Source organism: Bradyrhizobium sp. CCBAU 11434 (assembly GCF_028128895.1).
Lineage (GTDB): Bacteria > Pseudomonadota > Alphaproteobacteria > Rhizobiales > Xanthobacteraceae > Bradyrhizobium > Bradyrhizobium zhengyangense.
The window spans coordinates 511,452-569,122 of record NZ_LBJX01000102.1 but is presented as its reverse complement, the minus strand read 5'-3'; the positions used below and the strand labels follow the sequence as shown (position 1 = coordinate 569,122).

Here is a 57,671-nt window from a genome sequence, read left to right as displayed (position 1 = left end):
ACTAGGCCCTTACTTCATCGGGCACTTGTCGTGGAAGCGGTCCTGATCGTTGGTGACGATGGTGGCGACGGTCTTCAGCGAGAGCTCGCCGCCGGCGCCCTTCACCACGTCCTGCAGATAGAAGTTCTGGATCGGGATGTGGTTGTTGCCGTATTTGAACGCGCCGCGCAGCGACTTGAAGTTGGCCTTCTCCATCTCGGCCTTCATCGCGTCCTTCTTGGTCGTGTCGCCGCCGACGGCGACCACCGCGCTGTTGATGAGCTGCGCCGCGTCATAGGCCTGCGCGCCGTAATAGCTCGGCCGGGCGCTCGGATATTTTGCGCGGTAGTCGGCCACGAACTTCTTGTTCTGCTCGTTCGGCAGATCGTTCACCCACTCCTGCGCGCCGGGCACCCCGAACGCATTCTCCTTCTGCAACGGCAACGTCGTCTCGTCGACGGTGAAGGCGGTGTAGAGCGGCATGGTGCTCTTCATGCCGGCCTGGACATATTGATTGAGGAACTGCGCGCCGGCCGCACCGGGATAGAACACGAAGATCGATTCAGCGCCGGAGGCGCGGGCTTTCGCCAGCTCGGCGGAGAAGTCGAGCTGGCTCGGCCAGACCGTGTATTCCTCGCCCTTGACCTCGCCCTTGAAGGTGCTCTTCAGGCCCGCGAGCATATCCTTTCCCGCGGCGTAGTTCGGGCCGATCAGGAATACGCTCTTGACGGCGTTCGCGTTCATGTAAAGGCCCATGGCGGCCGGCGTCTGGTCGTTCTGCCAGGAGGTCGAGAACACGTAAGGGCTACACAGCTCGCCCGCGAGCTGCGACGGGCCGGCATTGGCGGAGATCAGGAAGGTCTGCGAGTCCACCGCGGTCTTGAGCGAGGCGAGCAGCACGTTCGACCAGATGTAGCCGGCCAGGAAATCGACCTTGTCGGACTGCACCAGCTTCTCGGTCTTCTGCTTGCCGACATCAGGCTTCTGGCCATCGTCCTCGTAGATCACCTCGACCGGCTTGCCGCCCATCTTGCGTCCGAGATGGTCGAGCGCGAGCTCGAACGAGTTGCGCATGTCGTTGCCGATCACGGCGGTCGGACCGCTGAAGGTCGAGACGAAACCGATCTTGATGGTGTCGCCGGCGAATGCCGGATTTGCCAGCACCAGCGCCGCTGCGCCCGCCAGCCAGTATGCCGTCCTCATAACTCACTCCCCTCCCTATTATTGGCCCCCGGAAACGGGGTGATCGCCGCCCCGGGTCTGCCTCTATTGAACGCAAAATCTGTCGCGCCGCCAATGGCTCAGCGGCTCGTCCTGCACCATATTTCGCCCTAAACGGAGATGGCAAGAAATATAATTCTACTCACTTCGGCCGAGGCCGGCCAAGGCCGGTCCGGAGCCTCCGGCGCTTTTTCGCAGGAATATCGATACGCCAAGCCTATTCCATCATTGAGGACGGCTATTGGACCACGGCACCCAATCCGCACTTAAATAAGTGAGTAAAGCAGCGAGATCAGAGGGTGCATCATGGCCGCAAATCCCCATCGTGTCGTCATCGTCGGCGCCGGCTTCGGCGGGCTGGAGACGACTTACCGGCTTGCCGGCGCGCCGGTGGAGATCACGCTGATCGACCGCCGCAACCACCATCTGTTTCAACCGCTGCTTTACCAGGTCGCGACCGCCTCGCTTGCGACCAGCGAGATCGCCTGGCCGATCCGTCATCTCATGCGCGACCGCCGCGAGGTGACGACGCTGTTTGCTACAGTGAGCGGCGTCGATGCCGACAGGCGATGCGTGCAGATCGACGATGGCAGCGAGGTGCCTTACGACACGCTGGTGCTCGCCACCGGCGCGCGCCACGCCTATTTCGGCCATGACGAGTGGGAGACATGGGCGCCGGGACTGAAGACGCTGGAAGACGCGACCACACTGCGCCGTCACATCCTGGTGGCGTTCGAGCGCGCCGAGCGGGAGACTGATCCCGCGAAGCGCGCGGCGCGATTGACCTTCGTGATCGTCGGCGCCGGCCCGACCGGCGTCGAGCTCGCCGGCACCATCGCCGAGATGGCACATCACACACTGCCCGCAGATTTCCGCAACATCGATACCCACAAGGCGCGCGTCGTGCTGATCGAGGCGGGCCCGCGCGTGCTGGCGGGCTTTCCCGACGATCTCTCGGCTTACGCGCAGGCCTCGCTGGAAAAGATCGGCGTCGAGGTCGTGCTCGGGCAGGCCGTGACCGAGATCAACCGTGATGGCGTGGTCTTCGGCGGCAAGCTGCTCGAGGCCAAGACACGAATCTGGGCCGCCGGCGTACGCGCTTCGCCCGCGGCCGAATGGCTGGGCGCACCGAGCGATCGCGCCGGACGCGTGCAAATCGCCGACGATCTCACCATTCCCGGCCATCCCGAAATCTTCGCGATCGGCGACACCGTCAACATCAACGCCTGGAACGGCAAGCCCGTGCCCGGCATCGCACCTGCGGCGAAGCAGCAGGGCAAACATGTCGCCGCAACCATCAAGGCGCGACTGCAGGGCGCGCCGACCACCCCGTTCCGCTACAAGCACGCCGGCAGCCTCGCGCAGATCGGCAAGCGGCTCGCGGTGATCGATTTCGGCAAGGTCAAACTGCGCGGTACCATCGCATGGTGGATCTGGGGCATCGCCCACATCTACTTCCTGATCGGCCTCCGCCACCGCCTCAGCGTCGCGCTGAGCTGGCTGTGGATCTACGCGCGAGACCAGCGCGCGGCGCGGCTGATCACGCAGGGCAGCAGCAAGGTGGTGGGCTAAACGTCAAGTCCCTCGACCAAAAAATATATTGCCTGCGATCATCGACCGCCCAGCTTGAACCCGACGATGGCCGCTATTTAATCCGCGGCGCATTGGATCCCTGTTGGAGTCGGCCATGTCCGTCGTCGATTTTTTCGCGCCTCTTTCGTTCCTGTTGATCGCCGGCTTCGCGGCGCTGATCCTTCTGCTGATGAGCATTCGCGTCGCCAATCAATACGAACGCAGCGTCGTATTCCGGCTCGGCAGGTTCAACCGCACCGCCGGGCCAGGCCTCTATCTGGTGTGGCCCGTGATCGAATGGCAGGACAAGCTCGACCTGCGCACCATTACCGCCAACGTCGAACAGCAGGAAGGCATCACGCGCGACAACGTTCCGATCAAGGTTGACGCTGTGGTCTGGTATCGCATCGTCGATCCCGAGCGCGCCGTGATCGAGGTGAAGGCCGTTTCCAACGCCGTCGTACAGGTCTCGCTGACGACCCTGCGCGCCGTACTCGGACAGCACACGCTGGACGAGATCCTCAAGGCACAAGATACCATCGCCGACGTCATGCAAAGGGCGATCGACGCCACCACCGAACCTTGGGGGGTCAAGGTCGAGCTGGTGCAGATGAAGAGCGTGGGGATTCCGCCAAGCATGCAGCGCGCCTTGGCTCAGGAGGCCGAAGCCCTGCGCGAGAAGCGCGCACGCCTGATCAAGGCCGAGGCCGAACTCGACGCCGCCGAGCAGCTGCGCCAGGCCGCCGAAGTGATCATGCAGAACCCCGCCGGCCTCGAACTCCGCCGCATGCAGATGATCACCGAAGTCGGCGCCGAGCAGAACACCATGACGCTGGTGATGATGCCGAGCGAATTCGTCTCGATGGCACGAGGGATTTCGGATGCAGCCAAAGTGATGGCCGCGAAGGGGTGAGGAGAGATTGCATCTTCGATGCAATCTGACCTTTCCCCCGCATCCGCCGAGCCTCCCTTATTTTGAACCTCGAGGTTGCCGACACCCGACGAGCTACGGCGTCTTGCAGACGAAATTCGCCGCGTCCTCGCTGTCGCCCTGCCCGGAATACGCGGCGTAGCTCGGATAGGGGCACAGCGGCCGCGTGCGGCCTGGACTCCAGGACGCAGGGACTTCCTTGTTAGCGGGGTTGGCGGACGCAATGACGCGCTCGGGTGCCTTGCCCTTTTCCACCCAGTCGGTCAACGCGGTCAGTGCATCGAACTTGTCGAGGGTGACGCCGCCACCGCAATGCGTTTCGCCGGGAATCGTGAACAGGCGCGCGACGCTGTCGGCATGCCCCTGCAGGTTCTTGTTCAGCCGGTCGTACCAGCGGATGGTGTCGTTCACAGAGAATACCGGATCGGCCTGGCCATGATAGATCAGCATCTTGCCGCCGGACTTCTGGAGCGATGCGAGCTTTGGATCATCGATGTCGGGCGGCGTCATGAAGTCCATGGCCGATTCCGTGAAGGTGGCGTCCTTGGCGAAAATCCTGGGCGCGTCCTTGTCGAAATCATAGGCCTTCAGTGCCTCGACCAGCTTCTCGTTGCTGCCCTCGACCACGACCGGGGGTGTCGAGAAGATGTAGTTCAGTGACGCTGCGCCCATGGTGGCGATGATCGGGTAATTGTTCCAGGGCGCGATGGGGCTCTCGACCTTCCAGGTGCGCCAGTTGCCGGTGCCGATGCCGCCATCGAGGGGCCAGTCGGAATAGAGAGGCTCACCTTTGGAATTCTTCGGTCCGGCGAGGCTCATCTTCAGGGCGTCGACCTTGGCTTCGGACAAGCAAGCGCTGTTCTGCCCCGGCGCACAGGCCAGACTCTTGAAATCGAACGCCTTCTGACAGGCAGCGAGATTGGCCGTCAGCCCATCCTTGACGCCGTCAAGCGTATCGCAGGCCTCCGTAATGCGCGAGGAAACGAGCTGGGCGTCCTCCTTGGTGATGGACTTGCGCAGATCGGGATCAGCTTTCAGGAAGGCCTGCACGTCCCAGGCGTGCTGGATCGCAGCGCGCGGCAGATCGAACCCAGGATTGCCGACGAGGAAGCCGTCGTAATTTTCCGGCATGCGCGACGCCGCGACCATGGTGTGACGCCCGCCGTTCGAGCATCCCGCCATATAGGAGCGATCCGGCTTGCGTCCGTAGTGAAGGGCAATGATTTGCTTTGCGACCGGCGACAGCGTCATGTCGGCGGCATAACCATAGTCGCGCCGCGCCTGCGGATCGAGGCCGAACGCCGCGCCGGCAGTCAGGCCCAGCGACTTGTTCGCGGGGTCCGAGCCGGAATGACCACTGTCCGACGACAGCACGGCAAAACCGCGCGCCAGTGGCACTGTGCCACCGGAGGCTAAGCCCTCGGGCAGGCTGCCAAGAGCGGGCACGACCACGCCGTCATTGCCGCCATTGACCTGATGCAGGAAGCGGCCGTTCCACTCGGCCGGCAATCGCAATTCGAACCCGATGGCATACTGCTTCCCGTCGACTCCCGTGCGCCGGTTGGCAAGCCCCGTCAAAATACAATGCTTGGGGAGACCGTTAGCGGCGTCCTGCGTTTTGGACCCGGTTATCTCGATGCTGGAGATGCCGAGCGACGCGGTGGTGACCGGCGAGCAGGCCTCGCCGTCGGCGCGAGCCAAGGCGGTCGATCCCAGAAGCGCGGCCAGCGCGGCGGTCGATATCAAGCCAGTCCTCATGCGGACCTCCCTATTTAGTTATATATTATAATCATTACTTCCATTTCTTATTTTGGCAAGTGCCGCCGCACCGCGACATGTGCCGGCGATTTGAAGCATCATCCGCATAGGGGGGGACGCCAAGCCGCAGCACGCGGCCAATCGGTATTCGGCTCCGTTAGTCTAGCCGCAACCGATCCACTCGGCCGACGCATCGTCGTTCAACCGCGCCAAAGCGTCGGCGCGCCGCGTAAGCACGGCACGTTGATTTATGTAGCCCTTGTCGGTGATTTCGCCGCCATCGACCGACGGCGGCTCGGCGAGCAGCAGCGCACGGGTGGCGTGACCGGAGGAATGGGCGCCCTGCTGCTTCAGCTTTGCCAGGCCTTGCGCGATGGCCGTCCTGACCTTCTCGTGCGCCAGCACATCACCCACGCCCGCCGCCTCCGGCAAACCGGCCTGAGCGCGACAGGCAACGATATTGGGGAACACCAGGAACCGTACTTCGTCGCCGCCATGGCCGCTGACCACGATGTCCTGCGCAAGCGGCGCCAGGGCGGCGATACCAGCGACGCGCAACGTGCCGACGCTGACCCAGGTGCCCGAGTTGAGCTTGAAATCCTCAGCGACACGGCCATCAAAGAACAAGCCACGTTCGGGCCGTTTCGCATCCGCGAGCTTCACGGCGTCGCCGATGAGATAAAATCCCTCTTCGTCAAACGCTTGCTTCGTCAGCTCCGGCGCTTTCCAATAGCCAGGCGTGACGTTGGGGCCACGCACCCGCACCTCCAGCTTGTCGCCGGAGGTCACGAGCTTCAATTCGGTGCCGGGAATCGGCACGCCGATATTGCCGGAACGCTCCGCGAGGAAATGACAGTCGGTCGCCAGCGGCGACGTTTCCGTCGAGCCCCACGCCGAGACCATCGGTAGTGCGCGGCCACCGGTCTCGACGGAGAGTTGCTCGAGCGCGTCCCAGAGATTCTGCGGCAAGGCCGCACCGGCATAGAAGGCGAACTTCACCTCGCCAAAGAAACGCCGGCGCAGTTCCTCGTCGCCACGCAGCGCCGCGATCAGCATATCGAAGCCGCGCGGCACGTTGAAATAGACCGTCGGCATCACGCTTTTCAAATTGGCCAGCGATGTTGAAAAGAGGCCGGGCGCGGGCTTGCCACCGTCGATATAGAGCGAGCCGCCATTGCGCAGCACGAGATTGAAATTGTGGTTGGCGCCGAACGTGTGGCTCCAGGGCAGCCAGTCGAGGATGACAAGATCATCGCCTTGTTCGAGAAAGGTCCAGGTTTGTGCCTTCGCCTGTTGGCTCGAGGTCAGCATGCGCTGGGTGTTGATGACGGCCTTCGGCGTGCCTGTTGAGCCCGAGGTGAACAGGAATTTTGCGATCGTATCGGGCGTCACGGCGGCAAAGGCCTTTGCAACGTCGGGAGACTCGGACGTTGCCGCGATGGCACGGAAGGCAAGCGCATCGGCGTCGTCAGTGACGCCACTGATGATCTGCGCTGTGTGCAGCGGCTTGATCGCTGCGAGCGCCGCGGCAAACGGCTTTGTGGCGGAAACATAGATCGCGCCGGGCTCAAGCAGCGCGATCATGCTTTTCAGCTTGTCGAAATCCCTCGACATCAGCGAATAGGCCGGCGAGATCGCGGCCGAGGGCACGCCGACATGCTGGGCGGCAAGCGCGAGCAGCGCGTGATCGATGCTGTTGTCGGACAGAATGACGACGGGACGCCGCGCGCTGAGCCCCTGCTCCAAAATCCACGACGCTGCCGCGCGTACCCGCCGCAAGGCGCCCGCATAGGTCATGGTGGCCCACGGCGTATCGGCGCTGTCTCGCTCGGCGAGGAAGATTTTGTCTGGTGTCTCCCGCGCAAAATGCTCCAGCCAGTCGCCGACACAGCGCGCACCATCGCGCAAGGGCTCTGGCGAGCGCAGCACGATGCTGCCGTCGGCGCGATGCTCGGCGACGGTCTTAGGCGTTGCGAACAGGCTAGAAGCGTCACCGCGAACGGCCGACATCATGGTTTCCTCCTCACCCGTGTCAGAGGATCGGTCGCAGCCTCGTTCCGGGCCGCTTTTGATCATAATGTTGGGCAAGACGATTGTTGTCGTCAACAACAATCTTCCGCTCGTGGCCTCCAGCCGCTATGGTCGCGCGGCAGGAGATCCCACGTGACAGCCAGCGCAGTCCAGACGTCCCCTCGCAAACGCACCGGCAACGGCGCGGCGCGGCGGATCGACGCGGACGAGATCGGCCTCGATGCGCTGATCGGCCACGCCGGCTACGCGGTGCGGCGCTTCCAGATCTGGATCTTTCAGGACTTCATCAAGACGCTTGGCGAGGTCGATATCCGGCCGACGCAATATTCGGTGCTGACTGTGATCGGCGCCAATCCGGGGCTCTCGCAGATGGCGGTGGCAAAACGCCTCGGCATCGAGCGCGCCAGGCTGGTGCATCTGCTCGATAGCCTTGAAGAGCGGAAGCTGGTGAAGCGGATCAAATCGAAATCGGACCGGCGTTCGCACGCGCTGCACCTGACCGCGCAGGGCGAGACAGCGCTGGCAAAATTCAAGCGCCTCGCCGCCGAGCACGAACGGCATGTCGAGGAGAAGATCGGCAAGGCTAACCGGGAGCGGCTGCTTCAGATCCTTGCCGGCTTCACCTGACACGACTGCCCACGATTTGGGCAGATGCCCGTTCCGGGGCTTTGGGGCCGCGACCCCACCGATCGGCAAAACATCCCACAACCTACTGATCTCGCGATAGTATCCGAAGCGTCAGGTCTGCCCGGATTCTGTACACAATGGCACATCGCTTGCTTCATTCCGGGTGAAGACATGTTGCCGGAGTTTTGACGCCATGGGGGCTGAACTGGGGGCTGAGCAGCCTGAAACGATCGCCGCGATTGTGGCCGCACATCGCGCGGGCACGCTCACGCCGGCGCAGACGGTCGCCCGGACCTATCAGCGCATCCGCGACCACAACGATCCCGCCATCTTCATCAGCCTGCGCGACGAAAAGGACGCGCTTGCCGAAACCGAAAAGCTTGCGGCGCGCGCCGATGCCGCCAGCTTGCCGCTCTATGGCATTCCCGTCGCGGTGAAGGACAACATCGACGCCTTGGGCTTTCCGACCACGGCCGCCTGCCCGGCTTTCTCTTACACGCCGACGCACGACTCGACCGCGGTGGAGCGGCTGCGTGCGGCCGGTGCCATCATCATCGGCAAGACCAATCTCGATCAGTTCGCCACCGGCCTCGTCGGCGTGCGTTCGCCCTATGGCATGCCGAAGAATTCGATCCGCGAGGATCTAATCCCCGGCGGCTCGAGCTCGGGCTCGGCGACGGCCGTCGGCGCAGGGCTCGTGCCGCTGTCGCTCGGCACCGACACGGCCGGCAGCGGCCGCGTGCCGGCGATGCTCAACAACATTGTCGGGCTGAAGCCGAGCCTCGGCATGATCTCGACCGCGGGCCTGGTGCCAGCCTGCCGCACGCTCGACTGCATCTCGGTGTTCGCACTGACGGTGGATGATGCGGCGCTCGCGCTCTCGGTGATGGCCGGCCCCGACCAGGCCGATCCGTTCTCGCGCGACCGGCCATTTGAGCCAATCACCGCCTTCCCGACCAAGCTGCGCCTCGGCGTGCCGCGCAACGGGCAGCTGATCTTCTTTGGCGACAAGAAATCGGAAGCCGCTTACGCCGATGCGCTGAAGCGCTGGACCGCACTTGGGGCAACGCTGGTTGAATTCGACCTCGAGCCGTTCTACGAGACCGCCCGGTTGCTCTATGAGGGCCCGTGGGTCGCAGAGCGCTATCTCGTGATCAAGAATCTGCTGGCATCCGCGCCCGATTCGATTCATCCGGTGACGCGCGAGATCACCGCGGCCGGCGCGCGGCTGACGGCAGCCGAGACCTTCTCGGCGCTTTATCGTCTCCAGGGACTGCGCAAGATCGCCGAGCGCACGTTTGCCAACATCGACGCGCTGGTGCTACCGACGGCGCCGACGGCCTATACGACCGCGCAGGTGCTGGCCAATCCGATCGAGCTCAACAGCCGGCTCGGCACCTACACCAATTTCGTCAACCTGCTCGACCTCTGCGGCCTCGCTGTGCCGGCATCGATGCGCGCGGACGGCATTCCGTTCGGCATCACGCTGCTGGCGCCGGCAGGACGCGATGGGATGCTCGCGAGCATCGGCCGCGTCTTCCATGCAGATACGAAACTGACCGTTGGCGCGAAGGGCGTGGCGCAGGCACCGCTTGCGGCCCTTCCCACGAACAGTAGCGACGAGATTCCGATTGCCGTCGTCGGCGCACACCTCTCCGGCATGGCGCTGAACGGGGAATTGAAGGCACTGAATGCGAAGCTGATCGAGGTGACCAAGACCGCACCGGACTACAAGCTCTATGCGCTTCCGACCGCACCGCCGAAGCCCGGCATGTTGCGCGTCGAGGCGGGCAAGGGCGCGTCGATTGAGCTCGAAATCTGGACGTTGTCGTCGTCTGCGTTCGGCAAGTTCGTGAATGCGATTCCTGCGCCGATGGCGATCGGGACGATCAGGCTAACGGATGGTCGTAGCGTGAAAGGGTTTCTCGTCGAGCCGGAGGTGCTGGGCGAGGCGCGCGATATCACGGCGTATGGCGGCTGGCGAAAGTTCATGGCGGAAGCCGCCAAGACGTAGGCGGCGCCCTACACCGACACCGCGTAAATCTCATACTCCCCGCGCACCAGTTCGATATGGGCGCGCATCGCGGCGGCGGCGCCCTGCTTGTCACCGCGCATGATGGCGACGACGACGCGGTCGTGCTCGGCTTGTGACTTGGCGAGACGGCCGAGATTGCGGAACTGGGCGCGACGGAACGGCTGCACGCGCACGCGCGTCGCCAGCGTGATCTCGGCGATGTAGCCGTTCTGCGATCCCGCATAGATCGCGTTGTGGAAGCGCTCATTGACCTCGTGGAAGCGATCGGGATTGCCGGCGTAGCTGAGAACGCGCAGCTCTTCGTGAATGGCCTCCAAACCGTGACGCTCGGCGGCCGACATGCGCTCGGCCGCAAGGCCGGCACACAATGCCTCAAGCTCCGCCATCGCCTCGAACATGCTCTTGAGCCGCTCGATCGACGGCTGCGCGACCACGGCACCACGATGGGGCCGCGCCTCGACCAGGCCGCTCGTGACCAATTGACGCAGCGCTTCGCGCACCGGCGTCCGCGAGACGCTGAAGCGCCGCGCGATGTCAGTCTCGTCCAGTGGCGCGCCAGGGGCCAGAGTTCCCCGCACGATCTCGTCGGCGAGTTGGAGACGCAGCTCCTCCGCGCGCGTGACCTTCTGCACCGACGGCGAGGCACGGTCGACGCGCGGCACCATCGGTTCGGCCGGCAGTGTCCCTGGCGGAAAATCGTCAAGCGTCATACGGTCAGGTCTCTTTCGACTCGTCGATGATGCTGACATGGGCAGCGACGACGCGCCAGCCCTCCGGGAAGCGAATCCAGGTCTGCATCTGGCGGCCGACCTTGCCGGGAGCCGTGTCGCGATAGAACAAGGTGGAAGCAACCGCCGTGTCGCGACCATAGCTGGAGATGACGGTCTTCGCCCTGCGGCGGTTGAGACCGACCGGCGAGCGGCCGGCGCGGAAGCCTGCGATCGCCTCGTAGCCGTAGAGGTTCTCGCCGATGCCGTAGCGCAGTGTACGGGGATCGTTGCGGAACAGCTCGCCGAGCACGGCGACGTCGTTGCTGACGAGGGCCTGCTCATAGCGCTCGAATGCGGCTTTGACTTCCGCGATCACGTCGGGGAGATCGATCTCCATCTCAAAAACCTCTTAAAGTCCCCTTGGGGCTGGCGCGGCGGCCACGCCCATCTTTTCCAATGCGTACGCGACGCGCAGCGCGATGTCCTCGCGCCAAGGTGCGCAGATGATCTGCACGCCGATCGGCAGCGGCTCAAGCGGCACCGGCACGGCAACCACCGGCAAGCCGATGAAGGAGATCGGCTGGGTGTGGATGCCGATATTGGCTCGCACCGGCAGCTCGACGCCGTCGAGATTGAAATTGATCTGGCCGAGCTTTGGCGCCGTGCAGGGCGTCGCCGGTGCGAGCAGCACATCGACCGACTTGAAGATCTCGGCGAACTGCGCGCGATACCAGCGGCGGAATTTTTGCGCGCGGTCGACCAGCGCCGCCGGCACCATCGCGCCGGCGATCAGCCGGTCACGCACGGCCGGATCGAAATCGTTCGGGCGCTTGCGCAAGCGATCGAGATGCAGCGAGGCACCTTCGGTGGTGGTGATGACGTAAGCTGCCGCGCGAGCGCGCGAGGCTTCGGGCACGTCCACGACGTCGGTCGCGCCCAGCGCCTTGGCAACGCGGCTGACGGCTTCGACGGCTTCCGGAAAGACGTTCTTCTGGAAGTGACCGCCGGCGATCGCGATGCGCAGATCCGACACCGGATTGGCGATCAGCGGCAGGGTCGGCTCCAGCCCGCGCGTCGTGCAAGCGCCATCGTCAGCATCCGAGCCCTGCATCGCGTCATAGGCGAGCGCGAGATCGGTGACCGAGCGTGCGAACGGGCCGAGATGATCGAGGCTCGCGACGAACGGGAACGAGCGCGCTCGCGACAGCCGGCCATAGGTCGGCTTCAGGCCAAAGATGCCGCAGAAGGACGACGGCACGCGGATCGAGCCGTTGGTGTCGGAGCCCAAAGCAATGGGCACCAGCGCGCCGCCAACGGCGCTACCGGAACCACCGGAGGAGCCGCCGCTCATCCGCGTGGTGTCATGCGGGTTGCGCGAGGGACCGTCGTGGATGTTCTCGCCGGTGAAGTCATAGGCGTATTCGCCCATGTTGAGCGCGCCGACGAGGACGGCGCCGGCGGCCTCCATGCGCTCGATCAGGGTGGCGTCACGCTTTGCGGGTGCGAGGTCACGATTGATCTTCGAGCCGGCACGGGTCGGAAGCCCGGCAACGTCAAAAAGGTTCTTCACAGCAAAAGGCACGCCGGCGAGCGGGCCGACGGCCTTGCCAGCGGCGATATCGGCATCGATGGCGCGTGCCTTGGCGCGGGCGCGATCGGCGGTGACGTCGGTGAAGGCGTTGAGGATGGTGTCGCGCTGCTTGATGCGCGCAAGCGCCGCTTCGGTGGCGTCGAGGGCCGACATCTTCCGGCTCGTAACCGCGCCCGCGATTTCCGAGGCCGTCATTTCTGGCTTGGAGGTCATGGCAGCATCAGGCGGTGAAGATTGGCGCCGGCTCGGTCTCGTCCGGCAGCGCGAATTCGTCGACCAGGCGGCCAAGCCGCAGCGACACCTCGAGATTGGCGCGCACCGCAGGCCGCCAGGCCTCCTCGACCGGCAGCGCCAGCGCTTTCGATACGGCGTCGATATAGTCGTCCAGCGGCTCGGCCATCACTCTCTCAAGCTCAGTGCACTCTTAGTGGACCTGCAACGGCGGGTGCGGGATCGCCGTCAGCAGCTCCTTGGTGTAGTCGTCCTGCGGGTCGCTCAAGACCTTCTCGGAAGCTCCTTCCTCGACGATCCGCCCCGTCCGCATCACAATGACACGATCGCACAACAAGCGCACTACATTCAAATCATGCGACACGAACAGATAGCTCATACCTAGCCGCGCCTTGAGGTCCTGAAGCAGGTTCAGGACGACCGCCTGCACCGAGACGTCGAGCGCCGCGGTCGGCTCGTCCAGGATCACCAGCTTGGGATGCAGCGCGATGGCGCGGGCGATGCCGACGCGGGCCTTCTGGCCGCCGGAAAGCTGGTGCGGGAAACGATCCAGCAGATTATGCGGCAGGCCGACCATGGTGGCCAGTTCCTCGCAGCGGGTGCGGAGCGCGTCGCGTCCCCTAATATCGCCGAGCTGCATGATCGGATCGGCGATGGCGCGCACCGCGGTGAAGCGCGGGTTGAGGCTGTCGGTCGGATCCTGGAACACCATCTGGATGCGGCTTCGTTGCGGCAGCCGGGCAAAGGCGGCAGGCTGAATGCCGCCGATGTCCTCGCCGTCGAACTGGATCAGGCCGGAGGTCTGGTCGAGCAGGCGCATCACCATCATCGACGTGGTCGATTTGCCGCAGCCGGATTCGCCGACCAGGCCCACGCTCTCGCCATGGCCGATCGAGAAGCTGATGCCGTCGACGGCGCGGAACACGTCCGGCTCGACGGGCGGCTTGCGGCCGAACAATTTGCCAAGCGTGGCCGTGGCGCCCTGGCGGGGATATTCCTTGACCAGCTTTTCGATGAGCAGAAGGGGCTGCTTCTCCGCACTTGCAGTCGGCGCCGGAGCGGCCTCCGCGGGCGCCGCGGCTAAGGCGCCCTCCTCCTCCGGCAGCAGATCGCGCAAGCTTACGCCGAGCCGCGGCGTCGCGCGCATCAGCTTCCTGGTGTAGGGGTGCTGGGGGTTCGCGAAGATATCGGCGGCCTTGGCGGTCTCGACCACGCGGCCCTTTTCCATCACCACGACACGGTCGCAATAGGCGGCGGCGAGACCGAGGTCGTGGGTGATCAGGATGGTCGACATCGCGCGGCGCTTGGTCAGCTCGACGATGAGATCCATCACCGCCTTTTGCGTGGTGACGTCGAGGCCGGTGGTCGGTTCGTCCGCGATCAGCAGCTGCGGATTGCAGGCGAGCGCAAGCGCGATGACGACGCGCTGGCACATGCCGCCTGAGAGCTCGAACGGATAGGCATGATAGCGCTCGCGCGGGCGGACAATCTTGACCTGCTCCAGCGCCTCGATCGCCTTCTCGCCATGATCGGCAACCTGGGCCTGCTGAACATGGGTGCGCAGCACGTCCTCGATCTGGTCACCCACCTTGCGGATCGGGTTCAGCGCGGCGCGCGGGTTCTGGAAGATCATCGAGACTTCGCGGCCGCGCAGGTCGCGCATCTGGTCTTCGCTCGCGGCCTTGACGTCGATGCCGGAGAACATCACCGAGCCCTCGGCGATCCGCCCCGCCCGGTCGAGGATGCGCATCACCGCATAGGAAGTCACGGACTTGCCGGAGCCGGACTCGCCGACGATGGCGAGCGTCTCGCCCTTGGCGACGGAGATGTTGACGTGCTGCACGGCCTTGACGATGCCGCGGCGGGTGGTGAATTCGACCGTGAGATCCTGGACGTCGAGCAGCGGCTGGGCGGTCACGAATGCCTCCCGTCGCTCAAGAGGTCGAAAGCAACCCCATGCACAGTAGAAGTGGCACCGGAATTATTGGAGAATTTCTTCCAGACCATCACGTCCTCCGCTGCGGGTCGACGATGTCGCGGAGGCCGTCGCCGAGCAGGTTGAAGCAGAACACGGCGATCATCAGCGCGAGGCCGGGGAATAGCGCGATCCACCACTCGCCCGAGACCATGAAGCCCGCCCCTTCGGCGACCATGATGCCCCATTCGGCCGTCGGCGGGCGAACGCCAAGCCCGATGAAGGAAAGACCCGCGGCATTCAGGATGGCGTAGCCCATGGTCAGCGACATCTGCACGATCATGATCGGCATGATGTTCGGCAGGATATGCACCAGCAGGATGCGGAATTCGCCGTTGCCTGATAGCCGCGCGGCCTGCACGAAGCCGGCGTTGCGGCGGACATTGGCTTCGGCGCGCGCGACACGAGCATAGAGCGGGAAGTTCACGATGGCCGTGGCCAGGATGATGTTCTGGACGGTGTTGCCGAGGGCGGCGACGATGCCCATCGCCAGCACGAACAGCGGAAAGGCCATGATGGTGTCGGCGATGCGGCCGACGATGCGGTCGGTCCAGCCGCCGAAATAACCGGCCGCGATGCCGGCGAGGCCGCCCATCAGGAACACCAGCACGACGGAAGCGACCGCGATGAACGTATCGAGCCGCGTCGCTACCACGACGCGGCTGAAGATGTCGCGACCGAGCTGATCGGTGCCGAACCAGTGCGCGGCCGACGGCGGCTTCAGCGCCGCGGCAGTGTCGGAGGCGAGCGGATCATGGGGCACGACATAAGGACCGAAGATCGCCGCGATCAGGATCAGGATCAGCAGAGCGAAAGCGAAGCCCGTGACCTTGTTCTCGCTCAGCACATAGCGTGTCTGTTCGAGGATCGCAGACAGCCCCGAGGTGCGTGCGGGGCCAACAGGCTCAACAGCAGGCGCAACAGAGCTCATGGTTCAGCCCTCCAACCGCACGCGCGGATCGATCACGCCGTAGAGGATGTCGATCACGAGATTGAGCAGCACGTACATCACCGCCATGGTGAGGACGAAACCCTGCACCGGCGCGAAGTCCGAGGAGATCAACGCTTCCACGGCGTAGGAGCCGATGCCGGGCCAGGCGAAGACTTTTTCGACCAGCACGTTGGCGCCCAGCAGGAACGAGAACACCATGCTGAGCGTGGTGATCACGGGCAGCATCGCATTCCGGAAAGCGTAGGTGACGATGACGGTCGTCGGCGACAGTCCGCTGGCGCGCGCGGTGCGGACGAACTCAGAGGCGAGCACCGCCAGCATCGAGGCGCGGGTCATGCGCGCGATCGGCGCCAGGGAGAAGATCGCAAGCGTCGTCGCCGGCAGGATGAGCTGGCTCAACGCCGAGCGGAACGCTTCGAAGTCACGCGCGATCAGCGTGTCGATCAGATAGAACCCGGTCACCGTCGGCGGCGCGCTGTAGAAGACGTCGAGCCGGCCGAGCGGCGCGGGCGACCAGCCGAGCTGGAAGTAGAAGAGATAGACCAGCATCAGGCCGGTGAAGAACACGGGTAGCGACACGCCCGCTGTCGTCGTGATGCGACAGAGATGGTCGATCCACGAGCCCGGCCGCGTTGCCGCCAGCACACCGAGCGGAATGGCGATGACGATGGAGACGATGAGGCCGAGCAGTGTGAGCTCGGCGGAGGCCGGCAGGCGATTGCGGATCTCGGTCGCGACCGGCTGTCCCGTGGTGAGCGAATTGCCGAAATCGCCATGGGCGAGATCGTTGGTGTAGCGGAAGAACTGCTCGATCAGCGGCTTGTCGAGGCCGAGCTTCTTGCGGATCTGCTCGACCGCTTCCTTGGTCGCGGCGGGACCGGCAAAATACGCAGCAGGATCACCGGGCAGCGCGCGCGTCAGCAGGAAGGTGACGATGACGACGCCGATCAGCGAGGGAATCGCGAACATCAGGCGCTTGCCGATCATGGTGAGCATGACGGCTCACCCCTTCGCCATCGCGCGGTAATCGAGCCTGCGGTGGAACCAGTACTGATAGCCCGAGATGTTCTTCTGCATCGCGACGTTGACGAAAGGCTGATACAGCGGGATGCGCGGGATGTCGGTGAAGGCAAGGTCGACGAAACCCTTCACATCGGCCTCGTAGGTTGCGGTGTCACCGGCCGCGGCGGCGGTGCGCGCGCCGTCGATGAGCTTGTCCATCTCCGCCGACTTGTAGCTCATGGTGTTGAAGACGGAATTGTTGCCGTGATAGCACCAGTAGAAGAAGTATTCGGGGTAATCGAGCCAGCCCGAGAACACGTTGGTGAAGAGCGGCATCTCCTTCTTGTTCAATTCGGTGCGCCAGTTGGCACCCGGCACTTTGTTGATGGTGGTCTTGATGCCGATTTGCGCGAGGCTCTCCTGCACCAGCACGCAGAGCGGCTCGTTGACGCCGGCAAAATTCAGGTCAAACGAGATCGTGGTCTCGAAGCCGCCGGCGACGCCCGCTTCCGCCATCAGCGCCTTCGCCTTCTCGATGTCGGTGTTGTATTTGTGCGGCTGCGGCCAGGCGACTTCGGTCGGCTTGTCCTTCGGCGCGCCGAACATGGGGTTGGCGAGCCCGAACATCACGGCGTCCATGATCTTCTGATAGGGCAGCGCGTAGGCGACGGCCTGGCGCACCTTCGGATTGTCGAAGGGCGGCTTGGTGACATTCATGCCGATATACTGGATGCCGTTGGAGAACGGCAGCGAGACGACGTTGAGCTTGCCGTTGGCCTTCATCTCCTGAAAATCCTTGTTCGGAAGCTCGTAGGAAATGTCGGCGTCACCGCGCTCCAGCAGCGCGCGGCGGTTGCCGGCCTGCGGCACCATGCGCCAGATCACGCGCTTGATCTTCGGCAACGGACCGCAGACCCAATCGTCGTTGCGCTCCATGACCACTTCGGTGCCGGCGGTCCACTTCGTCACCTTGTAGGCGCCGGAGCCCGCGGTCTGCTGCTTCGTGAACTCGAGGCCCCAGGGGTCTTTCTCGCTGGCATTCTTCTTCACCAGTTCGGAGTTGACGATGCAGGGCACGATGACGGCGAGATCGGGAACGGTCAGCCTGTCCTTCTTCAGGAAGTCGACACGCACGGTGTAGTCGTCGATGACGACGAACTGCTCCGGCTTGGTGAGCGAGCCCGCGCTCATCTGGAAGGTCGGGAAGCCGCCGACGCTGACGGCTCGATCGAGCGACCACTTCACGTCCTTCGCCGTGACAGGCGCGCCATCGTGGAATTTGGCGTTCTTGCGCAGCTTGAAGGTGACCGACATGTCGTCGATCTTGAACTCCTCGGCGAGCTCGCCCTTGAACTTGTCGCGGTCGTAATAGGGCACGCCGCCGGGACCGCTCTTCATCTCGTGGCTGATCAGGCGGTCGTAGCAATTCCACGACACCTCATAGCCGGGCACGTTGGTGCCGACGCCATGGATGTCGAGATTGTTGGGACCGCCTTCCGAGACGATCAGCAGCGTCTCGGAGCGGGCATCGGCATAGGCCGAGGAGATGATTTGGGGCGCGGCCGGAAGCGCCGCGCCAGCGGCCAATCCGGAGACGGATTTGAGGAAATCGCGGCGCTTCATGGCGGGTGCTCCAACTCAGAAGTTTCTGGTCGGAACTGGGTTCGCAAGGTTCGTGCCAAGGTTATGGGGAAGCCAAATCAAGAATAAATATTTGATATTACTTGTGTATTATCGAATACGCGGACGAGGGATCGAAGCTCAAGCTCCAAGCATTGCATGCAAAGAGAAACATTTGCTTATTTAATAGGCAAAGTTTGAGGCCGGCACGCCCAATAGGCAACGCCTGTCATTCCGGGGTGATGCGCAGCATCGAGCCCGGAATCCATCGGGCCGCAGAACATGCCGAAGAATGGATTCCGGGCTCGCCGCTTCGCGGCGCCCCGGAATGACGGAGAGGGACGGAGCCAAATAATCACTCCGCCCAGATCAGCTCCTGCAATTCGACCAGATCGCTCACCTTGTCCTGCCAGCCCTCGATGCAGATGTGGCTGTTGAGGTCGCTGGCGTGGTGCAGCAGCATCAATGCCATCAGGCGGCGCTTCAGCGCGAAATCAGGCTTCGCGTAGCCAAAGCCTTCGAGCAGGCTGCGCACCCTGCCCGGCCGGCCCGCCGACATGAAGGCGCTGGGGCCGAGCAGATCGTAGTCGCGCCATCCCGCGCGCACGTCGCCGAAATCGAACAGGCCGGCGAGCGACCATTGATCGTCGCGGCTGGCGAGCAGAAAATTTTCCGGAATGTATTCGCCGATCAAGATCACCGGCGGCGCGTCCATCGGGATCAGCGTCGCCGCGTCGCGCAGGAGATCGTCGAGGCCAGCAAGAAATTTCGGCGCGAGGCCAAGACGCGTGTGCCTCATACGGCAGCCCTGCATCTGCGCGCGCATGAAAACATCCCAGCGCGGCTCGAGCCCTGCGAGCGGGCCGAGCGGCGCGCGCTGGACGGCGGCGATGGTCTCGCCGATCTGGCGCAGCACGCGCTCTTTCTGCGCTTCCGGCAAGGATGGCCAGACCTCCGATCCGAGCGTGCCAGATAGCCGCGTGATGATCAGATAGGGCCAGCCGTCGCGCTCCCCCTCAGCGACGATCTCGGGGATCGGCAAATGAAGCCGGCCCGCGAGCTGCATCAGCGAGCCGCGTTCGGAGACGAATTGCCCGCGCAGCAGCGGCGGGAAGATTTTCAGGATCAGGCGATCGCCGAGGCCAACCACAAGATTGGTGCCGGTCGAGAACACATGCGGCGCGCCGGCATCGATGCCGTGGCTGCGAGCGATATCGAGCGCGATCGGCAGCCATCGTGACCGGTCGGCACGCAAGGCACGATAGGCCGCAAGGTTCGTCGAAGCCGACGGCCCCCAAGCGCCGGCCGCATCCGGCGACAATGTCTCTTCCATCAGAGTCCCCGGCTCGGCCTGACCCTACTCCAGCACATCCTTGACGCTGCTCTTGATGGTCGAGGGGACCGCATGTTCGGGCACTTCGATCGTCTGGGAACCGCGGGTGATCCGGTAACTGAACGCGTCAGCCTGTCCTGGATGCGAGGCGGGAACTTTCTTTGGATCGGCAAAGAGCGACTCCACCGTCTTCTGATCGGCGGGCGACAGATCCGACAATGCCAATTCACCCCGGCTCTTGAGGTGAGGGCCGCCGAAGCCGGCGACCCCACCTACGCGCTCGATCTTCAAACGATCCACGCTCTCATCCTTTCGCGGCGTGCTGCAGCGATTACAGCCCCACCTTCGTCCACCCGGCGTTGACGGCGGCGGAGACGGCAGCCGTACTCGGATACATTGTGTGCGCCACCTGACGGGTCCGGGCGGCAAATGCCTTCATCGTCATGTTCGGCGTCGGGCCGAACCCCGTGAGCGAACGATACCACACTTGCCCGATCGGGCCCCAACTATTACCGCCCAGCGTCACGCAAGCCGTGCAGAAAGCCAGATTGGGCGGCCCGCTCGAATAGTGCGGATCCATGCCCGGCGTGATCTGGGAATACTTGGTCGGTTGCGGCGCCAGGCAGTGCTTGGCTGCGGGATCGGCCATGTCGCGCAGGCAGGTGAAACCTTTCTTCTTCGAACCCGGCCCCATGATGTCGCGCCCGATCAGCCAGTCCGCCTTCTTGACGTTCTGGTTGGCTTCCCACTGCCGGAACATCGAGCCGAAGCAATCCGAGATGCTCTCGTTCAGGCCGCCGGCATCGCCGCTATAGGCCAGCTGCAGACTATGCTGGGTCACACCATGGGTCAGCTCATGACCGATGACGTCGTTGCCTCTGGTGAAATCGACGAAGATGCTGCCGTCACCGTCGCCATAGAGCATTTGCGACCCGTTCCACATCGCGTTGTTGTAGCTCTGGCCGAAATGAACCGACGACATCATGGTCATGCCATGATCGTCGATCGAGTTCCGGTTGAAGACCTGCTCGTAGAACTTTGCCACCTTGCTGGTCTGGTTGAAGCTGCGCTTGACGGATCCGTCCGACGACGTCTTCGGCTTCGGAATCGGGGTGCCCGGCAGCGTCTGCGTGTGCTTGCAGTCGTAGACCGTGACTGATGGTGCCGCGGCAAGCGTGACCAACCCATCGGCACGCGTCGCAGCGACGCTGGTGAATCTCGCAGCCTGGTTGCGCAATTCGCGCAGTTCATGACTGATCTGGACCGTGTCGACCATCCGCTTGCGGACCGAAGCCGAGAGCTTCTTGTCCTGGGAGAGCTTGGTCAGAACATCATTCGGGATGATGAAGCATGAGCAGGGCATTGATAGCCTCCAATGCGATTTTCTGAAAAATGAAAGGGCGAAACAGCTACAAGTTTCATCGCCGCCGATCGGCGGCGACAAGCGTTGCCACCAGCTTGGGTGACAGGCCGTCTGCGATTATTGCAGGTGCATGGCGCGGTGTGTGTGAACTCGCGCACATATTTCAGGTTGTGTGGCGACGGATGGGACTTGGCCGGTGAACGGACCCACGCCCCGCGCGCAGGCCGACCGCTATCGCTCGGGGCTGGCGCGCTCGAACTGGCGCAGCAGCTTGTTGCCGCGTTCGACCGCGGCATCGAGCGCACCTTGCGCGCTTTTCTGGCCGGCAAATGCCCGCTCGAGCTCTTCCTCGATGGTGCCGCGGATCAGGTTGAAGGAGCCGAGCCTTATGCCCTTCGAATTCTCCGTCGGCGGATGCAGCGTGATCTCCTCGAACGAGATCGCCGAGCCCGGATTGCGCTCATAGAAGCCTTGCGCGCGCGTCAGCTCGAAGGCGGCGCGGGTCACAGGCAAATAGCCCGTGTTCTGGTGCCAGGCGGCTTGCACGCCGGGCTGCGACAGATAGGCGAAGAACCGCGCCACGCCCTTGTATTCCTGGCGCGGCCGGTCACGCAGCACCCACAGCGTGGCGCCCCCGATGATGGAATTCTGCGGTGCGCCCTTCACATCCGGCCAGTACGGCATCATACCGTAGCCGATCTCGAATTTCGAATTCGCCTTGATGTCGGCGCGCGTCGCCGACGAGCCGATGAAGATGCCGCATTCGCCGTTCTGGAAACGCGGCTCGGCCGCCTGCCCGCGGCCGCTATAGTCGAACAGCTTTGTCTTTTGCCATTCAACGAGCTGGGCGATGTGCTTGACCACGACCGGATTGTTGATGGTCAATTCCGCATCAAGGCCAGCAAAGCCATTCCCGCGCGTGGCCACCGGCAGATTGTGAAACGCCGAAAAATTCTCGATGTGGATCCAGGACGGCCACGACGTGGTGAAGCCGCACACGGCGCCGCGGTCGCGCAGCCGTTTTGCCGCCAGCCCAAGCTCGGGCCAGGTCTTCGGCGGCGTCTCCGGGTCGAGGCCGGCGTCGCGAAACATGGTCTTGTTGTAATAGAGGATGGGCGTCGACGAGTTGAACGGGAAGGACAGCAGGTTGCCCGTGGCATCGGTGTAATAGCCGGAGACCGCCGGAAGGTAGTCGTTCAGCGAGAACGGCTCGCCCATGTCGCGCATCATGCTGTAGACGGGATAGATGGCGCCCTTGGCGGCGGTCATGGTCGCGGTGGCGACCTCGTTGACCTGGACGATCGCAGGCTGGCTGCGCGAGCGGAAAGCAAAGATCGCGGCCGTCACCGTCTCGGTGTAATTGCCCTTGTAGGCAGGCACGATGCGATAGTCCGACTGCGAGGCGTTGAAGTCCGAGGTGAGCTTCTCGAGCTGCTTGCCAAGCTCGCCCGACATGGCGTGCCACAGCGCGATGTCGGTGGTGGCGCGCGCCTCGCAGCTCAAGGCGAGGGCCAAGGTGGCGGCGGCGACCTGCAAGAGGCGCAATGCTGAAGTCACGATGGCTCTTCCCGTATGACGCGGCAAAAGGCGACCGCACCCTGCTTAAGGCGCGCGAGAAGCGGTTTCAACCGGGAATGACGGCGGCGGCACCGCACAATCCGCCGCCCCCCGGGCGGGATGGCCTTCCCTTTACCATCTGGTAGATTGCGTTGAACCTTTTGGTCCCGTCATAGACTCCATCTCCGAGGGGTTGAGTGTGCCAGTGTTAAACCGTGCCGAACTCTCACGGACCGGGGTGATTTTCGTCGCGCTTCTGCTCGCCATCGGCGCGACGAGCGCAGCTGCGCGCGAATTCCGCGCCGCCGATACCCAGGCCGAGGATTACCCAACCGTCCAGGCGCTGCGCTACATGGGCGCGCTGATCTCCGAGCGCACCGGCGGCCGGCACGAAATCAAGGTGTTCCACTCCCGCCAGCTCGGCGAGGAGAAGGAGACGATCGAGCAGACCCGCGCCGGCGCGATCGACCTCAACCGGACCAATGTGGCCCTGATCGGCAATTTCGTCCCGGCGATGAACGTGCTCGCCATGCCGTTCCTGTTCCGGTCCATCGAGCACATGCAGAAGGTGCTGGACGGGCCGATCGGCAAGGAAATCCTGGGCAGCTTCGAGCCCTACGGCTTCGTCGGGCTCGCCTTCTACGATTCCGGGGCCCGCTCGATCTACAACAGCGTTCGCCCGGTCAAGAGCATCGCCGACCTCAAGGGGTTGCGGATCCGGGTGCAGCAATCGGAGTTGATGAGCGACATGATCCGCGCGCTCGGCGCCGAACCGGTCGAGCTGCCCTATGGGCAGGTCCTGACGGGGCTCTCGACCCATCTGATCGACGGCGCCGAAAACAACTGGCCATCCTTCGTGACCACAGACCATTACAAGCACGCCGGTTACTACACCCTCACCGAGCACACGATGAGCCCGGAGGTGCTGGTGATCTCGCTGAAGGCCTGGAAGAGCCTGTCGGCCGAGGACCAGACCATCTTCAGGGAAGCCGCGGCGCGCTCGAGCCTCTACATGCGCGAGAAATGGCGCGACCTCGAGGAGCAGTCGCAGCGCAAGGCGGAGGCCGCCGGCATCGTCGTGACCAGGGATATCGACCGCAAGCCGTTCGAGGATGCGATGGCGCCGATTTACGCCAAGGCCGCGCAGGATCCCGCTGCGGCCGCGCTGATCGAACGTATTCGCAAGGTGGAGTGACGCCACTTGATCGCGCCCGGCACCAGCGAGAGCGCAGAACGGCCGGCCGGCCCGATCGGGCGGCTGCGCGCGCGCCTCGTCGGCGTGTTGCGGGCGGTGCCCATCCGCTGGCGCATCCTCTCGATCGCGGCGCTGAACTCCGCCGTAGTGATCGTGCTGGTGGCGATGATCTGGAACGGCGCGCAGGTGCTGAGCTCAGCCTGGGACGACGTGCGGCAGGTGCGCGAATCCGACCGCATCCTGGCGCTGCTCGAAAGCGAGACGGGGCGGCTGCAGAACCTGATCCACCGCTACATCAACCAGCCGAGCCCGGACCTGTTCGCCGAGATCCTGCTGCTGCGCGAGGCCGTGCTGGGCACGCTGACCGACCGCGCCGCCAAGGACCCGATGCTGTCAGGGTCGGTCGAGGAGCTGGAGCGCACCACCGACCGCTTCCTCAACGGCTTCGGCGAGCTGCGCAGCGTTCAGGCCACCATCGCCAAGACCTATGAGGAGCAGGTGCAAGGCCCCGCCAAGGACATGGCCGGCCTCTACTCCATCATCGAGGGCGCCACCGGCCATCGCGACGCGCTGATCTGGCCTTCGCTCGGCAAGTCGCGCGAGGCCTTCACCGCGATGCTGGTTGCGGCCAATTCCTACTATCTGTCGCAATCGGTCGATGCGGCTGACGACGCGCGCCGCCACACCGAGACGATCGAGAAGACCATTCCCGTGATGATCGATCTCGCCGACAACGATTTGCAGAAGATGGCGCTGCAAAAGCTCGCAATCCGCACCACGGCGCTGCGCGAGGGCTTTGCAAAACTTTCCGAGCAACTGACGAACCGCACCGAGCTCTTGCGCAACACCATCGACGCCAGCCAGGCCGAGGCGATCGGCGCCATCGACGATCTCTCGACCAAGATGCGCCAGCGCGAGCAGAAGGCGCAGGAGACGTTCGACCGCACGCTGGCGGATATTTCGCGGCGGGTGCTGTCGATCGCGGTGATCTTCCTCGGCATCATCCTTACCGCCGGCGTGCTGATCGCGCTGTCGATCCGGCTGCCGCTGCAACAGATCATGACCGCGATGCGCGCGATCACGCTCGGCGATCTCGGCCGCGAGGTGCAGGGCACGCGCGCGCGCGACGAGGTCGGCGCCATGGCGCGCGCGGTGGAGGTGTTCCGCGAGAACGCGATCGCCAAGCGCCAGACCGAGGACGAGCTGCGCGCGTCCAAGGAAAAGGCCGAAAGCGCCCTGCTGGAGCTCAACGCCGCGCAGCAGAATCTGATCGACGCCGAACGGCTCGCGGCGCTCGGCGGCCTCGTCGCCGGCGTCGCGCACGAGGTCAACAACCCGATCGGCATCAGCCTGACGGTGGCGTCGAGCTTTGCGAGGCGCACCGAGATTTTCGAGGCGCAGCTAAAGGGTGACGGCGGCCTGCGCCGCTCGCAGCTCGAGGAATTCGTGCAATCCTCGCGCGACGCCTCGCAGCAGCTCGTCGCCAACCTCACCCGCGCCGGCGAGCTGATTCAGTCGTTCAAGCAGGTCGCGGTCGACCGCTCCCATGCCGAGCGGCGGCAGTTCTCACTCAGCGAAGCGACCGACCAGATCATCGCGAGCTTGCGGCCGGTGCTGAAGCGCTCGCCGATCACGCTCCAGGTCGACGTGCCCGAGGGGCTGCTGCTCGACGGCTATCCCGGCTCCTATGGCCAGATCCTGACCAATCTGTTCCTCAACGCGGCCAACCACGCCTTCGCCGACGGGCGTGCCGGCACCATCGCGATCTCGGCCCGGCCGCGCGGCACCGAGGATATCGAGATCATCTTCGCCGATGACGGAGCCGGCATGACCCCGGACGTGCAGCGCCAGGCCTTTGACCCATTCTTTACCACCCGGCGCAATGAAGGTGGCACGGGACTGGGCTTGCATATCGTCTATAACCTTGTCACCCAGCAGCTCGGCGGGCGGATGATGCTGGAATCCAAGCTGGGACAAGGCACTACTTTTCGGATTATCATGCCGCGGATCGCCAAGGGCGGCGCGCAAAGCACAGAAAGTGACGGGACTTCTCAATGGCCGAACAGGACGATGTCCTCCACCTGATCGACGACACCGGTACCGCGTCGGAGGATACGGATGCCCGGAAATGGAAAATCGCCGTCATCGACGACGATCCGGCCGTGCATGACGGCACCCGTTTTGCGCTCTCGGACTACAGCCTGAACGGCCAGGGTCTGGAGATTCTCTCCGCCCATTCCGCGGCGGAAGGTCGCAAGCTGATGGCGGAGCACAGCGACATCGCCGCGGTGCTGCTCGACGTCATCATGGAGACCGACGTCGCGGGCCTGGAGCTCGTCGAATACATCCGCAACGTGCTCAAGAACGAGACCGTGCGCATCATCCTGCGCACCGGCCAGCCCGGCCAGGCGCCGGAGCGGCGCGTGATCGTGCAGTACGACATCAACGACTACAAGGCCAAGACCGAGCTCACCGCCGACAAGCTGTTCACCTCGCTGACCGCGGCGCTGCGCTCCTACCAGCAGCTCGAGCGCATGGTGCAGACGCGGCGCGGGCTCGAGATCATCATCGATGCGGCCTCGACGCTGTACGACTTCAAGTCGATGCAGCGGCTCGCCGAGGGCGTGCTGACCCAGCTCGCCTCGCTGCTCAATGTCGACTGCGCCGGCATCCTCGTGTTGCGCGACAATGGCGGCGTCGATGCCGAGCTCTCGGTGCTCGCCGGCAGCGGCTGCTACAGCCGCTTTATCGGCACGACCTCGTCGAAGGCACTCGACCCCGATCTGCGCCAGCTGGTCGAGGACGCCTTCCAGCGCCGCAAGAACGAATTCGCCGACCACCGCAGCGTGATCTATCTGCGCACCGGCTCGGGGCGCGAGGTCGTGGTGCTGCTGCAGTCCGAGCGCGATTTGTCCGAGACCGACCGCTCGCTGGTGGAGATCTTCTCGAGCCGGCTCTCGATCGCCTTCGACAACGTCATCCTGTATCAGCAGCTCCAGGACGCCAATACGCAGCTGGAAGACCGCGTCGCGCAGCGCACCCGCGCCCTGATGCAGGCCAACCGCCGGCTCTCGGCGCAATGGCTGCGGCTGCAGCGCGCCAACGGCTTCAAGAACGAGATCCTGGGCACCGTCGCGCACGATCTCAAGAACCCGCTCGGCGTCATCCTCGGCCGCACCGAGATGTTGAAGGAGCTGATCTCGACCGGCGCCTCGTCGTCAGGCGTGGTCGCCCAGGTCGATCATATCCGCGACGCCACCAAGCGCCTGACCACGATGGTCGATCATCTGATCTCGGACGCGATGGCCGATGCCTTCGACATCACCATCCGCCGCGAGCCGGTCGACGTCGCCGCGCTGGTGAAGGAGGTCGCCGAGGCCAACCAGCCGCTCGCGGTCAACAAGCAGCAGGCGATCAGCGTCAGCGCGCCCGCCAACATCGTCACCATGTGCGACACCGACCGCATCCGCGAGGCGATCGACAATCTGATCAGCAACGCCATCAAATACTCACCGATCGCGGGCAAGATCACCGTCGCGGTCAGCCATGAGGGCAACGACACCATCATCCGCGTCAGCGACGAGGGCGCCGGCCTGTCGCCGGAGGATCTCGGCCGCCTGTTCGGCCGGTTCCAGCGGCTCTCCGCAAAGCCGACGGCGGGTGAGAGCTCGACGGGGCTTGGGTTGTCCATCGTCAAGCGTATTATCGACATGCATGGCGGCGAGGTAACCGCCGACAGCGACGGCCCGGGCAAGGGCTCGACCTTCACCATCACCCTGCCCGCGACCGAAATGCCGTGATTTGAGTACGAGATCTGAGTGACATGACACAAAGCCAGCACATCATGATCGTCGACGACGAGGCCCCGGCCCGGGAGATGGTCGGCGATTACCTCAAGATGCACGGCTTCACCGTGACGCTGTGCGACGGCGGCAAATCCTTGCGCGCCGCGATCGACGGCGGCATGCCCGATCTCGTCGTGCTCGACCTCAACATGCCCGAGGAAGACGGCCTCTCGATCATCCGCGACCTCAAGAGCCGCATCAACGTGCCTGTCATCATGCTGACGGCAACCGCGAGCCCGATCGATCGCGTCGTCGGCCTCGAGCTCGGCGCCGACGATTACGTCGCAAAGCCCTGCGAGCTCAGAGAATTGATGGCGCGCATCCGCTCGGTGCTGCGGCGGAGCACGCCGGCGAAATCGGCAGGCAGCGACGCAGCGCCGGCGAAATCGGACAAGGATCAATTGGTGCGCTTTGGGACAAAGTGGCTCGATCTCGAAGCCCAGGCCCTGCGCGACGACGAGGGCAATGAGCATCCGCTGACCGCGTCCGAGTTCGGGCTGCTCAAGGTCTTCGCAGCCAATCCGAAGCGCGTGCTGTCGCGCGAGCGCCTGCTGGAGCTCGCCAATGCGCGCGACGCCGAAGCCTTCGACCGCGCCGTCGATCTGCGCATCATGCGCATCCGCCGCAAGATCGAGCCCGACCCGACCAAGCCCGCCGTGATCCGCACCATCCGTGGCGGCGGCTATTTGTTCTCGCCGCAGGGCGAGAAGGCGTAGGCCGCGCCTCACGCCGCACCCCGCCACAACCCTTGCGCGCATGAAGCAGCAAAAAGGGTAAGGCTCGTTGCGCCAACGCGGCGGGAGCCGGATCAACTTTGTAATCTGCAGTTGTTCGCCGTTTGTCTGGCGTGATAGGGTCGTGTCAAACGACCTGCGGCCAAGCCGACAGGCCGACCAACGCGGTTCGGATGCACCCGCCCGATCGCAGAGTGTCGGCTGAACGCGCACGAGCCGGGCCGGTACGGCAGGAGTTCCGACATGGCGAGAAAATCCGCCGGTCTGGCTTGGGCCCTTGCTGGCGCGCTGTTGATTGTCGCCCCCGTGGCGATCACCGCATTCGCGCAGGTCACCGTCCGCGACAAGGTCCCTGACGGGGTTTCCATCATCAACCACGGTCCGCCGGGACCACCGGCGGCGCGAGCGCTGGGTCCGGTCGGCGCTTACAGCGCGCTGCAAACGAGCCTCTTCACCTTCGACGTCACCGGCAGCGGCGAGGCCGTGTGGAACATGCCGATCTGGGCGCCGGCAGGCCGCAACGGCATGGCGCCGTCACTGTCGTTCAGTTACCGGTCGCGGCGCGCGCCGGGCCTGCTGGGACAGGGCTTCGATGTCAGCGGCCTGTCATCGATCACGCGCTGCTGGCGAACGCCCGCGCAGGACGGTCGCTACGCAGCCGGACCGACGCCGGGCCTTCCGGACGTGTTCTGCCTCGACGGTCAGCGGCTCGTTCCACGCAGCACGACGCCCAGCGAGCTTCAGCCGGAGTTCGACCCGGGCACTCTGGTCCGGATCAACGGACCGGTCGAGGCGCCGACATCCTTCGACGTCTATCGTTCGCAGGGAGAAATCTGGCGCTACGGCTCGCGAGAGGCCTGCGCGATGAGCTCGCAATCGCAGGTGAAAGGCTGGCCGCTTGTCGTCGCCACAAAGCCGGACGCCAACGGGCTGTTCACGACCGACGACTTCACCGAGACCACCAGCCCGGCCCAACGCGTCGTTGCCTGGAATGTCGACCGTGTCGAAGACCGGTGGGGCAACTACTACGACATCGATTATCTGCGAGCCCTGAACGCGGCGTGGTCGGTCGAGGTCGCACCGGCGGCGGTGACGTGGACCGGCTTCGGCGGGACCGGGTGTTCGGAGCTTGCGAACCTCAAGCCCAGCCGGCGCATGCTGTTCGTCTATAACCAGAACCGCGACGGAAGCTTCATGGCGCGGCAGAATCCGCGGTCGACCTACCGCGCCGGACTGGAGGTCCGACAGACATTTCTGCTCGCCAAGATCGTGGTCGAAGGTCCCGACGCGCTGGTATCGACGCCGTCGGCCTCGCGCAACGTGCGGCCGTTCCGCGAATACCGCGTGGCCTACCGGCCCGCGCAGGATGGCAAGCAGGCCGTCGACAGGGTCGATAGCATCACCGAGTGCGTCTACAACACGGCGCAGGCGGTGCAATGCCGGGAGCCCGTTGCCTTCTCCTGGACGCCGGACAATCCCGCCGTTCCCGAATTCCTGCCGAGCAAAGACCCGGTCCAGGCGAGGGCGGATGACCCCTCGCTCGACATGGACCTGCGCTTCGACACCGTGACCGGCGTCGAGGACGCCACGGCGCGCGAGCTGGATTCCGTCGTGGCCGACTTCGATGGCGACGGCCGTGACGACTATCTCTACAAGCTGCTCTGGTTTGTCCGTCCGACCCAGCTCCTGGGCGTGCCCGACACCTACGTCACACAATGGTATCTGCGCCTGGGAACGCCGACCGGACTTGGGCCACGCCACCAGGTCTACGGGCTGCCGGCGACCGGGGACGGCGATCCCAGATTTTCGCCACGCGCCGTCGATATCGACCAGGACGGCCGCGCCGAGGTTCTCATCTATTCCGAGGACGCGGCGGTCGACTTCGTCTTCAAGGGCGATCCGAACCTCAACGAATATCACGTCACCGACACCCTCGGATACCAGGTGTTCCGTCTGGTTGCCCACGGCTGCCAGACGCCGCCATTCTTCGAGTGCAACTTCGATTCGCTCAATCTGGGTGAGGGACAAGTCCTGCATCCGCTGGCACTGGCGCCTCGCAACAGCATCGCGGTGCAGATCGGCGACCTCGATGGCGACGGCAGGCTGGACCTCACGCGCGACGATACCAATTGCCCGTCCTTCCTCTCCTGCGCGGTCGGGTCGATCACCCCGCCGCGTCCGATCAGCGTCGGCTTCCGCAAAGGATTGCCCGCAGATCCAACCCAGCCGGTAGCCGATCCCGCCTATGCCCCGCCGTCCAGCGTGCGACGCGCCTTTCCGGCCGTCGGTCCGTTCACCAACGTGATCTTTCGCCAGTTCGACGGTCGCTACCTGGTCGATCTCGACGGCAATGGCCAGCCGGAGATCCTGACCACCACCTACAATTTCGTCCCGATCGAAGCCCCCGTAGCGGGTCTGGTGGATCAGTATCCGTTCTCGCTGTCCGCGCTGTCCTTCGGCCCGTCAGGCGACGGGCAGGTCGGCATGACGCCCATCGCGCTGAGCGCGCGTCCGCTGGCGATCTCACCGATGATGCAGCGGCTCAGAGGTCCCTGCCTTGTGTCACCGGACGCGCACTTCGGACTGATTTTCCTCGACGTGAACGGTGACGGCCTCGACGACGCGATCTCGTTCTCCGAGATCGGAAAGGACCCGTGCGATTCCTCGGTGGCGACGAGCTTCCTGTCGTTGAATGCGGGCGGTTCGTTCCGGGTGGCGACACAGCTTCCGTTCACCACGATCGGCGCAGGACCGAAGCTCAACGAGCTCTTCAGTCCGGCTCGCGGCTACGACTCCGGGGCCCGGGTGGCCGATCTCGACGGCGACGGACGTAGCGACGTCGTCTACTTCAGCCAGTCGGGCGTGTTCTGGCTGAAATCGACCGGCGAAAGCCTGCAGTCGTACCAGCTGCCGATCGCCGGAACGGGCGGAGCGCAAATGGTCCCGGGCACGCCGACCCAGTACTACAACAGCGCTGGACTCCCGAGCGGCTTCGGACCCAGATTGGCCCGGCTCGGCGATTTCAACGGCGACGGCATTCTCGACCTCGTGACCGTGCGCGAGAGAAAGGTCATCGGCGGACCGGCCTTTTCCTACTTCGAAGTCAACCTCGGTGCGCCGCGCAATCCGGACATGATCGACGGAGTCTACGGCGGCCACCTTCGGCCGACGATTTCGGTCCACTACGGGTTCGCAGGCGTGGCGATGCAAGGCGACCTCTACAAGCTGACCGGCAGTCACGCCTGGCCGCAGGCAACTCCGGGCAAGCTCGGCTGGGTGGTGAGCGACTATTCCGTTCAGGCCGGCGATCTCGACAGCGCCACGCCCCTGCTCAACGTCTATCGCTACCAGTACGAGACCGCGCGCCGGGATCTGACCGGCCGCGGCTTCCTGGGCGTCGACCGTCGCATCCGGCAAACCACGGACGACGCCGCGACGCCGACCGTCTTCGAGACCGAGTTTCTTGATTTTGACCACGGCGCTTTGAGCCGGGTCTGCCGGTCGGGGACGATGTGCGCATACCCGTCGGTCGATACGCCCGTCAACCGGGTGGTCGTGACCAAGCTTGATCCGACGACATATCGCGTGGAGGCACGGCAGACATCGCGGACGGTTCAGGCCCGGACCGGCTTCGACGGCGGATACGATCTCAGGAGCGACATCGTCATCGCGGACGTGTGCGAGCTGGACGCCGCGCCTCAATCCATCGCTCTGCCGTGCCTCGCATCGAACAGCACGCTGATTTCGTCGGTGCGGACGACCCGCGACTTTGACACGTTCGGCAACGTCGTTCGCTCCCTGCGCGAGACCTCGAACGGCGGCTCGTTCATGGGACCGGTGGCGGCGCCGAGCTTCTACGAAGAGCTCCGGGCCGCACCGGCGGTGCTGTCGGCCGCCGATCAGGCCCGCTGGCTCACGTCGCGCTACCCGACCTGGGACTATACGAGCTTCGATCCGACGCTTACGCCCGCGGAGCGAATGATCAAGCAGCGCATCATCAAGGCCTACGAGCCGAACTCGGTCGAGGTCACGGCGGTGACGATTGCGGCACCGCCGTCCGCCGGCCCGGAAACCGACACCAGCTCGGGCTTCCTGTATTCGGTGCTGTTCGGCCGCACCAATTGGGGCGTCGTCAATCTGGTCGAGGAAAGTGCGTCCGGTTCGGCGCGGACCTCGCGGCGGGGGTTCGCCAGCGGCGATCCCGACCTGATTTTCTCCAGCACCTACACCAATCCGCTCGGGCAGATGACGACCGTCTGGCCGCATGCGACGCTGGGCGTTCCCTTCGCCATCGATGACGTCAACGGATTGCGCACGCGATGGGACTACGACGCGCTGGGCCGGCCGCTGCTCGTCCGCCGGCCTGGCGGCGAAACCGAAACCTTCACCTATTCGAACGATCTGCACGCCGACGGTTCAATGGGCCGGACATGGACCCTGGCGCATACCGGGCTCGCGATCGCAGACGAGAGCTCGACCTTCGACGCCTTCGGGCTGCGCGTCGGCTCGAGCCGCGAGGAGTTCGATCGCGTGGCCGCCCGCTCCTACGTCTTCGACAGGTTCGGCCGGCTGCTGAAATCGGGCTATCCGGTCGACGCGTCGCAATCGCGGCAGAGCACGCTGTTCGTCGAATATCTGCGCGACAATCTCGGGCGCGTGCTGCAGGCGACGCGGCCGGTCGATGGCGGAGCCTACACCTCGCTCTACCACTACGCCGGCCGCACCACGAACCACGTCAGCGAACGGCAGGTGGCGTCCAGCGTCACCCGTGACGCGAAGGGCCGCGTGATCCACCACGAGACCCTCGACGACCAAGGGCGGGCGATCGGCACCGACGTCGACTATTGGCACTTCGATCTTCCGCGAGGCATTCGCCATCCGGCCCTGCCCCCGGATCAGGTGATGACCCCGCCTGCGGCCCAGCAACCGGAAACGGTGATCACTTATGACGTGCTGGGACGGCGCAGTGCAATCGACGATCCCGACGTCGGCCATCAGAACTACTTCTACAACGGCTACGGCGAGGTCAAACGCGTCGAGGACGCCAACGGCGGCGTGACGACGATCGCCCGGGATGGGCTCGGCCGGATGACGCGCGTGCAAACCAGCGCCAACGCGGCCTATCCGCCAAGGCAGCCGGGCGGGCAGTGGGCACAGGACTCGCAGTACTTCTACGACACCGCGCCGTTCGGCATTGGCAAGCCGGCGCGGATCGTCTCCGTCGACGGCATCACCAAGACTTTCGCCTACGACGCATCGTCGCGACTGCGCGAGCTCGATACGATCGACGAGACCGGACAGACCTGGTCGATGACCTACGAGTACAACGCGAACGGACTGCCTTCGGCGGTCAACTACCCCCCGTCCGGCGCGCAGCCGTTCCGCGTCGAGTACGAATACGCCGCAAACGGCGAGGTGGCATCGGTCTTCGACGCGTCATCCGTTCCGCGCTCGCTGATATGGAGCCAGGTCGCGAAGAACCTGGCCGGACAGAGCACGCAGGAGCAGTTCGGCACCACCGAAGCCGTCGAGTTCAGCTACGACAAGACCTTTGCGTTGCGATTCCAGTCCGGCAAATTCGTCGGCGGCAAGAAACCCTTCCAGGAGATCAAATACACGTGGGGACCGGACTCCCTGCTCGAGCAGAAGTCCGATCTCGCGCTTGGCCTCACCGAGACGTACGGACACGACGCATTGCGGCGCCTGCATACGTGGGATGTGGTGCAAGGCACGGCGCATACAAAGTGGGAATACGACTATGACGATTGGGGCAATCTGCGCCAGCGCAAGGTCGTCGACGGAACCGTGTTCGATCCGACCACGTATGACTACACGACCACGGCCGACGCAACGCGCCCGCATGCCGTGAAGCGGGTCACAACAGGCAGCGCCACGCCGGTCGACTATGGTTACCTCGCCGGCGGCCAACTCACGCAGGGCGGAGGCAACAGCTACGCCTGGACACCGCTCGGCCTGCCTGCATCGATCACGAACGGCGTGCTGAACAGCTCCCTGCTGTACGACGGCCTGGGACGGCGCGTGACCCGACGCGACGGCGCAACGCCTGACGCGCGGCAGGTGACCATCGACGGGCTGTTCGAGTTTCGCTCGACCGCCGCCGCCGGGTCCTCCGATTACGTCTACAACGTCAGGTCCGGGGACAGGATTGTTGCGCAGGTCCGGCGGAGTACGCTTCCGGCCCCGCAAGGCCTGCGCTTCTTTCACGGCGACGATCTCGACAACCCCGATACCACGACGACGACCGTACTGAACGCGCAGGGCAAGAGCGTCGGGCAGCTCGCCGAGCGAAGCAAGTTCGAGCCGTTCGGCGAACGCCGCGTCCAATCCAGTCTCGCCCAACCCGTGGCGCAGGGCTTTGCCTCGCCGAGCGACCCCGGATTCACCGGGCACCAGCCCGACCAGCCCTTTGCATTGGTCAACATGGGCGGCCGGCTCTATCAACCGGGAATCGCCCGCTTCATCAGCCCGGATCCGGTTGCGGGATTTACCTCGCAGGCGCTCAATCGCTACAGCTGGTCTGGACGCCACCGCCGGCGACCTCCGACGAGAATTCGTCGGAAGTGGCTCCGCAGCCGTCGGGCGGCTTCGAACCCGCGCTGCCGGCGTCTGCCGCGGCACAGTTCAGCGGCGTTCCGGCGGGTCCGTCACCTGTCGTGGCGGCCGGCGGCATCCCCGACGCGGGAACGGTTGAGCCAGCGCGGGTAACGAAGATCGATGAGTTCGGTATTCACTACTATTTCCCCGACACCAAGGCCGGCTGGAACGATTACGATCGCGCCGTCAAGGCGGTCCGCAAAGGCATGAAGGAGCTACCCGACTTCGAAGCATTGATCGGGGACAAGATCAGAAGTCGCGATCGAGTGAACGTTGTCTTGCGGACCATCCTTCCCGACGCCAATGGCGCGATAATTCCCTACGATGCCGACGCTTACGAGTTGCCCGATGGAGCTCATTCCTTCGACATCGTGATGAGTCCCAGTGAGAGAATAACAACGACGTTTGTGGTGACTCCCTTTGGACGAGATCCGCGAGTGATCCTGCCTGCAACGTTCGAAACAACGCTGTTTCACGAATTCGGGCATATGCGGGGGTACAGGCGCACGCTCCTGCCGGATGCTGGAATTGACTACGGGGCCGGCCCCGAAACCGGCTCGGACGCCATCAAGATGATGAATGACGCCATGCGCATCTATGACTTTCGGTGGCTCAGCCCATATCAGCGAGATGCGCTCGATCACGGACTGCATCCACCCTCGGAATGATCGGGCGGCAGGGCAGCAACACGGCGCCGGCGAGGACCGGCCGGTGCGAAGGCGAGCGGTGATCAGTCGATATGCACCAGGCTGTCGACGTAGGATTCGCGCCCATTGATTTTCGGAGTTTCGGCATTCCGCGCCCGCCGCAAGGGTCGGCGGCGAACGTTCCAGCCCGAAATTCGTTCCAAGGCTGTACCGCCCAGTCCAATCCCGCAGTACCGTATTTTCCACCCTTTGAAATACCACGCTTTTTTGCCGCGAATGTTTCGTCGCGATTTGAGCGACGAAACAATTTAGCGGCGCACGAAACCATTTTCCCCTTTTCGTGCAGACGTCCCGAAACGATGGCTGATTAACACTTTGGTCCAAGGAAACGCCGCTCGGTTGCGGCGTCACCGGGGAGCCAAGTCAATGCCGAACGTCATCGCCATCAACGCCCAAGCCAGCCAGAGCATCATTGCTGCCCAGGCGACCTCGGACGACATGCTTCTCGAAAGCATTGCCGACGGCAACCGGACGTCCATGCACATCCTCTATTGCCGTCACAATGTGCGGGTCTATCGCTTCATCCTGCGTATCGTGCGTGACGCCACCACCGCCGAAGATCTCGTAAGCCAGGTGTTTCTGGACGTGTGGCGGACCGCCGGCCAGTTCCAGGGCCGCTCGCAGGTCTCGACCTGGCTGCTCTCGATCGCCCGCTTCAAGGCGCTGACCGCGATGCGCCAGCGCCGCTTCGAGGACATCGACCAGGAGGACGTGCGGCAGATCCCCGACGATTGCGACACGCCGGAGACCTCGCTCGACCGCAGCGACACCAGCGCGATCCTCCGCGCCTGCGTCCAGAAGCTGTCACCCGCGCATCGCGAGATCATCAACCTCGTCTACTACCACGAGAAGTCGGTGGAGGAGGTCGGACAGATCATCGGCATCCCCCAGAGCACGGTGAAGACCCGGATGTTCTACGCCCGCAAGCAACTCGCCGATTTGCTTAAGACTTGCGGCGTCGACCGCTTCGCCGCTTAAAACCAAGGATTTCAATGGGATAGGACCGGATCTCCGGCCCCATCCAGGGACACGAAAGCGTTACCGCCGACGAAACAAATGAAACAAAGCACAACATCAGGCGGAAAAACTTCGTCCCTATAAAGATCGCATACGGTTTCGTTAAACCCTCCCAAGACCTCCAGCGACCCGGACGGGATGCCCCCCTCCGGGTCGTTTTGTATTTGGGGGTGGGTGTCCCAGCGGGCTCCCGCTTGCCAGTACCAGCATGAGGGAGGGAGGCACTGCTCTCTCATTCCCTCCCCCCTTGTGGGGGAGTGGCAGGGAGGGGGGTGCCACACGGGGATTCTTTCCGTCGCGCATCGGCCCTTGGTGCATCGTCGATAACCATCACCTTTTGCTGGGCTACCCCCCTCCCTAGCCCTCCCCCACAAGGGGGGAGGGAACGCACTGCCGTTGTCGCCGACACCGTTGCTCTCCTCGACCCGTCACGAGCGCGTGACACCGCGTAACGATCCACGCCCCCAGCGCGAACTGCCCTCGTGACCTCCATCACGAGTGCCCCATGCTCGAGCTTCTCTTTGCCATCCTCGCCGGCATCCTCACCATCGCCGCACCGTGCACGCTGCCGATGCTGCCGATCCTGCTTGGCGCCTCAATCGGGCATTCCTCGCGCGCGCGCCCCGCGCTGATCGCGCTCGGCTTCGTCGTTTCGTTCTCCGCGGTGGCGCTGCTGCTCGGTGCGCTGACGAAACTGTTCGATTTCGATCCGAACGTGCTGCGCGAGGCGGCGGCGGTGCTGCTGCTCGGCTTTGGCCTGTTGATGCTGTGGCCGGCGCCGTTCGAATGGCTCTCGATCCGGCTCAATGGCTGGCTCAATCTCGGCGCGGTGGGCGGCGCACAGCGCGAGGGCGCACTCGGGGGGCTCGTTCTCGGCACCACGCTCGGCCTGGTCTGGACGCCCTGCGCCGGCCCCGTGCTCGGCTCGATCCTGACGCTGGTTGCGACCTCCAGGAATCTGGCCTGGGCCGGCACGCTGCTGGTTGCCTATGCGATTGGCGCAGCGATCCCGATGCTGGCGATCGCCTATGGCGGACAGGCCGCGACCACGCGCGTGCGCAGCCTGGCGCGCATCTCGCCGCGCCTGCAGCAGGGCTTTGGCGTGGTCGTGATCGCTTTCGCGCTCGCCGCCTACTTCCAATACGACACGTTGATCGTGGCGTGGCTCACCTCGATCTATCCCACCGGCCAGATCGGCCTGTGATCCTTCACCTCTCGAACGGAGAACATGAACATGACTTTCAAGCTGCTCGCCGTCTCCGCCGCCCTGATCGGCTTCGCCGTCACCGGCGCTGTGATCCCCGGCATCTGCGACGAGGCCACGCCCGCAGTGCCGGTCAAGGTCGCAGCGAGCCAAGCGGTGACCGCGCCCGACTTCGCCGGCATCAGCAACTGGTTCAACTCGAAGCCGCTGAACATCTCTGACCTGCGCGGCAAGGTCGTGCTGGTCGACTTCTGGACCTATGGCTGCGTCAACTGCGTCAACACGCTGCCGCACGTCACCGAGCTCTATGCCAAGTACAAGGACAAAGGCCTCGTCGTGGTCGGCGTGCACACGCCGGAATTCCCGTTCGAGCGCTCGGCGTCCAACGTGCAGGCCGCGCTGAAGCGCCACGGCATCACCTATCCGGTGGCCCAGGACAATGACTCCAAGACTTGGGATGCCTACCGCAACCAGTATTGGCCGGCTCAATATTTGATCGACCAGACCGGCAAGATCGTGTTCCAACACGAAGGCGAAGGCCGCTACGACGAGATCGACCGTACCGTCGCGAAGTTGCTGAACGCCAGCAGCTAGGCCAACCCGCGGCGGCTTTGCCGTTGCCGCTTGACTCCACGGACCCGTCCGTGGAGTTTCGCGCGCGACGCAATCAGCCGCCGCAATGAACGACGCGACCACCAGCAACGACATCCGCCTTCGCGAGGGCTCCTCGATCGCGCAGCGGCTGGTCGTGGCCGGCTCGGCGGCGGCCGTTGCGCTCTGCTTCACGCCCGGGCTGTTCACCCACGATGCCCTCGAGATCGTCATCTCGGTGGTCGCGCTGCTGGCAGGGGCCGCCTTCGTTGGCGTGGTCATGCTGACGCCCGCCGTGGTGTGGATCATCACGCCGGATGAGATCCTGATCGGACGGCAGCGTCCGTTCGGAAAGCTCCAGACGCGAATCGTCGCGAAGGACGACATCACGGGATTGCAGGTTCCCGGCAGCAAGACCGCAAAGGCCCGCTTCCAACTCGCCTTTACGCTGGCCTCCGGCGAACGCCTGACCTCCCCGCCGCTGTCCGACGTCACCCATGTTCATGACACCGTGGCGCGGATCGCGGCGCAGTTCGACGTCCCTGATGTCGAGGCCCCCGTCAATCCGCTCGATGCCAGCAATTCCGAGATGCGGCTTGGCGATCCCGTCGAGCCATTTTCGCAGCGAGACCTCAGCATCGCGGCCTTGATCGCCGTCGCGCTGAGTGTCGCACCCTATGCCTACAGGCTCTGGCGTGGCCTGCCGCCCCAATGGATCGACTACTTGCTGCTACCACTGGGTCTGATCGCGGCGTTCGGCGTCTACCGATTTGCAAACCTGGTCACCGGCGCGTTCTGGATCATCCGCGAGGGCGATATTCGCGTCGAACGCCTCTGGGGCAACGGCCAGCCGCGCGTGGATCAAATCCAAGGGCACGACGTGAAAGCGATCACGGTCGATCGCCGCGGCCGCTCCGAGGACGAGCACTGCATCGTCACGATCCGCCTCCGCTCGGGACGGCGGTTTCGCAGCCCCAGGATCGGCTCCCGCAACGAGGCCCGCGCGGTGGGCACCGAGATCGTGCGGCGGCTGGGGATCGGGCCGGAGGCTAATCAGATTTAGGACACCTCAACCGACAAGCGAGGTGGCCGATGCGGCTTTTCGCGCCAACCCACCCTGTTCATGGTGTTGATCCTCGTCAAAAAACCAAAGCATTCTCGTGACATACCAACCGGGCGCGCCTTGAACTTGCCACGAAGCTGCCCCTGAGTTCAGATGGACCCTAACGATTTGCGCTGTGGCAGCGGGGAGAGCTTGAAATGACGGATTTTCGTCGCCTGACCGGGGCGTTGTTGGCTGCGATGGGCCTGATCCTGTCCGCGCCGCAAGCTTTCGCCCAGCAGCCCGACCGCGGCGACGAGCCCGGCCTGATCGCCGACGACAGCTACGAGCTCGATCCGGAATGGCAGAAGCAGGTCGTGTACTACCGCACCACCGAAGCGCCGGGCACCATCATCATCTCGACTGCCGAGCGCCACCTCTATCTGATCCAGCCTGGTGGGCGCGCGATCCGCTACGGCATCGGCGTCGGCCGCGACGGCTTCCAGTGGCAGGGCCTGGTGCAGATCACCAATAAGAAGGAATGGCCGGACTGGACGCCGCCACCGGAGATGATCCAGCGCCAGCCTTACCTGCCGCGCTTCATGGCGGGCGGCCCCGGCAACCCGCTCGGCGCCCGTGCCATGTATCTGGGCACGACGGTCTATCGCATCCACGGTACCAACCGTCCCGACACGATCGGCACCAAGGTGTCCTCGGGCTGCTTCCGCCTGGTCAACAACGACGTCGCCGATCTCTATGATCGCGTCCCTGTCGGGACCAAAGTGGTCATCCGCCAGAAGCCCGAACTCTAAGTTCTTGCTCCGAGCATGATCCCTCGGAATTTCCTTGGGATCATGCGTCCCGCCGCTTCCAGAATTCCTTTTCCCGATTTTTTCGAGAGAGCAACATGATGCGCACATTTCGAGGCGGCCTGCTGATCGGGCTCGCGGTCGCCGTGCTGGTCGCTGCCTTGGCCATCACCTACGAGTTCTACGACACCCGCACCTTGAAGCGCACCGTACGCCGCGGCGAAGTGCTGTGCGGCGTCAACAAGGGCCTGCCGGGCTTCTCGATCCCCGACGACAAGGGCAATTGGACCGGCTTCGACGTCGATTTCTGCCGCGCGGTGGCGTCGGCGATCTTCGACGATCCGGGCAAGGCGAAGTTCATCCCGCTCGACGCCAGCGAGCGCTTCAAGGAATTGCAGAGCCGCAAGGTCGACATCCTCTCGCGCAACTCCACCTGGAGCATGTCGCGCGAGCTCGAATACGATCTCTATTTCCCTGCTGTCGCCTATTACGACGGCGAAGGCTTCATGGTGCCGCGCTCGCGCACCAAGGAGACCTCGCTCGACCTCGCCGACAGCAAGGTCTGCGTGCAATCAGGCACCACAACACTGCTCAACCTCGCCGACTACTTCAAAGCCAACAACATGAAGTATGAGCTGATGAAGTTCGACAAGCTGGAAGACGTGGTGAAGGCCTACGACACCGGCAAGTGCGATACGCTCACCGCCGACGTCTCGCAGCTCTATGCGCTCAGGCTGAACCTGTCCAAGCCCGGCGATCACATGATCCTGCCCGACATGATCTCCAAGGAGCCACTCGCCCCCGTCGTGCGCCAGCGCGACGACGACTGGATGATGATCGTGAAGTGGACGCTCTACGCGATGATCAACGCCGAGGAGCTCGGCGTCACCTCGCAGAACATCGACGAGGCCCTGAAGTCGAAGAAGCCGGAAGTGATGCGTCTGGTCGGCACCGAGGGCAATTACGGCGAACAGCTCGGCCTCACCAAGGACTGGGCCGTGCGCATCATCCGCCATGTCGGCAATTACGGCGAGATGTACGAGCGCAATATCGGCGAGAAGTCGCAGCTGAAGATCCCGCGCGGCATGAACCAGCTGTGGAATGCGGGCGGCGTGCAGTATGCACCGCCGATGAGGTGACAGGTCCCTCCGCCGTCATTGCGAGCGAAGCGAAGCAATGACGGGCTTGAGGTAAGCGCTCCCAACACTCTCAACTGTCATCGCCCGGCTTGCCGGGCGACGACACCGCGTATGAGGCGGGCTCCTCGCGCCTCAGTTCGCCTCAATACCCCCGCGCGCGCGCCAGCTGCTCGGTGTGGTAGTTGGCGTCGCCGAACAACTCTTCGCACACGCGTGCGCGCTTCATGAAGAAGCCGATGTCGAACTGGTCGGTCATGCCCATGCCGCCGTGCATCTGCACGCCTTCCTGCACCGCGCGGGTGGCGGTGGTGCCGGCGCGTGCCTTGGCGACCGCGACGCTTGAAGTGGCCTTCACAACGTCGGCATCCAGCGCCTGCAGCGCCTTCATCGTGGCGGCGCGGGTGATCTCGATGTCGACATAGAGCTCGGCGGCGCGGTGCTGCAGCGCCTGAAATTCGCCGATCAGCTTGCCGAACTGCTTTCTGTTCTTGAGGTATTCGACGGTGCGGCTGAAGACCTCGTCGCTGAGGCCGACCATCTCGGCGGCGACCGCGCCGCGGCCGATATCGAGCACACTATCGAGCAAAGCGGCGCCCTGGTCGACCTCGCCAAGCACGCTGTCGGCGTTGACCTCGACATTGGCAAGCTCGATCCGCGCCGCGTTGTGCGCGTCCACCATGATGGTGCGCTCGATCGACACGCCCTTGGCCTTCGGGTTGACCAGGAACAAGGTCAGACCATCGCGCTCGCCGGCGGAACCGGAAGTGCGCGCGGCGACGATGAACAGGTCAGCAACGTGACCGTCGACCACCAGCGCCTTGGCGCCGGAAAGTTTAAAACCGTTGCCGGCACGCACGGCCTGCAAGGCGGTCTGGAGCGGGCGGTGCTTGGCGCCCTCGTCGATTGCGAGCGTTGCGAGCAGCGAGCCATTGGAGATCTTTGGCAGATATTCCGCCTTCTGCGCGGCATTGCCGCCCCGGTTCAGCGCGGAGGCTGCGACCACAGAGGTGGCGAGGAACGGCGACGGCATCAAGGTGCGGCCGATTTCCTCCATGACGACACCGGCTTCCATGAAACCAAGACCGCTGCCGCCGAATTCTTCCGGCACGAGCAGGCCGGCAAAGCCCATCTCGGCGAAGGAATGCCACAGCTCCTTGGAGAAGCCGGTGGGATCCTTGCTGTCGCGCAAGGCGCGCAGGTGCGACACCGGCGCCTTGTCGCTGATCAGCCCGCGCGCGGAATCGCGGAGCATTGATTGTTCTTCGGTGAGGACGAGGGCCATGGATGTGTTTCCGATTCGAAATCTATTTTGCCTTGGTCATTCCGGGATGGCCCAAAGGGCCAGGCCCGGAATCCATCGGGCGGCAGAGTCGGTGGAGGAATGGATTCCGGGCTCGCGACTTCGTCGCGCCCCGGAATGACAGAAGCCTCACGCCCCCGGCAGATCCAGGATGCGCTTGGCGACGATGCCGAGCATGACTTCGGTCGTGCCGCCCTCGATCGAGTTGGCCTTGGTGCGGAGCCAGGCGCGTGGGCGGGCGCCCTGGCGCGAACGCTCGCTCTCCCATTCCAGCGCATCGACGCCGCCGGCCGACATCAGGATCTCGTAGCGGCGCTTGTTGAGCTCGGTGCCGTAATATTTCATCGCCGACGAGAACGCCGGATGCGCCTGGCCTGCCTTGGCGAGATCGACCGCGCGCTCGGCGCAAGCGGCAAGCGCTGCTTCATCGACATCGAAGGTCGCGATCCGGCCACGCAGCATCGCATCGTCGAGCTTGCCTTGCGCATCGGCACCAACGGAATCAGCCGCGATCTGGCCGAGAGGACGGCCGACGCCGCGCTCGCCCATGCCTGAGATCATCGCGCGCTCATGCTGCAGCAGATATTTGGCGACGTCCCAGCCGCGATTGACGGTGCCGACCACGTGCGACTTCGGCACGCGGACGCCGTCGAAGAAGGTTTCGCAGAACGGCGAATATCCGGAGATCAGGAGGATCGGCTTGGTCGTCACGCCCTTCGAGGTCATGTCGAACAGGATGAAGCTGATGCCGTCGTGTTTCTTGGCCGTGGGATCGGTGCGCACCAGACAGAAGATCCAGTCGGCGTAATTGGCATAAGAGGTCCAGATCTTCGACCCCGTGATGACGAAATCGTCACCGTCGCTGTCGGCGCGGGTCTGCAGCGAGGCGAGATCGGAGCCCGCGTTCGGCTCGGAATAGCCCTGGCACCAGCGGATCAGCCCCGCCGCGATCTTTGGCAGATGCTCCTTCTTCTGCGCCTCGTTGCCGTACTTCAAAAGCGCCGGCCCGAGCATCCAGATGCCGAAGCTCGACAGCGGCGGGCGCGCGCCCATCCTCGCCATTTCGGAGCGCAGCACCTTGTGCTCGGCAGCGCTGAGGCCGCCACCGCCATATTCCTTCGGCCAGTCAGGCACGGTCCAGCCCTTGTCGCGCATGCGCTCGAACCAGATGCGCTGCGGTTCGGACGAGAATTTTGCATTACGCCCGCCCCAGAACACGTCGGCATCCGACGTCGCGGGCTTGCGCATCTCCAGCGGGCAGTTCGCCTCCAGCCAGGTGCGCGTCTCGCTGCGGAATTTCTCAAGATCTGCGGTTTCAGACTCGCTCATGGTCGTTTCCATCATCAAAAAACTTGTTGGGCGCGACTCTGGGCCAAGCCCTCGCGGAATTCAACCACTTCCGCAGTCCGTTGTCGGCTATAGTCGCAGCGCGACGGTGCTTGAAAACAAAGAGGAAACGCGAATGCGCCTAAAGCTTCTTTCGCCTGGCGAAATGAACGAGAGCCAGCGGCAGACCTATGACGAGTCGATTGCCGGCAAACGCGGCAAGCCACCGGCGCCGATGATGGCCTGGCTCAACAGCCCCGACATGGCCCGTCACGCCACGCGGCTCGGCGAAGTGCTCCGCTACGACACCATCTTCCCGGCGAAACTGTCGGAGATCGCGATCCTGGTGACGGCGCGGCACTGGACCGCGCATTACGAATGGTATGCGCACAAGCGGCTCGCGCTGGCGGGCGGCATGAGGCCCGAGATCATCGACGCAATCCGCGATCGCCGCACGCCCGAATTCGACGATCCCAAAGGGAAGATGATCTACGACCTCGCGAAGTCGCTGCATGAGGGGCACGGCGTCGAGAAGGGGCTCTACGATGAGGCGGTGAAGCTGCTCAGCGAGCGCGGCGTGGTCGAGGTGATCGGACTGTGCGGCTATTACACCATGGTGTCGATGACGCTGAACACGTTCGAGTTCGAGCTGCCGGAGGGCGAGGTGCCGGAACTGACATAGTTTCGTATTCGGAAACGATGGGTTTCGGGATAGGCCAATGGCGCTGCCCCGAAGCCGGGCCTATCTGATGTACATCAACGGAGCAGCCACATGTCGCAAACATCACCCGTCGCCGCCGGCACGCGCATCGGCCATGTCCATCTCAAGGTCGCCGATCTCGATCGTGCGCTCGGCTTTTATTGCGGCGTGCTCGGCTTCGAGCTGATGCAGCGCATGGGCTCGGGCGCGGCCTTCATCTCGGCTGGCGGCTATCATCACCACATCGGGCTCAACACCTGGGAGAGCAAGGGCGGCTCGCCGCCGCCGCCCGGCACGACAGGGCTGTTCCACACCGCGATCCTCTATCCGACGCGTCCGGCGCTGGCGGATGCGCTGCACCGGGTTCTGACGGCGGGCATCGCGCTGGATGGCGCCAGCGATCATGGCGTGTCCGAGGCGCTGTATTTGCGCGACCCTGATCAGAACGGCGTCGAGCTGTACTGGGACAAGCCGCGGGAGCAGTGGCCAACAGGGCCGGATGGGAAGCTCGCGATGTTTACCAAGCGGTTGGATGTTGAAGCACTCTTGCGACAACGCGAGGCGTGATGCCGCGGTGAATTTGTTGTCTCGTAGGGTGGGCAAAGCGAAGCGTGCCCACGCATTCTCGCGACGTAGAGACAGATGCGTGGGCACGGCGCTTTGCGCCTTTGCCCACCCTACGGGAGTCTTGTTCTTGGCCTCCCTCGCACCATGATCAGCGCCGCCGCCGCCACCTCCAGCGCGATGCAAAGATAGAACGGCAGCGCGTAACCGCCGGACCAATCGCGCAAGAAGCCGACGACGCCGGGGCCGAACGCATAGGTCACCTGGTTGATCGCGGTGTTGAGGCTGATCAGCACGCCGAACGCGGCACTGTCGAATTCCTGCTGCACGATCAGCGACGGCAGCGTGATGAGATTGCCGACGGAGAAGCCGAACGCCGCACAGGCCGCGATCAGCACATAGTCATTGTGTATGTTAATCACGACGCACAGTGCGGCCGCCTGACTGAGGAACGACAGCGCGGATGCCAGCCGCTGGTTGAGCCGGTCGATCACCATCGAGAAGAGGACGCGGCCGACCACCGCCATCGCGGTGAGCACCGCGACCGCCACGGCCGCGCGCTCACGACCGATCACGGGATCGAGGAACGAGATCAGGTGCACGATGAAGCCGACCTGCGCGAACAGCACCAGCGCGAACGCGACCGTCACCGTGAGGAAGCCGACATCGCGCAGCGCCCAACTACGGATCTGCGTCGAGGATTGCGGTTTTGTCTTTGCTGCCGCCTTCCAACCGTGAAGATCCGGCGGCCGCCCGACAACGACGAGAATGACCGGCACAAGCAGCACCAGCATCGCGCCTGACGTCGCGAACATGGCGTTCGCAAACCCGATATGGCTGATCATCACCACCAGCAGTGGCACGCCGACGATGCCGCCAAAACTGGCGCCGTTCAGCGCGAGACTGATCGCCATGCCGCGCTTGTGGTCGAACCAGAGGCTGATCGTGTTGGTGATCATGGCCAGACTTGTGCCGGCCCAGCCGAAGGCGAGCACAGCGTCCGCGAGATAAAGCTGCCATGGCTCGCGCACCGCGCCGATCGCGACGCCGGCGGCCGCCATCGCCAGCGTGCCCGATATCAGGCAGAGGCGCGGGCCATATTTTCGCACGGCCTCGCCGACGAAGACGACCAGCAGCGCGCCGAACAGGTAGAAGAACGTTGTGCCCGACGAGACCAGCGATGTCGGCCAGCCCCGCGCGCGCTGCACCTCGGCGACATAGATGCTCTGGCCATAGAAGCCGAGGCCCCAGCCGAAGGTTGCGAGCAGGAAGCAGACCGCGACGATGCGCCAGCCTTCGTAGCGGAGCGAGGATTCATCGATCATGCGGTGTTGAGGATTGTCGAGCATTCGCGCTTCTCCTTCGCATTCCCGCGTTGTGATTGTCTGTCCATGACGACCATCATGTATCGATGTGGAAGCAGAAAATCACTTCGACCTGGATCGAAGTATCGACGCTGCTGACAGCCTCCTGCCATTCTAGTGCGCATGATCTTGTCGGAAAACCGCTGCACACTTTTCCGGATCATGCGCTCAGATCGCGTCCGGGAACTCGCCCATGGCCGCCTCGATCCGCGCCTTGCGGCGGCGGGCCCAGGACGCCAGCGAGAGCGCGACGAGGCCGAGCGCAACTGGCGGAAACACCACCATGTTCACCGCGGACCAGCCATAATTCGCGAGCAGCTGGCCCGAGGAGAACGAGCCGATCGCCATCATCCCGAACACCAGGAAATCGTTGAAGGCCTGCACCTTGTTGCGTTCCTGCGGCCGGTGCGTCTCCAGCACCAAGGCGGAGGCGCCGACGAAGGAGAAATTCCAGCCGACGCCGAGCACGATCAGCGTCGCCCAGAAATGCATCGCGGTGATGCCCGATAGCCCGATGCTGGCGGCGCCGGCTTCCAGCAGCAATCCGACGGCGACGATCTTCGGCGCGCCGAAGCGGGCGATCAGCGCACCGGTGAAGAAGCTCGGACCGTACATGGCGACGATGTGCCATTGAATGCCGAAATTGGAATCGGACAGGCTGAGGCCGCACATCTTCATGGCCAGCGGCGCCGAGGTCATCACCAGATTCATCATGGGGTAGGCGATGACGCCGCAGAGTGCGGCCGCGATGAAGCGCGGCTGGCTCACGATGGTGAGCAGCGGCCGTCCGCCATGCAGATCGGCCGGCGCGGGCTTCGGCATATCGACGCCGGCAACGATGCCCATCGCGACAAGCGCGACCGCGGCCTGCACCAGGAAGCTGAAGGCGAACAGATAGGGCGACCACACGTCCATGGTCCATTGCACCAGCTGCGGACCGAGCACGCCGGCGAACACGCCGCCCGCCATCACCCACGAGACAGCCTTGGGTCGATAAGCCGCGCTGGCGCCGTCGGCCGCGGCGAAGCGATAGGATTGCGCCACCGAGCCGTAGAGGCCGCCGAGAAAGGTCGCGAGACAAAACAGCGCGAACGAGCCGTGCAGGATCGCGAACGAGCCGGTGAGACCGGTGAGCGCGCCGAGGCCGGTGCCGGTGATGAAAGCCGCGCGGCGGCCGAAACGGCGCGAGATCGCGCCTGTCGGCAGCGTGCCGGCGGCGAGGCCCACGACGTACATCGACAGCGGCACGGTCGCGAGCGACATGTCGGGTGCAAGCGTGGCGCCGACGATCGAGCCGGTAGCGAAGATCACCGCCGAGTTGGCGCCGGTCAGGGCCTGCGCGGCGGCAAGGCGCACCACATTGGCACGCGCGCGGGCATCATCGGCGATCTCGTTGCTGGCAGTCACGTCAATCATCGGCATTTCCGCCCAGAGGGCCTTGTTGATTCCCGGCACTATGGAGGGGCCGAAGGGGCCGGGCAACCGGCGCAAACGGGCGCAGGCCATGCCTCTGACGCAATTGGGCCAATGATACCGGCCCACGCTCTTGACGGCTTGCGCTCGATCAAATCCTATCCGCGGCGATGTCTTGGGAGTTTCGTAAATGTCCGTCGACGACAGGCCCACGCTCAGCGCTCCCGATGACGATCCCTGGCTCTGGCTGGAGGAGATCGACGGCGCCCGCGCGCTCGATTTCGTCGAGAAACAGAATCGCCTGACGTTGCAGGAATTCGGCGGCGCCGCGTTCGATCGCGACACCGCCATCCTCGCGGCGATCTACGACCGATCGGACAACATCCCCTATGTCACCCGGCGCGACGGTTATCTCTACAATCTCTGGAAGGACGCCGCGAACCCGCGCGGCCTGTGGCGACGCACCACGCTCGCGGAGTTTCGCAAGGCCGAACCGGCCTGGGAGATCATGCTCGATATCGATCAGCTCGCCGCGACCGATGGCGCGGACTGGCTTTTCGGTGGGGCATCCACGCGAGCCGGAAGCACGCGCGTCATCCTGAGCCTGTCGCGCGGCGGCAGCGATGCCGTCACCTTGCGCGAGTTCGATATCGCGACGAAGCAATTCATCGCCGATGGTTTCGTCCTGCCGGAAGCCAAGAGCAGCGTCGATTGGGCGGATGCCGACACGCTGCTGCTGTCGAGCGCGCTCGGCGAGGGCATGGCGACAAATTCCGGCTACGCGAGAACGGTGCGGCTGTGGCGGCGCGGGACCAGCGTCGAGCAGGCCGCCGTGATCTTCGAGACGACCGCCGACCATATGCGGGCCTACAGTTATGTCGACGACACCGCGGCAACACAGCGCGTCTGGTTCATCGACCAGTCGGACTTCTTCAATTTCAGCACCTCGCTCGGCACCGCATCCGGTGCAACCACGAAGCTCGAGCTGCCCAGCAACATCTGGATGCAGGTTCATGGCGACTGGCTCTCGGTCAAGCCACGCCAGACCTGGTCTGTCGCGGGACACACTTACGCGGCCGATGCGATGCTCGGCATGTCGCTGTCCGCATTCCTGGCAGGACGTCGCGATTTCACGGTGTTGTTCGAGCCCGGGCCGCGGCGAGCGTTGCAGGGCTTCTTCTGGACCGGCGGCAAGCTCGTGCTTTCGATCCTCGACGAACTGCGGCCAATCTTCGAGATATGCACGCCATCGCCATCAAACTGGAGCAAACAGCGGCTGCAGGGGTTGCCCGATATTGGCGTCGTCGATGTCTGGAGCCTCGACCGCCACGAATCCCAAAGCAATGGCGACCTGCTCGCCAATGTGCAGGACCCGCTGACGCCGCCGTCATTGATGCTGATCGAGCGCGGCGTCGAAAGCCCTGTCGTGCTGAAGCAGGCGCCGAAGATCTTCAACGCCGAAGGCCTCGTGGTGACGCAGCACGAGGCGATCTCTGTCGACGGCGAGCGCATTCCCTATGTGCAGACTGGCCCCGCCGGCGGGTCAGGCGATGCGCCGGTCTATATGAGCGCCTATGGTGGCTTCGGTCTCGCGGTGAAGCCGGAATACAATTCGTCGCTCGGCAAGCTCTGGCTGGAGCGCGGCGGCACCACGGTGCAGGCAAATTTGCGCGGCGGCGGCGAGTTCGGCACGCGCTGGCACGATGCCGGCCGTTATGCCGGCAAGAAGCTGTCGCATGACGATTTCGCCGCCGTTGCCGCCGACCTGGTCCGCCGCGGCGTGACCACGCCGAAGCGCATCGCCGCGCAGGGCGGATCGAACGGCGGCATCCTCATCACCAACATGCTGGTGCGCTACCCCGAGCGCTTCGGTGCGCTGTTCTGCACCATCCCGCTGATCGACATGCGCCGCTACACCAAGCTGCTCGCGGGCGCGAGTTGGATCGCCGAATATGGCGACCCCGACAAGGCGGAGGAGTGGGAGTGGCTGAAGACCTACTCGGCCTACCACAACGCACAGCCGGGTCAGCCCTATCCGCCGATCCTGATTGCGACGACGCGGCGCGACGACCGCGTCCATCCCGGCCACGCGCGCAAAATGGCGGCAAAGCTCCAGGCGATGGGCTATGAGGCCTGGTTCTATGAGCCGGCCGCCGGCGGCCACGGCTACGGCAAAGATAACAAGGAGCGCGCAGGCTTCCAGGTGCTGGGATTTCAGTTCCTGAAGCAGAAGATCGGCTGGGTAGATGGCGAGGCCTGACGGCCTCGCGCTTTACCCGTGCGCAAACACCAGCGTCAGATTGTTCGCGGGCATCTCGATCGTGTCGATCAGACGAAGGCCCGCACTGCGCGCGAGGGTCTCGACATCGCCGATATCGCGGACGCCCCATTCGGGATTGCCTTCGCGGAGCGACGTGTCGAACACCGCGTTGCTCAGCGCGGTGTGCTTGCCGTCGCGCTTGAACGGGCCGTAGAGAAACAGCTCACCGTCGGCGCGCAGATAACGACTGGCGCCCGTGAACAGGCCCTCGGCCACGGTCCAGGGCGCAATGTGAATGACATTGGCGCAGAACACGGCCGCGAGATCCTTCGGCCCCTGCCCGCTCTTCATCTCCGGACACCAGCCGGAATCAGACAGATCGATTCGCAACGGGCTGCGGATGTTTGTCAGGCCCGAATGCACGCGCCAGGCCTCGATGCTCTTCACATGGCGCTGGTTGAGGTCGCTCGGCCACCAGACGAGATCAGGCGCGTGGCGGGCAAAATAAACCACGTGCTGGCCGGTTCCACTGCCGACCTCGACGACGTCGCCGGACCGGCCAGCGAGGTGCTTTTCGAGCGCTGCCCAGAGCGGCTCGTGATTGCGATGGAAGGCCGGTGCATCGAGACGGCCGTCAGACTCGACCCGCCCGCCATCCCTGCCAAATTCAACGACATATTCAGCCAATTCATGTCCCCGGAAAATGAGAAATCAGTCGAAAACGCACCGACGGCAAAACGCCCCCAAAACAGCACCGGACAATGCCGGCTTGATGAACGAACTATCCCTTCAGTTGCAATGCGGAAGATATTAACGCCATTTTGCGGCCTGCATAGTCTTGATTGTCAGGGCATGTCCTTTGTGCTTTTGAACACTATCTTTTGCAGACATCATAAGCCTCGGAACGTTGCTTTGACCGCCTTTCCCCGCAAGCCCGCCCTGCTCCTCGCGCTGGTCGCCCTCACGGGCCTCGCCGCGCCCCCGGCGTGGGCGCAGTCCGCGATTGCCGAGGGCCAAAAGCTCGCCTTCGACCGCGGCAAGGGCAATTGCCTGACCTGCCACGTTATCAAGGGCGGCGATCTGCCCGGCACGATCGGTCCCGAGCTTAGGGATCTCAAGGCAAAATACCCTGATCGCAACGAGCTGGCCGCGATCCTGTTCGACGAGACCAAACGTAATCCGCAGACCATGATGCCGCCATTCGGCCGCAACCGCATACTGACGGAGCGGGAGATCAACGCGATCGTTGATTTCCTGCAGACGCTGTAATGGCGGGCCCAGGAGACCTTCGATGACCACGACCACTGGAACTCATCCGACGCGGCGCCTGATCCTGCAGGGCGCGGCCTCGGTCGCGCTGATCGGCCTCGGCAATCTGCCGTTCGTGCCGGCGCGTGCCGCGGCCAACGACAAATATCCGGAAGAGGCGTTCAAGCTGAAGAACGAAGCGGATGCGATCAAGGCGCTCTATGGCAGGACCGCCGAACCGTCGGACAAGATCAAGCTCGACGCGCCCGAGATCGCCGAGAACGGCGGCGTGGTGCCGATGTCGGTGACGACGACGCTCGACAAGGTGACCTCGATCTCGTTCTTCGTCGCCGAGAATCCGAACGCGCTGGCGGCAAGCTACAAGCTTCCCGAGGGAACGATCCCCGCTGTCGCCAACCGCCTGAAGATGGCGAAGACCAGCAATGTGACCGCGATCGTGGAAGCCGACGGCAAGCTCTACAGCGCGACCAAGGAAGTAAAGGTCACTGTCGGCGGCTGCGGCGGCTAAAGGAGATCGGAGATGGCATCCAGCATTCGCGTCCGCGCAACATCCAATGGCGATATCACCGAGGTGCAGACGTTGATCCAGCACCCCATGGACACCGGCCTCGTCAAGGACCCCAAGGGGGAATTGATCCCGGCGCACTACATCCAGGAAGTGAAGTTCGCATGTAACGGCAAGGACGTCTTCGTCGCCAATTGGGGCACCGCGATTTCCAAGGATCCCTACATCAAGTTCAGCTTCAGGGGCGCCAAGAAGGGCGACGACCTCGCGATCTCCTGGACCGACAACAAGGGCGGTTCCGACCAGACCACCGCGAAGATCGCGTGATGAAGCCCGGCTTCGCCCTCCTGCTCTCCTCGTTGAGCGCCGCGCTTGTCGCGTTCGCGCTCACCGCTCCCTCAGTTGTTGCGGCCGACAAGGTCGATCCCGTCGCTGACGCCAAGGCTTTCCAGAACTTCTACTTCCAGAAGTTTCCCAACGTGAAGCACGAGGATTTCGTCAACGGTCCTTATTCCCTGAACGAGGGCATGAAGCGGCAATGGCTGGAGAAGGAAGAATTCCCGCCTTACGAGTTCGCGCTCGACGCCGGCAAGGAGATGTTTGCGACGCCGTTCAAGAACGGCAAGACCTATGCCGACTGCTTCCCGAACGGCGGCCTCGGCATTCGCCAGAACTATCCTTATTTCGACACCAAGGAGGGCAAGGTCGTCACGCTGGAGCTCGCGCTCAACCGCTGCCGCGAGGCCAATGGCGAACAGCCCTACTCCTACGTCAAGGACGAGATGGCCTCGCTGACGGCGTACATGGCCTTCACCTCGCGCGGCAAGCCGATGGACATCAAGATTCCCGATGATCCTCGCGCGTTGGAGGCGTTCGAAAGCGGCAAGCGCTATTTCTACACCCGCCGCGGTCAGCTGAACTTCTCCTGCGCCAGTTGCCATGTGCAGAGCCCGGGCGAGCGCATCCGCGCCGAGGTGCTGGCGCCGGCGCTCGGCATCCTCAATGCGATGCCCATCTACCGCTCCGAGTGGAGCGGCATGGGCACGATCAGCCGCCGCTTCATGACCTGCAACAGCCAGACCCGCGCGGTCCCGCTGGAGCCGCAGTCGGATGAATATCGCGACGTCGAATACTTCCTGTCCTACGTCGCCAACGGCCTGCCGATTTCGGGCCCGGGGGCACGACCATGAGCGCGGCCATGAAGCGGACACTTACCTTGACCATGTTGCTTGCATTGAGCCTCGCGCCATCGGCGCGCGCGTCAAATGAAGCAGAGTACAAGGCGGCCTACGCCGCCGCGGAGGCTGCGTCCAAGGAGGCGGCCGGCATGCGCAACCAGTGGACCACGACCGTCTCGACGCTGGCGACCGCCAAAAAGGCGGGCGACGGCGGCGATTACGATGGCGCCGTGGCTGCAGCCAAAGAGGCCGAAGCGCTGGCGAAGGCTTCGGTCTTCCAGGCGACCTCTGAAAAAGAGGCCTGGAAGGCGATGGAAATCCGCTAAGCTAGATCCCAGCTATTGTTTGAGCATGATCTTGTCGGAAAACGGCTACACACTTTTCCTGATCATACTCGCAGAACTGCCGATAACCGGCGCGGAGAATGTGTGATGGCGATCCGCCGCCGCGATTTCCTGAGGGGCTCAGCCGTTGCTGCCGCGTCTGTCGTGCTGCCGCGGCTTGCGCGTGGTGCCGAGGCCGCCAGCATTTACGACATCGAGCGCTTCGGCAATGCGCGGATCCTGCACACCACCGACACGCATGCGCAGCTCAATCCAGTCTATTTCCGCGAGCCCAGTATCAACATCGGTATTGGCGAGATGGCGGGGCGGCCGCCGCACCTGGTCGCCCGCGCGTTCCTGGAGCACTTTGGGATCCGGCCCGACAGCGCGGATGCCTATGCCTTCACCTCAGTCGAGTTCGAGAAATCCGCCGGCCGGTTCGGCAAGCTCGGCGGCTTCGCTCATTTGAAGACACTGATCGACCGCTTGCGTAACGATGTCGGCGAGAAGCGCGCCATGCTGGTGGACGGCGGTGATCTCTGGCAGGGCACGGGCCTTGCCAACGTCATGCACGGCCGCGACATGGTCGAGGTTGCCAATCTGCTGGGCATCGAGGCGATGACCGGGCATTGGGAGTTCACCTATGGCGAGCAAGCGCTGCGCGACAATCTCGAGCACTTCAAGGGCGAGTTTCTGGCGCAGAATGTCTTCCTGACCGAGGAGGCCGCGTTCAACGACGCCCCGGCCTTCGACAAGGCCAGCGGGCGCGTGTTCAAGCCGTCAATCATCAAGGAGCTCAGTGGCCATCGCGTTGCGATCATCGGCCAGGCTTTTCCTTACGTGCCGATCGCGCATCCCAAGCGCTTTACGCCGGACTGGACCTTTGGCATCCGCGAGGAAGAGCTGCAGACGCATGTCGATGCCTTGCGCGGCACCGATAAGGTCGATGCAATCATTCTGCTCTCGCATAACGGCATGGATGTCGACCTCAAGCTCGCAAGCCGTGTCACCGGCATCGACGTCATTCTCGGCGGACACACCCACGATGCCGTGCCGCAGCCGATCGCGGTGAAGAATCCCGGTGGCACCACACTCGTCACCAATGCCGGCTCCAACGGGAAATTTCTTGCCGTGCTCGATCTCGCGCTCGACAAGGGCAAGGTAAGCGACGTCAGATATCATCTGCTGCCGGTTTATTCCGAGCTCTTGAAGCCCGATCCTGCCATGGCCGAGCTGATCGGAAAGCTGCGCGCGCCATACGTCACCGACTGGTCGGAGAAGATCGCAACGCCGGACCGGCTGCTCTATCGCCGTGACAATTTCGCCGGCCCCGTCGACGAGTTGATCTGTACCGCGCTGCGCAACGAGCTCGATGCCGAGATCGCGCTATCGCCCGGCTTCCGCTGGGGCGTCACCGCGTTATCAGGCCAGCCGATCACGATGGAAGACGTGCTCGCGGAGACCGCGATCACCTATCCCGAAACCTATGTGCAGGAGATGACGGGCGCGGAGATCAAGGACGTACTGGAAGACATCTGCGACAATCTCTTCAACGCCGATCCCTATCATCAGCAGGGCGGCGACATGGTGCGCGCCGGCGGGCTGAGCTATGCCTGCAGCCCGGCCAGCGCGATCGGCAGCCGCATCTCCGATCTGAAGCTCGACAATGGCAGGGCGATCAGCGCCAGCCATCGCTACAAGGTCGCAGGCTGGGCCTCGGTCAACGGCCAGCAGGGCGCGGCGGTGTGGGACGTCGTCGCAAAACATCTGCGCTCGGGCCGGATGTTTCAGGAGCGGCTGGGCAGCGGCGTCACGCTGAAAGGCGTCGACGGCAATCCGGGCATCGCGGGATAGCGACGATGCGGTCGCAAATTTTCCGCACGATCATGCTGGCGCTGCTCGCCTGGGCCGCGGTGCCAGCAACGTTTGCACAACAGGTGCCGTTGCAGGACAAGCCGTTCGCCGAGCACAAGATCGTGCTGCAACTCTCGGATAGCGACGCGAAGAAGCAGGCGCTGGTGCTGAGCGTCGCCAACAATCTGCTGAAGGCCTACGATCCCGACAAGATTGCGGTCGAGGTCGTCACCTTCGGTCCCGGCATCGATCTGCTGCTGTCCGGCAGCGAGCGCCGCAAGCAGGTCGAGAGCCTGATCGCGCAAGGCGTGCGCTTCGACATCTGCCTCAACACCGTCGACACGATCGAGCGGGAGACCGGCAGGCGGCCGGAGTTCATTCCCGCCGCGACGCCGGTGCAGGTGGGCGTGGGACAGATCCTGTTTCTGACGGAGAATGGGTACACGCTGGTGCGGCCGTAGGGACGTCCCAGACAGCCTCTGTGGCACGTCATCGCCGCATACTCGGTGTCATTCCCCGCGAAAGCGGGGAATCCAGTACGCCGCGGCCTCTCCGTACCCCTCATCGCCTCTGGAATACTGGATCGCTTCGCGGGCGATGACAGCAGAGGGTGGGGCGGCCATCGCGTCGCAATAAAAATCTTCTAAATTTTCTTATTTCAACAGCACATTACTTCTCCTTCCACCCTCCGGCGTAGTAGAATCCTCGAAATCACTCCACGCCGGGTCCTGCCATGATCTTCCGCCAGCTCTTCGACAGCGTTTCGGGAACCTACAGCTATCTGCTGGCCAGCCGCCCCGGCGGCGAGGCGCTGATCCTCGATCCCGTGCTGGAGAAGGTCGATCGCTACTGCCAGCTATTGCGCGAGCTCGATCTCAAGCTGGTCAAGGCGGTCGACACTCATCTGCACGCCGACCATGTCACCGGCCTCGGGGAGCTGCGCGACCGCACCCATTGCATGACCGTGATGGGCGACCAGACCAAGGCCGACGTGGTGGCGATGCGCGTTGCCGACGGCGACAAGGTGACGATCGAAGGCCTCTCGCTCGACGTGATGTACACGCCGGGCCATACCGACGATTCCTATTCCTATCTCATGGGCGACCGCGTCTTCACTGGCGACACGCTTTTGATTCGCGGCACCGGCCGCACCGATTTCCAGAATGGCTCGTCGCGCGCACAGTACGATTCAATATTCAATCGCCTGCTCAAGCTGCCTGACGAGACGATGGTGTTCCCTGCGCATGACTACAAGGGCGACACCGTCTCCACCATCGGCGAGGAGAGGCGCTACAATCCCAGGCTCCAGGTGCGTTCGGTCGACGAATATATCGAGCTGATGGCCAATTTGAAGCTGCCCAATCCGAAGATGATGGACGTGGCGGTGCCCGCCAACATGCGCGTCGGCCTGCATCAGGAGGAGCTGGAGAAAGAGGGCCGTGCGCTCAGCGCCGTCGAGGCGATCCGTTCGCTGCATCGGCCCGACATCCTCTTGGTCGATCTGCGCGAGGCCAACGAGCGGATCAAGCACGGCATGCTCGAGGGCGCGCTTCACACGCCCTATCCAAGCATCGAGGAAAGTCTCAAGCCCGGCGGCATGCTGCGCGAGGTTGCGGCCGCGACCGGCCGCCGCGTCGTGTTTTTCTGCGCCTTCGGCGAGCGCTCGGCCATGGCTGTTGCTGCCGCCAAGCAGGCCGGCCTCTCCAACACGGCTCATATCGCCGGCGGCATCGATGCCTGGAAGAAGGCGGGTGGGCCGGTGGTGCAAGCCTGACGGCAGCGTCAACTGCCTTGAGATAAGTCAGCAACCGCATAGATTCTTCGGCTAGAAGCGGATGACGCTTCACCATCCTGGACCAGCCATGGCCAATTCAGCCAAACCGAGCGAGCCGCCGAAGACCAAAACCGCAGCCGACAAGGCCAAGAAGCCACCGCCGCCACGCGACACCGACGACGATTACGAAGACGGCGACATCGCCACGCCGAAGCGCGATCGCTATGGGAATGACGACGAGCCGTTGTAAGGCGTGATGGCGCTGACAACTAGGCCGGGACGACGATGTGGATACCGGCGTCCCTCACACCCCACCCGCACTACCTGCCATGCGCCTGCGATCATGGACAAATAGCCGGACACCCCGATAGTTTGCACGCCCTCAGGGAGTCAAACGGAACTGCAATGGTCGACGTTCTCGCCGCACCGCAACAAGGCAAGGCGGACAGCGCGCT

General features: G+C 64.0%; 49 protein-coding genes (1 of these 49 only partly in view). 29 read left to right on the top strand and 20 right to left on the bottom strand.

What is annotated here, in order from left to right:
* Window positions 1-9 precede the first annotated feature (9 nt).
* Window positions 10-1,182, bottom strand: a complete 1,173-nt coding sequence (locus XI06_RS39815; protein ID WP_237860165.1) for an ABC transporter substrate-binding protein — start codon at window positions 1,180-1,182, stop codon at window positions 10-12.
* 324 nt (window positions 1,183-1,506) lie between these two features.
* Between XI06_RS39815 and XI06_RS39810 the strand changes: the two genes are divergently transcribed.
* Window positions 1,507-2,772 (top strand): NAD(P)/FAD-dependent oxidoreductase, encoded by a 1,266-nt coding sequence (locus XI06_RS39810; protein ID WP_237860167.1) that lies wholly within the window; start codon window positions 1,507-1,509, stop codon window positions 2,770-2,772.
* 115 nt (window positions 2,773-2,887) lie between these two features.
* On the top strand, window positions 2,888-3,685 hold the full coding sequence (locus XI06_RS39805) for a slipin family protein (RefSeq protein ID WP_271607794.1): 798 nt from the start codon (window positions 2,888-2,890) through the stop codon (window positions 3,683-3,685).
* Window positions 3,686-3,778: 93 nt separating this feature from the next.
* Here XI06_RS39805 and XI06_RS39800 read toward each other — a convergent pair whose 3' ends face one another.
* Entirely contained in the window at window positions 3,779-5,461 is a 1,683-nt protein-coding gene (locus tag XI06_RS39800; RefSeq protein ID WP_237860171.1) for a tannase/feruloyl esterase family alpha/beta hydrolase, read from the bottom strand.
* A 162-nt stretch (window positions 5,462-5,623) separates the two neighbouring features.
* Entirely contained in the window at window positions 5,624-7,474 is a 1,851-nt protein-coding gene (locus XI06_RS39795; RefSeq protein WP_271607793.1) for a feruloyl-CoA synthase, read from the bottom strand.
* Between the two features lie 150 nt (window positions 7,475-7,624).
* On the opposite strand from XI06_RS39795, the gene XI06_RS39790 reads away from it, so the two are divergent.
* Both XI06_RS39790 and atzF read left to right on the top strand, forming a co-directional pair.
* Complete coding sequence (locus XI06_RS39790) at window positions 7,625-8,119, top strand: MarR family winged helix-turn-helix transcriptional regulator (RefSeq protein WP_271607792.1); 495 nt, start codon at window positions 7,625-7,627, stop codon at window positions 8,117-8,119.
* Window positions 8,120-8,312: 193 nt separating this feature from the next.
* Window positions 8,313-10,133 carry an allophanate hydrolase gene (atzF, locus tag XI06_RS39785; protein ID WP_271607791.1) on the top strand — a complete coding sequence of 607 codons (1,821 nt, stop codon included), beginning with the start codon at window positions 8,313-8,315 and terminating at the stop codon, window positions 10,131-10,133.
* Between the two features lie 8 nt (window positions 10,134-10,141).
* On the opposite strand, the gene XI06_RS39780 is transcribed toward atzF, so the two are convergent.
* From XI06_RS39780 to ugpB, 12 genes are all read right to left on the bottom strand, one after another.
* Window positions 10,142-10,864 carry a GntR family transcriptional regulator gene (locus XI06_RS39780; protein ID WP_237860178.1) on the bottom strand — a complete coding sequence of 241 codons (723 nt, stop codon included), beginning with the start codon at window positions 10,862-10,864 and terminating at the stop codon, window positions 10,142-10,144.
* Window positions 10,865-10,868: 4 nt separating this feature from the next.
* Window positions 10,869-11,261, bottom strand: a complete 393-nt coding sequence (hpxZ, locus tag XI06_RS39775) for an oxalurate catabolism protein HpxZ (RefSeq protein WP_057747099.1) — start codon at window positions 11,259-11,261, stop codon at window positions 10,869-10,871.
* A gap of 12 nt (window positions 11,262-11,273) precedes the next feature.
* On the bottom strand, window positions 11,274-12,668 hold the full coding sequence (locus tag XI06_RS39770) for an AtzE family amidohydrolase (protein ID WP_237872248.1): 1,395 nt from the start codon (window positions 12,666-12,668) through the stop codon (window positions 11,274-11,276).
* A 7-nt stretch (window positions 12,669-12,675) separates the two neighbouring features.
* Window positions 12,676-12,855 carry a DUF4089 domain-containing protein gene (locus tag XI06_RS39765; RefSeq protein ID WP_128930863.1) on the bottom strand — a complete coding sequence of 60 codons (180 nt, stop codon included), beginning with the start codon at window positions 12,853-12,855 and terminating at the stop codon, window positions 12,676-12,678.
* Between the two features lie 24 nt (window positions 12,856-12,879).
* Window positions 12,880-14,604: a dipeptide ABC transporter ATP-binding protein gene (locus tag XI06_RS39760; protein ID WP_271607790.1), complete on the bottom strand. Its 1,725-nt coding sequence runs from the start codon at window positions 14,602-14,604 to the stop codon at window positions 12,880-12,882.
* Between the two features lie 88 nt (window positions 14,605-14,692).
* On the bottom strand, window positions 14,693-15,592 hold the full coding sequence (locus tag XI06_RS39755) for an ABC transporter permease (protein ID WP_237890935.1): 900 nt from the start codon (window positions 15,590-15,592) through the stop codon (window positions 14,693-14,695).
* A gap of 3 nt (window positions 15,593-15,595) precedes the next feature.
* Window positions 15,596-16,609: an ABC transporter permease gene (locus tag XI06_RS39750; RefSeq protein WP_237860183.1), complete on the bottom strand. Its 1,014-nt coding sequence runs from the start codon at window positions 16,607-16,609 to the stop codon at window positions 15,596-15,598.
* A gap of 6 nt (window positions 16,610-16,615) precedes the next feature.
* Complete coding sequence (locus XI06_RS39745) at window positions 16,616-18,238, bottom strand: ABC transporter substrate-binding protein (RefSeq protein WP_271607789.1); 1,623 nt, start codon at window positions 18,236-18,238, stop codon at window positions 16,616-16,618.
* Between the two features lie 352 nt (window positions 18,239-18,590).
* Window positions 18,591-19,568 carry an aminoglycoside phosphotransferase family protein gene (locus tag XI06_RS39740; protein WP_237890941.1) on the bottom strand — a complete coding sequence of 326 codons (978 nt, stop codon included), beginning with the start codon at window positions 19,566-19,568 and terminating at the stop codon, window positions 18,591-18,593.
* Window positions 19,569-19,592: 24 nt separating this feature from the next.
* Window positions 19,593-19,868, bottom strand: a complete 276-nt coding sequence (locus XI06_RS39735) for a protealysin inhibitor emfourin (RefSeq protein WP_237860190.1) — start codon at window positions 19,866-19,868, stop codon at window positions 19,593-19,595.
* Window positions 19,869-19,899: 31 nt separating this feature from the next.
* Complete coding sequence (locus XI06_RS39730) at window positions 19,900-20,931, bottom strand: M4 family metallopeptidase (RefSeq protein WP_237872259.1); 1,032 nt, start codon at window positions 20,929-20,931, stop codon at window positions 19,900-19,902.
* Between the two features lie 231 nt (window positions 20,932-21,162).
* Window positions 21,163-22,488, bottom strand: a complete 1,326-nt coding sequence (gene ugpB, locus XI06_RS39725; RefSeq protein WP_377803128.1) for a sn-glycerol-3-phosphate ABC transporter substrate-binding protein UgpB — start codon at window positions 22,486-22,488, stop codon at window positions 21,163-21,165.
* A 199-nt stretch (window positions 22,489-22,687) separates the two neighbouring features.
* Here ugpB and XI06_RS39720 point away from each other — a divergent pair, with 199 nt between their 5' ends.
* From XI06_RS39720 to XI06_RS39665, 12 genes are all read left to right on the top strand, one after another.
* Window positions 22,688-23,683 carry a TRAP transporter substrate-binding protein gene (locus tag XI06_RS39720; protein WP_237860194.1) on the top strand — a complete coding sequence of 332 codons (996 nt, stop codon included), beginning with the start codon at window positions 22,688-22,690 and terminating at the stop codon, window positions 23,681-23,683.
* Between the two features lie 54 nt (window positions 23,684-23,737).
* On the top strand, window positions 23,738-25,768 hold the full coding sequence (locus tag XI06_RS39715; RefSeq protein ID WP_377803136.1) for a sensor histidine kinase: 2,031 nt from the start codon (window positions 23,738-23,740) through the stop codon (window positions 25,766-25,768).
* Window positions 25,738-27,483 carry an ATP-binding response regulator gene (locus tag XI06_RS39710; protein WP_237860198.1) on the top strand — a complete coding sequence of 582 codons (1,746 nt, stop codon included), beginning with the start codon at window positions 25,738-25,740 and terminating at the stop codon, window positions 27,481-27,483. The genes XI06_RS39715 and XI06_RS39710 overlap by 31 nt, the downstream gene beginning before the upstream one ends.
* 23 nt (window positions 27,484-27,506) lie before the next feature.
* Window positions 27,507-28,244 carry a response regulator gene (locus XI06_RS39705; RefSeq protein WP_271607788.1) on the top strand — a complete coding sequence of 246 codons (738 nt, stop codon included), beginning with the start codon at window positions 27,507-27,509 and terminating at the stop codon, window positions 28,242-28,244.
* A gap of 261 nt (window positions 28,245-28,505) precedes the next feature.
* Window positions 28,506-34,988, top strand: a complete 6,483-nt coding sequence (locus XI06_RS39700) for an RHS repeat-associated core domain-containing protein (RefSeq protein WP_271607787.1) — start codon at window positions 28,506-28,508, stop codon at window positions 34,986-34,988.
* A complete protein-coding gene (locus XI06_RS39695) occupies window positions 34,937-35,545 on the top strand; it encodes a hypothetical protein (protein ID WP_271607786.1) in 609 nt (202 codons plus the stop codon). Before XI06_RS39700 ends, XI06_RS39695 begins: the two co-directional genes overlap by 52 nt.
* A gap of 405 nt (window positions 35,546-35,950) precedes the next feature.
* Entirely contained in the window at window positions 35,951-36,562 is a 612-nt protein-coding gene (locus tag XI06_RS39690; RefSeq protein WP_128954513.1) for a sigma-70 family RNA polymerase sigma factor, read from the top strand.
* Between the two features lie 544 nt (window positions 36,563-37,106).
* Window positions 37,107-37,805 carry a cytochrome c biogenesis CcdA family protein gene (locus XI06_RS39685; RefSeq protein WP_271607785.1) on the top strand — a complete coding sequence of 233 codons (699 nt, stop codon included), beginning with the start codon at window positions 37,107-37,109 and terminating at the stop codon, window positions 37,803-37,805.
* A gap of 30 nt (window positions 37,806-37,835) precedes the next feature.
* Complete coding sequence (locus tag XI06_RS39680; protein WP_237860204.1) at window positions 37,836-38,399, top strand: thioredoxin family protein; 564 nt, start codon at window positions 37,836-37,838, stop codon at window positions 38,397-38,399.
* 85 nt (window positions 38,400-38,484) lie between these two features.
* Window positions 38,485-39,459 (top strand): hypothetical protein, encoded by a 975-nt coding sequence (locus XI06_RS39675; protein ID WP_237872263.1) that lies wholly within the window; start codon window positions 38,485-38,487, stop codon window positions 39,457-39,459.
* Window positions 39,460-39,656: 197 nt separating this feature from the next.
* On the top strand, window positions 39,657-40,250 hold the full coding sequence (locus XI06_RS39670; RefSeq protein WP_271607784.1) for a L,D-transpeptidase family protein: 594 nt from the start codon (window positions 39,657-39,659) through the stop codon (window positions 40,248-40,250).
* Window positions 40,251-40,348: 98 nt separating this feature from the next.
* The gene (locus XI06_RS39665) at window positions 40,349-41,386 is read left to right on the top strand and encodes an amino acid ABC transporter substrate-binding protein (protein WP_237872362.1); all 1,038 of its coding nucleotides are present in this window, start codon (window positions 40,349-40,351) and stop codon (window positions 41,384-41,386) included.
* A gap of 142 nt (window positions 41,387-41,528) precedes the next feature.
* On the opposite strand, the gene XI06_RS39660 is transcribed toward XI06_RS39665, so the two are convergent.
* Together XI06_RS39660 and XI06_RS39655 are read right to left on the bottom strand one after the other, a co-directional pair.
* Complete coding sequence (locus tag XI06_RS39660) at window positions 41,529-42,668, bottom strand: acyl-CoA dehydrogenase family protein (RefSeq protein WP_237860212.1); 1,140 nt, start codon at window positions 42,666-42,668, stop codon at window positions 41,529-41,531.
* A gap of 147 nt (window positions 42,669-42,815) precedes the next feature.
* Window positions 42,816-44,015, bottom strand: a complete 1,200-nt coding sequence (locus XI06_RS39655; RefSeq protein WP_442869494.1) for an acyl-CoA dehydrogenase family protein — start codon at window positions 44,013-44,015, stop codon at window positions 42,816-42,818.
* Between the two features lie 133 nt (window positions 44,016-44,148).
* Here XI06_RS39655 and XI06_RS39650 point away from each other — a divergent pair, with 133 nt between their 5' ends.
* Window positions 44,149-44,694, top strand: coding sequence for a carboxymuconolactone decarboxylase family protein (locus tag XI06_RS39650; protein WP_237872270.1), 546 nt, complete (start codon window positions 44,149-44,151; stop codon window positions 44,692-44,694).
* Window positions 44,695-44,784: 90 nt separating this feature from the next.
* Complete coding sequence (locus tag XI06_RS39645) at window positions 44,785-45,279, top strand: VOC family protein (RefSeq protein WP_237860218.1); 495 nt, start codon at window positions 44,785-44,787, stop codon at window positions 45,277-45,279.
* A 110-nt stretch (window positions 45,280-45,389) separates the two neighbouring features.
* On the opposite strand, the gene XI06_RS39640 is transcribed toward XI06_RS39645, so the two are convergent.
* Together XI06_RS39640 and XI06_RS39635 are read right to left on the bottom strand one after the other, a co-directional pair.
* The gene (locus tag XI06_RS39640) at window positions 45,390-46,625 is read right to left on the bottom strand and encodes an MFS transporter (RefSeq protein ID WP_237860220.1); all 1,236 of its coding nucleotides are present in this window, start codon (window positions 46,623-46,625) and stop codon (window positions 45,390-45,392) included.
* 183 nt (window positions 46,626-46,808) lie between these two features.
* On the bottom strand, window positions 46,809-48,056 hold the full coding sequence (locus XI06_RS39635; protein WP_271607782.1) for an MFS transporter: 1,248 nt from the start codon (window positions 48,054-48,056) through the stop codon (window positions 46,809-46,811).
* A gap of 187 nt (window positions 48,057-48,243) precedes the next feature.
* On the opposite strand from XI06_RS39635, the gene XI06_RS39630 reads away from it, so the two are divergent.
* Window positions 48,244-50,313 (top strand): prolyl oligopeptidase family serine peptidase, encoded by a 2,070-nt coding sequence (locus XI06_RS39630; protein ID WP_237872275.1) that lies wholly within the window; start codon window positions 48,244-48,246, stop codon window positions 50,311-50,313.
* A gap of 12 nt (window positions 50,314-50,325) precedes the next feature.
* Here XI06_RS39630 and XI06_RS39625 read toward each other — a convergent pair whose 3' ends face one another.
* The gene (locus XI06_RS39625; protein WP_237872277.1) at window positions 50,326-51,000 is read right to left on the bottom strand and encodes a DUF938 domain-containing protein; all 675 of its coding nucleotides are present in this window, start codon (window positions 50,998-51,000) and stop codon (window positions 50,326-50,328) included.
* Between the two features lie 225 nt (window positions 51,001-51,225).
* On the opposite strand from XI06_RS39625, the gene soxX reads away from it, so the two are divergent.
* From soxX to XI06_RS39575, 10 genes are all read left to right on the top strand, one after another.
* Window positions 51,226-51,582 (top strand): sulfur oxidation c-type cytochrome SoxX, encoded by a 357-nt coding sequence (gene soxX / locus XI06_RS39620; RefSeq protein WP_237860230.1) that lies wholly within the window; start codon window positions 51,226-51,228, stop codon window positions 51,580-51,582.
* 22 nt (window positions 51,583-51,604) lie between these two features.
* Window positions 51,605-52,090 carry a thiosulfate oxidation carrier protein SoxY gene (soxY, locus tag XI06_RS39615; RefSeq protein WP_237860232.1) on the top strand — a complete coding sequence of 162 codons (486 nt, stop codon included), beginning with the start codon at window positions 51,605-51,607 and terminating at the stop codon, window positions 52,088-52,090.
* A 12-nt stretch (window positions 52,091-52,102) separates the two neighbouring features.
* A complete protein-coding gene (soxZ, locus tag XI06_RS39610) occupies window positions 52,103-52,414 on the top strand; it encodes a thiosulfate oxidation carrier complex protein SoxZ (RefSeq protein ID WP_237860235.1) in 312 nt (103 codons plus the stop codon).
* Entirely contained in the window at window positions 52,414-53,277 is an 864-nt protein-coding gene (soxA, locus tag XI06_RS39605) for a sulfur oxidation c-type cytochrome SoxA (RefSeq protein ID WP_237860237.1), read from the top strand. Before soxZ ends, soxA begins: the two co-directional genes overlap by 1 nt.
* Before the next feature lie 8 nt (window positions 53,278-53,285).
* On the top strand, window positions 53,286-53,591 hold the full coding sequence (locus XI06_RS39600; protein ID WP_237860240.1) for a hypothetical protein: 306 nt from the start codon (window positions 53,286-53,288) through the stop codon (window positions 53,589-53,591).
* Window positions 53,592-53,696: 105 nt separating this feature from the next.
* Window positions 53,697-55,442, top strand: a complete 1,746-nt coding sequence (gene soxB, locus XI06_RS39595; protein WP_237872279.1) for a thiosulfohydrolase SoxB — start codon at window positions 53,697-53,699, stop codon at window positions 55,440-55,442.
* A gap of 5 nt (window positions 55,443-55,447) precedes the next feature.
* On the top strand, window positions 55,448-55,903 hold the full coding sequence (locus XI06_RS39590; RefSeq protein ID WP_237872281.1) for a DsrE family protein: 456 nt from the start codon (window positions 55,448-55,450) through the stop codon (window positions 55,901-55,903).
* Window positions 55,904-56,175: 272 nt separating this feature from the next.
* Window positions 56,176-57,216, top strand: a complete 1,041-nt coding sequence (locus XI06_RS39585) for an MBL fold metallo-hydrolase (RefSeq protein ID WP_237860247.1) — start codon at window positions 56,176-56,178, stop codon at window positions 57,214-57,216.
* 88 nt (window positions 57,217-57,304) lie between these two features.
* A complete protein-coding gene (locus XI06_RS39580; protein ID WP_237860249.1) occupies window positions 57,305-57,466 on the top strand; it encodes a hypothetical protein in 162 nt (53 codons plus the stop codon).
* A gap of 155 nt (window positions 57,467-57,621) precedes the next feature.
* On the top strand, window positions 57,622-57,671 hold the start of the coding sequence (locus XI06_RS39575) for an MFS transporter (protein ID WP_237860251.1). 1,159 nt of this gene lie beyond the right edge of the window; the window shows 50 of its 1,209 coding nt (coding positions 1-50); it begins with the start codon at window positions 57,622-57,624; the stop codon falls past the right edge of the window.

Excerpts from the sequence above, each read along its gene's own strand:
- XI06_RS39640 (WP_237860220.1), bottom strand. The coding sequence starts at position 46,625 with ATGCTCGACAATCCTCAACACCGCATGATCGATGAATCCTCGCTCCGC.
- XI06_RS39650 (WP_237872270.1), top strand. The coding sequence starts at position 44,149 with ATGCGCCTAAAGCTTCTTTCGCCTGGCGAAATGAACGAGAGCCAGCGG.
- XI06_RS39635 (WP_271607782.1), bottom strand. The coding sequence starts at position 48,056 with ATGATTGACGTGACTGCCAGCAACGAGATCGCCGATGATGCCCGCGCG.
- XI06_RS39705 (WP_271607788.1), top strand. The coding sequence starts at position 27,507 with ATGACACAAAGCCAGCACATCATGATCGTCGACGACGAGGCCCCGGCC.
- XI06_RS39755 (WP_237890935.1), bottom strand. The coding sequence starts at position 15,592 with ATGAGCTCTGTTGCGCCTGCTGTTGAGCCTGTTGGCCCCGCACGCACC.
- XI06_RS39630 (WP_237872275.1), top strand. The coding sequence starts at position 48,244 with ATGTCCGTCGACGACAGGCCCACGCTCAGCGCTCCCGATGACGATCCC.
- XI06_RS39665 (WP_237872362.1), top strand. The coding sequence starts at position 40,349 with ATGCGCACATTTCGAGGCGGCCTGCTGATCGGGCTCGCGGTCGCCGTG.
- XI06_RS39780 (WP_237860178.1), bottom strand. The coding sequence starts at position 10,864 with ATGACGCTTGACGATTTTCCGCCAGGGACACTGCCGGCCGAACCGATG.
- XI06_RS39800 (WP_237860171.1), bottom strand. The coding sequence starts at position 5,461 with ATGAGGACTGGCTTGATATCGACCGCCGCGCTGGCCGCGCTTCTGGGA.
- XI06_RS39680 (WP_237860204.1), top strand. The coding sequence starts at position 37,836 with ATGACTTTCAAGCTGCTCGCCGTCTCCGCCGCCCTGATCGGCTTCGCC.
- XI06_RS39600 (WP_237860240.1), top strand. The coding sequence starts at position 53,286 with ATGAAGCGGACACTTACCTTGACCATGTTGCTTGCATTGAGCCTCGCG.
- XI06_RS39655 (WP_442869494.1), bottom strand. The coding sequence starts at position 44,015 with ATGAGCGAGTCTGAAACCGCAGATCTTGAGAAATTCCGCAGCGAGACG.
- XI06_RS39710 (WP_237860198.1), top strand. The coding sequence starts at position 25,738 with ATGGCCGAACAGGACGATGTCCTCCACCTGATCGACGACACCGGTACC.
- XI06_RS39745 (WP_271607789.1), bottom strand. The coding sequence starts at position 18,238 with ATGAAGCGCCGCGATTTCCTCAAATCCGTCTCCGGATTGGCCGCTGGC.
- XI06_RS39730 (WP_237872259.1), bottom strand. The coding sequence starts at position 20,931 with ATGCCCTGCTCATGCTTCATCATCCCGAATGATGTTCTGACCAAGCTC.
- XI06_RS39670 (WP_271607784.1), top strand. The coding sequence starts at position 39,657 with ATGACGGATTTTCGTCGCCTGACCGGGGCGTTGTTGGCTGCGATGGGC.
- XI06_RS39690 (WP_128954513.1), top strand. The coding sequence starts at position 35,951 with ATGCCGAACGTCATCGCCATCAACGCCCAAGCCAGCCAGAGCATCATT.
- XI06_RS39685 (WP_271607785.1), top strand. The coding sequence starts at position 37,107 with ATGCTCGAGCTTCTCTTTGCCATCCTCGCCGGCATCCTCACCATCGCC.
- XI06_RS39660 (WP_237860212.1), bottom strand. The coding sequence starts at position 42,668 with ATGGCCCTCGTCCTCACCGAAGAACAATCAATGCTCCGCGATTCCGCG.
- atzF (WP_271607791.1), top strand. The coding sequence starts at position 8,313 with ATGGGGGCTGAACTGGGGGCTGAGCAGCCTGAAACGATCGCCGCGATT.
- XI06_RS39585 (WP_237860247.1), top strand. The coding sequence starts at position 56,176 with ATGATCTTCCGCCAGCTCTTCGACAGCGTTTCGGGAACCTACAGCTAT.
- soxZ (WP_237860235.1), top strand. The coding sequence starts at position 52,103 with ATGGCATCCAGCATTCGCGTCCGCGCAACATCCAATGGCGATATCACC.
- soxA (WP_237860237.1), top strand. The coding sequence starts at position 52,414 with ATGAAGCCCGGCTTCGCCCTCCTGCTCTCCTCGTTGAGCGCCGCGCTT.
- XI06_RS39590 (WP_237872281.1), top strand. The coding sequence starts at position 55,448 with ATGCGGTCGCAAATTTTCCGCACGATCATGCTGGCGCTGCTCGCCTGG.
- XI06_RS39675 (WP_237872263.1), top strand. The coding sequence starts at position 38,485 with ATGAACGACGCGACCACCAGCAACGACATCCGCCTTCGCGAGGGCTCC.
- XI06_RS39700 (WP_271607787.1), top strand. The coding sequence starts at position 28,506 with ATGGCGAGAAAATCCGCCGGTCTGGCTTGGGCCCTTGCTGGCGCGCTG.
- soxB (WP_237872279.1), top strand. The coding sequence starts at position 53,697 with ATGGCGATCCGCCGCCGCGATTTCCTGAGGGGCTCAGCCGTTGCTGCC.
- XI06_RS39645 (WP_237860218.1), top strand. The coding sequence starts at position 44,785 with ATGTCGCAAACATCACCCGTCGCCGCCGGCACGCGCATCGGCCATGTC.
- XI06_RS39580 (WP_237860249.1), top strand. The coding sequence starts at position 57,305 with ATGGCCAATTCAGCCAAACCGAGCGAGCCGCCGAAGACCAAAACCGCA.
- XI06_RS39805 (WP_271607794.1), top strand. The coding sequence starts at position 2,888 with ATGTCCGTCGTCGATTTTTTCGCGCCTCTTTCGTTCCTGTTGATCGCC.
- soxY (WP_237860232.1), top strand. The coding sequence starts at position 51,605 with ATGACCACGACCACTGGAACTCATCCGACGCGGCGCCTGATCCTGCAG.
- XI06_RS39740 (WP_237890941.1), bottom strand. The coding sequence starts at position 19,568 with ATGGAAGAGACATTGTCGCCGGATGCGGCCGGCGCTTGGGGGCCGTCG.
- XI06_RS39810 (WP_237860167.1), top strand. The coding sequence starts at position 1,507 with ATGGCCGCAAATCCCCATCGTGTCGTCATCGTCGGCGCCGGCTTCGGC.
- XI06_RS39750 (WP_237860183.1), bottom strand. The coding sequence starts at position 16,609 with ATGCTCACCATGATCGGCAAGCGCCTGATGTTCGCGATTCCCTCGCTG.
- XI06_RS39765 (WP_128930863.1), bottom strand. The coding sequence starts at position 12,855 with ATGGCCGAGCCGCTGGACGACTATATCGACGCCGTATCGAAAGCGCTG.
- XI06_RS39795 (WP_271607793.1), bottom strand. The coding sequence starts at position 7,474 with ATGATGTCGGCCGTTCGCGGTGACGCTTCTAGCCTGTTCGCAACGCCT.
- XI06_RS39815 (WP_237860165.1), bottom strand. The coding sequence starts at position 1,182 with ATGAGGACGGCATACTGGCTGGCGGGCGCAGCGGCGCTGGTGCTGGCA.
- hpxZ (WP_057747099.1), bottom strand. The coding sequence starts at position 11,261 with ATGGAGATCGATCTCCCCGACGTGATCGCGGAAGTCAAAGCCGCATTC.
- XI06_RS39770 (WP_237872248.1), bottom strand. The coding sequence starts at position 12,668 with ATGACCTCCAAGCCAGAAATGACGGCCTCGGAAATCGCGGGCGCGGTT.